The 57,671-nt window shown below is 60.3% G+C and carries 51 protein-coding genes (1 of these 51 cut by a window edge); 27 read left to right on the forward strand and 24 right to left on the reverse strand.

Annotated features, from left to right (window positions below; translation table 11 throughout):
• Positions 1 to 42 precede the first annotated feature (42 nt).
• Together NH234_RS26950 and NH234_RS26955 are read left to right on the forward strand one after the other, a co-directional pair.
• Positions 43 to 1,467 carry a peptidoglycan DD-metalloendopeptidase family protein gene (locus NH234_RS26950; RefSeq protein WP_085731728.1) on the forward strand — a complete coding sequence of 475 codons (1,425 nt, stop codon included), beginning with the start codon at positions 43 to 45 and terminating at the stop codon, positions 1,465 to 1,467.
• Between the two features lie 3 nt (positions 1,468 to 1,470).
• On the forward strand, positions 1,471 to 2,562 hold the full coding sequence (locus tag NH234_RS26955) for an anhydro-N-acetylmuramic acid kinase (protein ID WP_367254885.1): 1,092 nt from the start codon (positions 1,471 to 1,473) through the stop codon (positions 2,560 to 2,562).
• Between the two features lie 74 nt (positions 2,563 to 2,636).
• Here the strand turns inward: NH234_RS26955 and erpA are convergent, their stop codons facing one another.
• Entirely contained in the window at positions 2,637 to 2,987 is a 351-nt protein-coding gene (gene erpA, locus NH234_RS26960) for an iron-sulfur cluster insertion protein ErpA (RefSeq protein WP_003228776.1), read from the reverse strand.
• Between the two features lie 166 nt (positions 2,988 to 3,153).
• Complete coding sequence (gene argC, locus NH234_RS26965; protein ID WP_085731726.1) at positions 3,154 to 4,188, reverse strand: N-acetyl-gamma-glutamyl-phosphate reductase; 1,035 nt, start codon at positions 4,186 to 4,188, stop codon at positions 3,154 to 3,156.
• 135 nt (positions 4,189 to 4,323) lie between these two features.
• Here argC and hemJ point away from each other — a divergent pair, with 135 nt between their 5' ends.
• The 6 genes from hemJ (at position 4,324) to coq7 (ending at position 8,822) form a co-directional block, all read left to right on the forward strand.
• Positions 4,324 to 4,752 (forward strand): protoporphyrinogen oxidase HemJ, encoded by a 429-nt coding sequence (gene hemJ, locus NH234_RS26970; protein ID WP_085731725.1) that lies wholly within the window; start codon positions 4,324 to 4,326, stop codon positions 4,750 to 4,752.
• A gap of 33 nt (positions 4,753 to 4,785) precedes the next feature.
• Positions 4,786 to 5,754, forward strand: coding sequence for a nitronate monooxygenase family protein (locus tag NH234_RS26975; protein WP_085731724.1), 969 nt, complete (start codon positions 4,786 to 4,788; stop codon positions 5,752 to 5,754).
• A gap of 94 nt (positions 5,755 to 5,848) precedes the next feature.
• Complete coding sequence (locus tag NH234_RS26980; RefSeq protein WP_367254887.1) at positions 5,849 to 6,799, forward strand: DUF805 domain-containing protein; 951 nt, start codon at positions 5,849 to 5,851, stop codon at positions 6,797 to 6,799.
• A 61-nt stretch (positions 6,800 to 6,860) separates the two neighbouring features.
• The gene (locus tag NH234_RS26985; protein ID WP_367254888.1) at positions 6,861 to 7,649 is read left to right on the forward strand and encodes an SDR family NAD(P)-dependent oxidoreductase; all 789 of its coding nucleotides are present in this window, start codon (positions 6,861 to 6,863) and stop codon (positions 7,647 to 7,649) included.
• An 80-nt stretch (positions 7,650 to 7,729) separates the two neighbouring features.
• On the forward strand, positions 7,730 to 8,068 hold the full coding sequence (locus NH234_RS26990) for a histidine triad nucleotide-binding protein (RefSeq protein WP_003228789.1): 339 nt from the start codon (positions 7,730 to 7,732) through the stop codon (positions 8,066 to 8,068).
• 106 nt (positions 8,069 to 8,174) lie between these two features.
• Positions 8,175 to 8,822 carry a 2-polyprenyl-3-methyl-6-methoxy-1,4-benzoquinone monooxygenase gene (gene coq7 / locus NH234_RS26995; RefSeq protein WP_007956317.1) on the forward strand — a complete coding sequence of 216 codons (648 nt, stop codon included), beginning with the start codon at positions 8,175 to 8,177 and terminating at the stop codon, positions 8,820 to 8,822.
• Positions 8,823 to 8,882: 60 nt separating this feature from the next.
• On the opposite strand, the gene speD is transcribed toward coq7, so the two are convergent.
• On the reverse strand, positions 8,883 to 9,677 hold the full coding sequence (gene speD, locus NH234_RS27000) for an adenosylmethionine decarboxylase (protein WP_007956315.1): 795 nt from the start codon (positions 9,675 to 9,677) through the stop codon (positions 8,883 to 8,885).
• A gap of 237 nt (positions 9,678 to 9,914) precedes the next feature.
• A complete protein-coding gene (locus tag NH234_RS27005) occupies positions 9,915 to 10,337 on the reverse strand; it encodes an OsmC family protein (protein ID WP_007941657.1) in 423 nt (140 codons plus the stop codon).
• A 236-nt stretch (positions 10,338 to 10,573) separates the two neighbouring features.
• Between NH234_RS27005 and crp the strand changes: the two genes are divergently transcribed.
• Positions 10,574 to 11,218 carry a cAMP-activated global transcriptional regulator CRP gene (gene crp, locus NH234_RS27010; RefSeq protein ID WP_085709238.1) on the forward strand — a complete coding sequence of 215 codons (645 nt, stop codon included), beginning with the start codon at positions 10,574 to 10,576 and terminating at the stop codon, positions 11,216 to 11,218.
• A gap of 10 nt (positions 11,219 to 11,228) precedes the next feature.
• Here crp and NH234_RS27015 read toward each other — a convergent pair whose 3' ends face one another.
• The 4 genes from NH234_RS27015 to NH234_RS27030 form a co-directional block, all read right to left on the reverse strand.
• Complete coding sequence (locus tag NH234_RS27015; protein WP_085731721.1) at positions 11,229 to 11,927, reverse strand: lipoate--protein ligase family protein; 699 nt, start codon at positions 11,925 to 11,927, stop codon at positions 11,229 to 11,231.
• Positions 11,928 to 12,022: 95 nt separating this feature from the next.
• Positions 12,023 to 12,859 (reverse strand): indole-3-glycerol phosphate synthase TrpC, encoded by an 837-nt coding sequence (gene trpC / locus NH234_RS27020; RefSeq protein WP_085731720.1) that lies wholly within the window; start codon positions 12,857 to 12,859, stop codon positions 12,023 to 12,025.
• Positions 12,856 to 13,905, reverse strand: coding sequence for an anthranilate phosphoribosyltransferase (gene trpD, locus NH234_RS27025; protein ID WP_096817925.1), 1,050 nt, complete (start codon positions 13,903 to 13,905; stop codon positions 12,856 to 12,858). The genes trpC and trpD overlap by 4 nt, the downstream gene beginning before the upstream one ends.
• Before the next feature lie 9 nt (positions 13,906 to 13,914).
• Positions 13,915 to 14,508 (reverse strand): aminodeoxychorismate/anthranilate synthase component II, encoded by a 594-nt coding sequence (locus NH234_RS27030; protein ID WP_007956309.1) that lies wholly within the window; start codon positions 14,506 to 14,508, stop codon positions 13,915 to 13,917.
• A gap of 404 nt (positions 14,509 to 14,912) precedes the next feature.
• Here NH234_RS27030 and estP point away from each other — a divergent pair, with 404 nt between their 5' ends.
• Positions 14,913 to 16,823 (forward strand): esterase EstP, encoded by a 1,911-nt coding sequence (gene estP, locus NH234_RS27035; RefSeq protein ID WP_367254889.1) that lies wholly within the window; start codon positions 14,913 to 14,915, stop codon positions 16,821 to 16,823.
• A 69-nt stretch (positions 16,824 to 16,892) separates the two neighbouring features.
• On the opposite strand, the gene trpE is transcribed toward estP, so the two are convergent.
• From trpE to NH234_RS27085, 10 genes are all read right to left on the reverse strand, one after another.
• Positions 16,893 to 18,371, reverse strand: coding sequence for an anthranilate synthase component I (gene trpE, locus NH234_RS27040; protein ID WP_367254891.1), 1,479 nt, complete (start codon positions 18,369 to 18,371; stop codon positions 16,893 to 16,895).
• A 71-nt stretch (positions 18,372 to 18,442) separates the two neighbouring features.
• Positions 18,443 to 19,261 (reverse strand): phosphoglycolate phosphatase, encoded by an 819-nt coding sequence (locus NH234_RS27045; protein WP_085688443.1) that lies wholly within the window; start codon positions 19,259 to 19,261, stop codon positions 18,443 to 18,445.
• Positions 19,258 to 19,932, reverse strand: coding sequence for a ribulose-phosphate 3-epimerase (gene rpe / locus NH234_RS27050; RefSeq protein WP_003228808.1), 675 nt, complete (start codon positions 19,930 to 19,932; stop codon positions 19,258 to 19,260). The genes NH234_RS27045 and rpe overlap by 4 nt, the downstream gene beginning before the upstream one ends.
• Before the next feature lie 114 nt (positions 19,933 to 20,046).
• Positions 20,047 to 21,195 carry an iron-containing alcohol dehydrogenase gene (locus NH234_RS27055; protein ID WP_085731717.1) on the reverse strand — a complete coding sequence of 383 codons (1,149 nt, stop codon included), beginning with the start codon at positions 21,193 to 21,195 and terminating at the stop codon, positions 20,047 to 20,049.
• Between the two features lie 107 nt (positions 21,196 to 21,302).
• The gene (locus tag NH234_RS27060) at positions 21,303 to 22,127 is read right to left on the reverse strand and encodes an ABC transporter permease (protein ID WP_085709230.1); all 825 of its coding nucleotides are present in this window, start codon (positions 22,125 to 22,127) and stop codon (positions 21,303 to 21,305) included.
• 12 nt (positions 22,128 to 22,139) lie between these two features.
• Positions 22,140 to 23,387 carry an ABC transporter permease gene (locus NH234_RS27065; protein ID WP_085731716.1) on the reverse strand — a complete coding sequence of 416 codons (1,248 nt, stop codon included), beginning with the start codon at positions 23,385 to 23,387 and terminating at the stop codon, positions 22,140 to 22,142.
• Positions 23,388 to 23,453: 66 nt separating this feature from the next.
• Complete coding sequence (locus NH234_RS27070; RefSeq protein WP_085731715.1) at positions 23,454 to 24,497, reverse strand: ABC transporter substrate-binding protein; 1,044 nt, start codon at positions 24,495 to 24,497, stop codon at positions 23,454 to 23,456.
• 48 nt (positions 24,498 to 24,545) lie between these two features.
• The gene (locus NH234_RS27075) at positions 24,546 to 25,670 is read right to left on the reverse strand and encodes an ABC transporter ATP-binding protein (RefSeq protein ID WP_085667439.1); all 1,125 of its coding nucleotides are present in this window, start codon (positions 25,668 to 25,670) and stop codon (positions 24,546 to 24,548) included.
• A 218-nt stretch (positions 25,671 to 25,888) separates the two neighbouring features.
• On the reverse strand, positions 25,889 to 26,518 hold the full coding sequence (locus NH234_RS27080) for a response regulator transcription factor (protein WP_003228820.1): 630 nt from the start codon (positions 26,516 to 26,518) through the stop codon (positions 25,889 to 25,891).
• Positions 26,519 to 28,918: a transporter substrate-binding domain-containing protein gene (locus NH234_RS27085; protein WP_367254893.1), complete on the reverse strand. Its 2,400-nt coding sequence runs from the start codon at positions 28,916 to 28,918 to the stop codon at positions 26,519 to 26,521.
• Between the two features lie 73 nt (positions 28,919 to 28,991).
• Between NH234_RS27085 and NH234_RS27090 the strand changes: the two genes are divergently transcribed.
• Positions 28,992 to 29,981 carry an alpha/beta hydrolase family protein gene (locus tag NH234_RS27090; protein ID WP_085731713.1) on the forward strand — a complete coding sequence of 330 codons (990 nt, stop codon included), beginning with the start codon at positions 28,992 to 28,994 and terminating at the stop codon, positions 29,979 to 29,981.
• 48 nt (positions 29,982 to 30,029) lie between these two features.
• Here NH234_RS27090 and NH234_RS27095 read toward each other — a convergent pair whose 3' ends face one another.
• Genes NH234_RS27095 through NH234_RS27105 form a run of 3 tightly spaced genes read right to left on the reverse strand, consistent with a single transcriptional unit; the run spans position 30,030 to position 32,486 of the window.
• Positions 30,030 to 30,797 carry a TerB family tellurite resistance protein gene (locus NH234_RS27095; protein WP_085731712.1) on the reverse strand — a complete coding sequence of 256 codons (768 nt, stop codon included), beginning with the start codon at positions 30,795 to 30,797 and terminating at the stop codon, positions 30,030 to 30,032.
• Between the two features lies 1 nt (position 30,798).
• On the reverse strand, positions 30,799 to 31,470 hold the full coding sequence (gene murU, locus NH234_RS27100) for an N-acetylmuramate alpha-1-phosphate uridylyltransferase MurU (RefSeq protein ID WP_367254896.1): 672 nt from the start codon (positions 31,468 to 31,470) through the stop codon (positions 30,799 to 30,801).
• On the reverse strand, positions 31,467 to 32,486 hold the full coding sequence (locus tag NH234_RS27105) for an aminoglycoside phosphotransferase family protein (RefSeq protein ID WP_367254898.1): 1,020 nt from the start codon (positions 32,484 to 32,486) through the stop codon (positions 31,467 to 31,469). Before NH234_RS27105 ends, murU begins: the two co-directional genes overlap by 4 nt.
• Positions 32,487 to 32,616: 130 nt before the next feature.
• Between NH234_RS27105 and NH234_RS27110 the strand changes: the two genes are divergently transcribed.
• The 11 genes from NH234_RS27110 (at position 32,617) to NH234_RS27160 (ending at position 46,801) form a co-directional block, all read left to right on the forward strand.
• Entirely contained in the window at positions 32,617 to 35,418 is a 2,802-nt protein-coding gene (locus NH234_RS27110) for an LPS-assembly protein LptD (protein WP_367254900.1), read from the forward strand.
• On the forward strand, positions 35,399 to 36,715 hold the full coding sequence (gene surA, locus NH234_RS27115; protein ID WP_139831717.1) for a peptidylprolyl isomerase SurA: 1,317 nt from the start codon (positions 35,399 to 35,401) through the stop codon (positions 36,713 to 36,715). Before NH234_RS27110 ends, surA begins: the two co-directional genes overlap by 20 nt.
• A complete protein-coding gene (gene pdxA / locus NH234_RS27120; protein WP_085731708.1) occupies positions 36,712 to 37,701 on the forward strand; it encodes a 4-hydroxythreonine-4-phosphate dehydrogenase PdxA in 990 nt (329 codons plus the stop codon). Before surA ends, pdxA begins: the two co-directional genes overlap by 4 nt.
• Entirely contained in the window at positions 37,698 to 38,516 is an 819-nt protein-coding gene (gene rsmA, locus NH234_RS27125) for a 16S rRNA (adenine(1518)-N(6)/adenine(1519)-N(6))-dimethyltransferase RsmA (RefSeq protein ID WP_085731707.1), read from the forward strand. The genes pdxA and rsmA overlap by 4 nt, the downstream gene beginning before the upstream one ends.
• Before the next feature lie 112 nt (positions 38,517 to 38,628).
• Positions 38,629 to 39,009 carry a Co2+/Mg2+ efflux protein ApaG gene (gene apaG, locus NH234_RS27130; protein WP_085731706.1) on the forward strand — a complete coding sequence of 127 codons (381 nt, stop codon included), beginning with the start codon at positions 38,629 to 38,631 and terminating at the stop codon, positions 39,007 to 39,009.
• Positions 39,009 to 39,890, forward strand: coding sequence for a symmetrical bis(5'-nucleosyl)-tetraphosphatase (locus NH234_RS27135; RefSeq protein ID WP_367254903.1), 882 nt, complete (start codon positions 39,009 to 39,011; stop codon positions 39,888 to 39,890). Before apaG ends, NH234_RS27135 begins: the two co-directional genes overlap by 1 nt.
• A 33-nt stretch (positions 39,891 to 39,923) precedes the next feature.
• Positions 39,924 to 40,253: a thiosulfate sulfurtransferase GlpE gene (glpE, locus tag NH234_RS27140; RefSeq protein ID WP_007959911.1), complete on the forward strand. Its 330-nt coding sequence runs from the start codon at positions 39,924 to 39,926 to the stop codon at positions 40,251 to 40,253.
• A 297-nt stretch (positions 40,254 to 40,550) separates the two neighbouring features.
• Positions 40,551 to 42,473 carry a PrkA family serine protein kinase gene (locus NH234_RS27145; protein ID WP_064599839.1) on the forward strand — a complete coding sequence of 641 codons (1,923 nt, stop codon included), beginning with the start codon at positions 40,551 to 40,553 and terminating at the stop codon, positions 42,471 to 42,473.
• A 204-nt stretch (positions 42,474 to 42,677) separates the two neighbouring features.
• Positions 42,678 to 43,949, forward strand: a complete 1,272-nt coding sequence (locus tag NH234_RS27150) for a YeaH/YhbH family protein (protein WP_085709216.1) — start codon at positions 42,678 to 42,680, stop codon at positions 43,947 to 43,949.
• A complete protein-coding gene (locus tag NH234_RS27155) occupies positions 43,946 to 45,508 on the forward strand; it encodes a SpoVR family protein (protein ID WP_085731704.1) in 1,563 nt (520 codons plus the stop codon). Before NH234_RS27150 ends, NH234_RS27155 begins: the two co-directional genes overlap by 4 nt.
• A 63-nt stretch (positions 45,509 to 45,571) precedes the next feature.
• Positions 45,572 to 46,801 carry a multifunctional CCA addition/repair protein gene (locus NH234_RS27160; protein WP_367254907.1) on the forward strand — a complete coding sequence of 410 codons (1,230 nt, stop codon included), beginning with the start codon at positions 45,572 to 45,574 and terminating at the stop codon, positions 46,799 to 46,801.
• 41 nt (positions 46,802 to 46,842) lie between these two features.
• On the opposite strand, the gene folK is transcribed toward NH234_RS27160, so the two are convergent.
• Together folK and folB are read right to left on the reverse strand one after the other, a co-directional pair.
• The gene (gene folK / locus NH234_RS27165; RefSeq protein ID WP_085709213.1) at positions 46,843 to 47,364 is read right to left on the reverse strand and encodes a 2-amino-4-hydroxy-6-hydroxymethyldihydropteridine diphosphokinase; all 522 of its coding nucleotides are present in this window, start codon (positions 47,362 to 47,364) and stop codon (positions 46,843 to 46,845) included.
• Entirely contained in the window at positions 47,355 to 47,711 is a 357-nt protein-coding gene (gene folB / locus NH234_RS27170; RefSeq protein WP_085731702.1) for a dihydroneopterin aldolase, read from the reverse strand. The genes folK and folB overlap by 10 nt, the downstream gene beginning before the upstream one ends.
• A 74-nt stretch (positions 47,712 to 47,785) precedes the next feature.
• Between folB and plsY the strand changes: the two genes are divergently transcribed.
• On the forward strand, positions 47,786 to 48,355 hold the full coding sequence (plsY, locus tag NH234_RS27175; protein ID WP_085709211.1) for a glycerol-3-phosphate 1-O-acyltransferase PlsY: 570 nt from the start codon (positions 47,786 to 47,788) through the stop codon (positions 48,353 to 48,355).
• Between the two features lie 23 nt (positions 48,356 to 48,378).
• Here plsY and tsaD read toward each other — a convergent pair whose 3' ends face one another.
• Entirely contained in the window at positions 48,379 to 49,404 is a 1,026-nt protein-coding gene (gene tsaD / locus NH234_RS27180; RefSeq protein WP_085731701.1) for a tRNA (adenosine(37)-N6)-threonylcarbamoyltransferase complex transferase subunit TsaD, read from the reverse strand.
• Between the two features lie 199 nt (positions 49,405 to 49,603).
• Between tsaD and rpsU the strand changes: the two genes are divergently transcribed.
• The 4 genes from rpsU to NH234_RS27200 all read left to right on the forward strand — a co-directional run.
• Positions 49,604 to 49,819 carry a 30S ribosomal protein S21 gene (rpsU, locus tag NH234_RS27185; protein WP_002551877.1) on the forward strand — a complete coding sequence of 72 codons (216 nt, stop codon included), beginning with the start codon at positions 49,604 to 49,606 and terminating at the stop codon, positions 49,817 to 49,819.
• Between the two features lie 479 nt (positions 49,820 to 50,298).
• Positions 50,299 to 52,266 (forward strand): DNA primase, encoded by a 1,968-nt coding sequence (gene dnaG, locus NH234_RS27190; RefSeq protein WP_085731700.1) that lies wholly within the window; start codon positions 50,299 to 50,301, stop codon positions 52,264 to 52,266.
• 67 nt (positions 52,267 to 52,333) lie between these two features.
• Complete coding sequence (rpoD, locus tag NH234_RS27195; protein ID WP_085709208.1) at positions 52,334 to 54,181, forward strand: RNA polymerase sigma factor RpoD; 1,848 nt, start codon at positions 52,334 to 52,336, stop codon at positions 54,179 to 54,181.
• A 126-nt stretch (positions 54,182 to 54,307) separates the two neighbouring features.
• Positions 54,308 to 57,671 carry the 5' portion of a bifunctional diguanylate cyclase/phosphodiesterase gene (locus tag NH234_RS27200; RefSeq protein WP_367254910.1) on the forward strand. Its footprint extends 383 nt past the window's final position, so only the first 3,364 of its 3,747 coding nucleotides appear in the window; its start codon is at positions 54,308 to 54,310; its stop codon lies off the right edge, out of view.

The raw sequence follows: 57,671 nt of genomic DNA on the forward strand, positions 1-57,671 counted from the left end.
ATTCATCTTTTCCAATTCATCTTTTCAAAGTCAAAACTACTTATGACCACTGAACCGTCTAAAGCGCCACCGCTTTACCCGAAGACCCACCTGCTTGCCGCAAGTGGGATCGCCGCCCTTCTCAGCCTGGCGCTCCTGGTATTTCCCTCCAGTGATGTTGAAGCCAAAAAGACGACCCTGAGCCTCGAACTGGAAAGTCCTGCTGAACAACTGACACAAGACCAAGACGCTGCTGACGCGGTTCAAGCCACAAATGAGCCAGTAGCCTCGCCCTTCGCTCAGATCGAAAACAGCGCAGAAGACAAACCTGAAACCGCCGAGGCCGCGCCAGCGCCTGCACCGGTCGCGCCTGAAAAGAAGGCTCCAGGCCACAGGGAAGTGATCGTCTCCAAGGGTGACACCCTTTCGACATTGTTCGAGAAGGTAGGCCTCCCCGCCGCTGCCGTGCACGAAGTTCTGGCCAGCGACAAACAGGCCAAACAGTTCAGCCAGCTCAAACACGGCCAGAAACTCGAATTCGAACTCAATCCACAAGGTCAACTGACCAATCTTCACAGCAAGGTCAGCGACGTTGAAACCATTACCCTGACCAAGAACGACAAGGGCTATGTCTTCAACCGCGTTACCGCCAAGCCAACCGTTCGTACCGCCTATGTCCACGGCGTGATCAATAGTTCCCTGTCCCAGTCCGCCGCCCGCGCCGGCCTGTCCCACAGCCTGACCATGGATATGGCCAGCGTATTTGGCTACGACGTCGATTTCGCCCAGGATATCCGCCAGGGTGACGAGTTCGACGTGATCTACGAGCAGAAAGTGGTCAATGGCAAAGCCGTCGGCAATGGTCCGATCCTGTCCGCCCGCTTCACCAACCGCGGCAAGACCTACACGGCCGTGCGCTACACCAACAAGCAGGGTAACAGCAGCTACTACACTGCCGACGGCAACAGCATGCGCAAGGCGTTCATCCGCACGCCGGTGGACTTCGCCCGCATCAGTTCCAAGTTTTCCATGGGCCGTAAACACCCGATCCTCAATAAGATTCGCGCCCACAAAGGTGTCGACTACGCAGCTCCACGCGGTACGCCTATCAAGGCTGCCGGTGATGGCAAAGTACTGCTGGCCGGTCGCCGTGGTGGTTACGGCAACACCGTGATTATTCAGCACGGCAATACCTACCGCACGCTGTACGGCCATATGCAAGGCTTCGCCAAAGGCGTGAAAACCGGCGGTACCGTCAAGCAAGGCCAGGTGATCGGTTACATCGGCACCACCGGCCTGTCCACCGGACCGCACCTGCACTACGAGTTCCAGGTCAACGGCGTTCACGTCGATCCATTGGGCCAGAAACTGCCAATGGCCGATCCGATCGCCAAATCCGAGCGCGCACGCTTCCTGGCGCAGAGCCAGCCGTTGATGGCGCGCATGGACCAAGAGAAGGCCACCATGCTGGCTTCGAGCAAGCGTTAAGCCATGGCTCTTTATATCGGCGTGATGTCCGGAACCAGCCTCGATGGTCTGGACATCGCCCTGATCGAGCAGACCTCGGCGATCAACCTGATCGCCACGCACTACATTCCCATGCCTGATTCCCTGCGCGCCGAGCTACTTGGCTTGTGCGCCAGCGGCCCCGATGAGATCGCCCGCTCGGCCATTGCCCAGCAGAACTGGGTGAAGCTTGCAGCAACAGGTATTCACGCCCTGCTCGAACAGCAACAGCTCAAACCCGAAGCCATTCGCGCGATCGGCAGCCACGGCCAGACCATTCGCCATGAGCCGGCACGCGGGTTCACCGTACAGGTCGGCAACCCTGCGCTGCTGACCGAGCTGACCGGGATTACCGTTGTTAGCGATTTCCGCAGCCGCGATGTGGCTGCCGGCGGCCAAGGCGCCCCTCTGGTCCCGGCCTTCCATGAAGCTTTGTTCGAAGAGCGTACCGGCAACCGCGCGGTCCTGAATGTCGGCGGGTTCAGCAATCTCAGTCTGATCGAGCCGAACAAGCCTGTAGCCGGTTTCGACTGCGGCCCCGGGAATGTTCTGATGGACGCGTGGATTCATCGCCAGCGTGGCGAAAACTATGATCGCAACGGTCAATGGGCAGCCAGCGGTAAAGTTGAACCAACCCTACTCAAGGCATTGTTGAGCGATTCCTTCTTCTCGACCAAAGGTCCGAAGAGCACCGGCCGGGAAGTATTCAACCTGCCCTGGCTAGAACAGCATCTGTCACACCTGCCGGATTTCGCTCCCGAAAACGTACAGGCAACTCTGCTCGAACTGACAGCACTGACCATCGTCGAGTCGCTGCAAACCGCTCAATCGAATACTGAAGAACTCCTGGTCTGCGGCGGTGGCGCCCACAACGCGACCCTGATGAAACGCCTGGCCGACCTTCTGCCCAACACGAAAGTCGCCAACACCGCGACCCACGGTGTCGATCCAGACTGGGTCGAAGCCATGGCCTTTGCCTGGCTGGCCCATTGCTGCCTTGAAGGCATCACCGCCAATCGCCCCAGCGTCACCGGTGCAAAAGGCCTGCGCATACTTGGCGCCATCTACCCCAATTGAGATAAAACGCAGATAACAAAACGCCGCAGAACCGTGAGGTTCTGCGGCGTTTTGTTGTGTACGGTGAGGCGAGATCAGATCGAGAACGAAGAACCGCAACCACAAGTGGTGGTGGCATTCGGGTTCTTGATCACAAAACGCGAACCTTCCAGACCTTCCTGATAGTCCACCTCGGCACCCGCCAGGTACTGGAAGCTCATCGGATCAACCACCAGACTCACGCCTTCGCGCTCGACGATGGTGTCGTCCTCGGCCACATCTTCATCGAAGGTGAAGCCGTACTGAAACCCTGAACAACCGCCGCCCGTAACGAATACGCGCAGCTTCAAGCGATCATTCCCCTCTTCATCGACCAGGCTCTTCACCTTGTGCGCGGCACCCTGAGTGAATTGCAAAGCCGTGGGGGTGAAGGATTCGACGCTCATGCTGACTATCTCCCGGCGTTACGCCGCCATAATGCGTGATGACGCGCATTATCCGCTTGTCCTAGAAAATCGGTCAACTATTGTTACGGTATATCAATAAAGCCATCAGCGACCCAGAATGCAAAAAGGCCCGTCAGACGGGCCTTTTCATCAAGCAAGATCAGTCTTACGGCAGCATGCCCGCGTGGGACAGACCAAAACGCTCATCCAGACCGAACAGAATGTTCATGTTCTGCACCGCTTGACCCGACGCGCCCTTGACCAGATTGTCGATCACCGACAGCACCACCACCAGATCACCATCCTGTGGACGATGAACCGCGATACGGCAAACGTTCGCGCCGCGCACGCTGCGGGTTTCCGGATGGCTGCCGGCTGGCATCACGTCGACGAACGGTTCATTGGCATAACGCTTTTCGAACAGCGCCTGCAGATCCACCGAGCGATCCACCACGGTCGCATAGAGCGTGGAATGAATGCCACGAATCATCGGCGTCAGGTGTGGCACGAAGGTCAGACCGACATCCTTGCCTGCTGCACGACGCAGACCCTGACGAATTTCCGGCAGATGACGGTGACCTTTCACCGCATAAGCCTTCATGCTTTCCGACGTCTCGGAGTACAGCGAGCCTACGGCAGCACCACGACCGGCACCGCTGACGCCCGACTTGCAGTCGGCGATCAACAGCGAAGTATCGGCCAGACCTGCCTCAAGCAATGGCAGGAAACCCAGCTGCGTTGCAGTCGGATAGCAACCCGGCACCGCGATCAGGCGTGCTTTCTTGATTTGCTCACGGTTGACTTCCGGCAAGCCGTAAACCGCTTCGTCCAACAGCTCCGGCGCACCGTGCGGCTGGCCGTACCATTTGGCCCATTCTTCGGCGTCCTGCAGACGGAAATCCGCCGACAGGTCGATTACCTTGGTACCCGCTGCCAGTAATTCACCGGCCAGTGCGTGGGCAACGCCGTGCGGAGTGGCGAAGAACACCACGTCGCAAGCGCCCAGGGTCTTGATGTCCGGCACGCTGAACGCCAGACCGTCATAGTGACCGCGCAGGTTCGGGTACATATCAGCCACGGCCAGACCAGCCTCGGATCGGGAAGTGATCACCACCACTTCTGCCTGCGGATGCTGTGCCAACAGACGCAGCAGTTCGACACCGGTGTAACCCGTGCCGCCGACGATACCGACCTTGACCATAAACCTGCCCTCAACGAACCCACTGGAAAGCCGTCGATAATAGGGGCCGCGCGCCCCTGCGACAACCGTCAAGGTGACGTGCGGACGCTCAAGCCTCTACTATCCGGCCTACCGTGAATTGGGGAATAACCAAAAATGCTCTATCTATGGATCAAAGCGCTGCATATCGTCAGCATCGTGTGCTGGTTTGCCGGCCTCTTCTACCTGCCACGACTGTTCGTTTATCACGCGCAAAGTGAAGACACGATCAGCAAGGAACGCTTCAGCACCATGGAGCGCAAGCTGTATCGCGGCATCATGGGCCCGGCGATGATTGCCGCGCTGATCTTCGGCGGCTGGCTGATCTACCTGAACCCGAGCATCTTCAGCAGCGGCGGCTGGATCCACGCCAAGCTGACCCTGGTCGTGTTGTTGATCGGCTATCACCACATGTGCGGCGCGCAGGTAAAACGTTTTGCCCGTGGCGAGAACACCCGCAGCCATGTCTTTTATCGCTGGTTCAATGAAGTGCCGGTTCTGATATTGCTGGCTATCGTAATTCTGGTCGTGGTCAAGCCGTTCTAACTTCAACTGGTTCAACTTTCCGGGGTGCTTCCGATGTCGCTGCCCGCTCTGCTCGAACAACGTCTGCGCTTGCCTGTCGTAGCCGCGCCGATGTTCCTGATTTCCAATCCAGAACTGGTGCTCGCGTGCTGTCGCAATGGCGTGGTGGGTAGCTTTCCGGCACTCAACCAACGCGAGAGCAGCGGGTTCAAGGCCTGGCTGGAACAGATCGAAGCGGGATTGGTGACATTGGATAACCCGGCGCCGTATGCCGTGAACCTGATTGTTCACAAGAGCAATCCACGTCTGGAGGCGGATTTGAACATCTGCGTCGAGCACAAGGTGCCTATCATCATCACCAGTCTTGGCGCAGTGAAGGAATTGGTGGACGCGGTGCACAGCTACGGCGGCCTGGTTTTCCACGACGTGACGACTCGCCGCCATGCGGAAAAAGCCGCCGAAGCCGGCGTCGACGGATTGATCGCCGTTGCTGCCGGTGCCGGCGGACATGCCGGCACCTGGAGCCCGTTCTCGCTGATTGCCGAGATTCGTCAGTTCTTCGACAAGACGCTGCTGCTTGCAGGATGTTTGAACCATGGCCATGAGATTCTCGCCGCACAGCTGCTTGGCGCGGATTTGGCCTACTTCGGAACACGATTCATCGGTACGACCGAAAGTCATGCGACCGACGCCTACAAGGAGATGCTCCTGACAGCCAAGGCCGCGGACATCATTCATACTCCTGCCGTGTCTGGAGTACCGGCCAGTTTCATGCGTCAAAGCCTGGAAGCTGCCGGCTTCGACATGGCTTCGCTACAAGGCAAGGGTGAAGTCAACTTCGGCGACAAACTCAAGCCGATCAATGATGAAGCCAAAGCCTGGAAAACCGTGTGGTCGGCAGGCCAGGGTGTCGGGGAAATCGAGGACCTGCCGAGCGTGGATCAACTGGTGGCGCGCCTCGATGCCGAGTATCGCCAGGCCCTGGAGCACGCAGCTCAACTTCCGAAACGCTGGCCACGCTGAGAAAATTCCGGCCAGTCGTTGCGTGACTGGCCTTACACTGAGCGACTGCAACACGTTTCAATTCAATTTCTTTCGCGACAAGGATGCCTCGGTCATGAGCGAACCGCGTTACAAGATCGTTTTCGACGGAGCCCTTCAGCCTGGCGTCGATATCACCACGGCCAAACTCAATCTGGCCGACCTGTTCAAGAGTGACGTGGCCGGCATCGAGCGCCTGTTCAATGGACGCGCCGTTGCCCTCAAGCGCGACCTCTCACACAGCGACGCCCAGACCTATCTGCAAGCGCTAAGCAAGACAGGGATCGACGCCCGGATCGAGCCGGAAACAGCCATTGAACTGAATCTGTCCGATGTTCAGGAACAGTCCGCCGCCGTGGCAGAGCCTGATTCTCCTTATGCACCGCCTCGGGCCAGTGTCGGTGAGCAATTGCCGGAGTTCTCCACCCTGAAGCCACTGAGTGTCGAAGGCCGGATCGGACGCCTGCGTTACCTGGCATGGTCGATGGTACTGAGTCTGGTGACCCTGCCAATCATCGGTGTGTTTGCACTGATCGGTCTGGGCCTGGTGAGCGCCGACTCGACCTCCGGCCTGATCATCGGCGGTATCTTCGCCTTCTTCCTGTTCCTGGCCTTCGCGATCGTCGGCATCCTGTTCAGCGTGCAGCGTCTGCACGATATCGGCTGGTCAGGCTGGCTCTGGCTGCTGACACTGGTACCGTTCGTGGGCAGCTTCTTCCCCCTGGTGATCATGGTCATGCCGGGCAATACCGGCGCCAATCGCTATGGCCCGCCACCGCCACCGAACAGCACCGCCGTCAAAGTGCTGTGCTCCCTGTGGATTGTCATTATTGGATTGTTCTTCGTCGGTGGAATGCTGGGCGGGATCTCTGCGATCCAGCAGGAGTACGAAACCAGCCTCGAAAGCAGCTATGAGAGTGGTTCGGTGACCGCCGATGAAGTCGATGTCGAGGTCGAGCCCGAGCCGAATTCGGTGGACGATGCAGCCGAAGCCGCGCCGGCCCCTGTAGACTCTGCGAAAGAATGAACAGCGCTCCCCGCCGTGACACCTGCGTCCACGGCGCGGAGCTGTTGCGATGGAGAATTGCATGACCCGTTACGCTCTGATCACTGGCGCTTCCAGCGGCATCGGCCTGGCCATGGCCGAAGCCCTGGCCCGCCGTGGCCGCAGCCTGATTCTGGTGGCCCGACAGCGTGATCAGCTGGAAAGCATTGCGATTGAACTGACCCAGCGTTTTGGTGTGGAGGTGCTGTTCCGGGCCTGCGACCTGGGCGAGCCGTTGCGCCTGTCCGGTTTTTTGCTGGAGCTTGAAGAAGGCGACCGGCAGATTGATCTGCTGGTGAACTGTGCTGGCATCGGCACCTGCGGTCCGTTCCTGGCCCAAGACTGGATGACCGAGCAGGACCTTATCGAGGTGAACATCCTCGCCCTCACCCGCCTGTGCCACGCGATCGGCAACAGCATGGCCCTGCAGGGTGGCGGGCAGATTCTCAACGTAGCGTCGGTGGCGGCGTTCAATCCCGGCCCGTGGATGAGCACTTACTACGCCAGCAAGGCCTACGTCCTGCACTTCTCCGAAGCACTGCGGGTGGAACTGAAAAAATGCGCAGTGAAAGTCTCGGTGCTCTGCCCAGGCCCGACGCGCACGGCGTTCTTTCGCACAGCGCAACTGAACAACGACAAACTCAACGCCAGCAAACTGCTGATGAGCCCCGAAGAGGTCGCGCTTTATACCGTGCGCGCCCTGGAGAAAAACCGCGCGATCATCATTCCCGGGCGCCGGAACCGCTGGTTAGCCTTTCTGCCACGGCTGGGTTCGCGCTGGCTCAACCGCACCATCGTCGGCATGGTCAACAAAGCCTACTGCCCGCGCTGAAGGGCCGGCAGGCAAATGGCTGGGCGCGGTGATCCCTCGTGGGTACACTCAGCCCAGCTCACACAACGGAGAAAACAGCTGTGGATACTCTGTTCACCAAGATCATCAACCGGGAAATCCCGGCGAAGATCATCTACGAGGACGACCAGGTTCTGGCGTTCCACGACATCGCCCCACAGGCACCAGTGCATTTTCTGGTGATCCCGAAGAAACCGGTGCGCACCCTCAACGACCTGACCGAAGACGACAAAGCACTGGCCGGGCATATCCTGTTCACCGCTCAGCGTCTGGCGCTGGAGCTGGGTTGCGAAGAAGGCTTCCGGGTGGTGATGAACTGCAATGAAAAGGGTGGGCAGACGGTCTACCACATTCATATGCACGTACTCGGTCAGCGTCAGATGAACTGGCCGCCGGGCTGATCGAACTCGAAATCTGTGGGAGCGCCCTGCTCCCACATGACCCAGCGCAAACCTTCCCCGGCCGATTCGGTTAAACTGGCCGCCGAGATTCTTCCCGGAGGTCAGCATGACTACCCAACGTCACTATTCGCCAATTGACCGTCTTCTGCTGCAAGCCGATGCCGCGATGCGAACCCTGCTGCCCTTCAGCGGCCAACCGTACCGCCCGTCGCCAGCCATCGTGCAGCCCGACGTGCAGATGAGCGACGAAGACACCCGCCACGTCGCCGGCCTGATGCGCATCAACCATACCGGCGAAGTCTGTGCCCAGGCGCTATATCAAGGCCAGGCACTGACCGCCAAGCTGCCGCAGGTACGCGAAGCCATGGAGCATGCGGCCGAAGAAGAGATCGATCATCTGGTCTGGTGCGAACAGCGCATTCATCAGTTGGGCAGCCACACCAGCGTGCTCAATCCGCTGTTCTATGGCATGTCGTTCGGGATCGGCGCAGTTGCCGGACTGATCAGCGACAAGGTCAGCCTCGGCTTTGTCGCGGCGACCGAGCATCAAGTCTGCAAACACTTGAACGAGCATCTGGAACAACTGCCGGCCGAGGATGAAAAATCCCGGGCGATTCTGGAACAGATGCGTATCGATGAAGAACATCACGCAGAAAGTGCGCTGGAGGCTGGCGGTTTCCGCTTCCCGGCACCGGTGAAATTCGGCATGAGCCTGTTGGCAAAAGTAATGACCAAAAGCACCTACCGGATCTGAAAAACGCCCATAAAAAAGGCGACTGCCGCAAAGCAGTCGCCTTTTTTGTGCCTGGATTTCTTAGCTCGGCATATTGCGTGCGTAGAAGATTTCCAGCATTTCGTGTTTCACACGCTCGGTCACCTGAGCACGTTGCTCGGACGACAGATTGCTGGTGGCATCGCCGAACAGGTAGTTATCCAGTTCGAAGTTCTTCAGCAGCATTTTGGTGTGGAACAGGTTTTCCTGATACACGTTCACGTCGGTCATCTGGTACGCGTCGCGAGTATCTTCGGAAAGGTAGTTCTGGATTGAATTGATCTCGTGGTCGATGAAGTGCTTGTTGCCTTCAACGTCACGGGTGAAGCCGCGCACACGGTAATCCACGGTCACGATGTCCGAATCGAACTGGTGAATAAGGAAGTTGAGCGCTTTGAGCGGTGAAATGACACCACAGGTCGACACATCGATGTCCACACGGAACGTCGCAATACCGGCGTCCGGATGGATTTCCGGGTAGGTATGCACCGTGATATGACTCTTGTCGAGGTGGGCCAGGATGATTTCCGGCAGCGGACCCGGGGACTCTTCGATCTGGCTTTCGGTCGGGGTGACCGGTTCTTCCGAGATCAGAATCGTGACGCTGGCACCCTGAGGCTCATAGTTCTGACTGGCAATGTTCAGAATGTTGGCACCAATGATTTCGACAACTTCCGTGAGGATCTGCGTCAGGCGTTCCGCGTTGTACTCTTGATTGATGTACTCGACGTAAGCCTGCTGGTCTTGCGGGGTTTCCGCGTAGCAGATGTCATAGATGTTGAAGCTCAAGGTCTTTGTCAGGTTATTGAACCCGTGGAGCTTGAGTTTGCTTTTCACCGTTAAAAACTCTCTATGTATGCGGCCCGGCCGCGTGATCAAGCATGCCCGTCAAGTGCGAACAACGCACCTGCGTAGGACGGTTAACACCTCTTCGCGATGGCGATTTTGGTTATCTGTTCAGGCGGATGACCCGTCGGTTGACCGGTCACTGCCCTGAAAAAAGTGGCGCATTATGCAGACGTCAGCGGGGGATCGCCAGAGTCTGCACTGCTTTTATGATAGTTGAATGTCGGCTTAGCCGAGTTCGATGATTTCGTAGTCGTGGGTGATCGCTACGCCGGCCGCGCCGAGCATGATCGAGGCCGAGCAATACTTCTCCGCCGACAGCTCGATGGCGCGTTTGACCTGGGCCTCTTTCAGGCCACGGCCCTTGACCACGAAGTGCATGTGAATCTTGGTGAACACCTTCGGATCTTCGGTCGCGCGTTCGGCTTCCAGGAAAGCCTCGCAGCTTTCAACGGCCTGACGGGACTTCTTCAGGATGCTGACCACGTCGAAGTTGCTGCAACCGCCAACGCCCAGCAGGAGCATTTCCATCGGGCGAACACCCAGATTGCGACCACCGGCGTCCGGCGGACCGTCCATGACCACGACATGACCGCTGCCGGATTCGCCGAGGAACATGGCTTCGCCAGCCCATTGGATGCGTGCCTTCATCGCCAAGACTCCACTGTAGAAAAAAGGGTCGCCAGCTTAGCACAGGGGCCCGGTTTGACTGCGAGCGGTGATCCTAGGACCGATGCCTTTACCGCGTAGGTAATTTCTCGAATTTTCGACGAAGTGTCTGGTAAGCTGGCGCCAATTCACTGGCGCCCAGCCAGTTTTGGTAGCAACCGCCTCAGTGCCTCATATAAAAACCAAATATAACCGTGCAGTCTTTTCGGGATACAACCATGGTTGGTATTACCCCCACACCTAAAATCAAGAACCTCGACAAGCTGCTGATGCATTGCCAGCGCCGGCGCCATGCGGCCAAGAGCAACATCATCTGCGCCGGGGATCGCTCGGACACGCTGTACTTCATTATCCGCGGCTCGGTCACGATCCTGATCGAGGACGACGACGGCCGCGAGATGATCATCGCGTACCTGAATGCCGGGGATTTCTTCGGCGAGCTGGGCCTGTTCGAACAGGCCGGCCAGGAACAGGAGCGCAGTGCCTGGGTGCGGGCCAAGGTCGAGTGCGAAGTCGCGGAAATCAGCTACGCCAAATTCCGTGAGTTGTCGCAGCAGGATCCAGACATTCTTTACGTGCTCAGCGGACAAATCGCACAACGCCTGCGCAACACCACGCGCAAGGTCGGCGATCTGGCGTTCTTCGACGTCACTGGCCGTGTTGCTCGCTGCCTGCTGGAGCTGTGCAAGCAACCCGACGCGATGACCCACCCGGACGGCATGCAGATCAAGGTCACCCGCCAGGAAATCGGGCGGATTGTCGGTTGTTCGCGGGAGATGGTCGGTCGCGTGCTCAAGGATCTTGAAGAACGCAACCTGGTGGATGTGAAAGGCAAGACCATGGTGGTCTTCGGCACTCGCTGAGTTAGAAAACTCAGCCGGCGTAGATCTGCGCCAGCATCAAACGAAAGAGCTCATCGAGACGCGCCAAGGCATGGGGCGCCGGGAATTTCTCATGCAGCGCGATGTGGCTGGCGGCACGTACCCGTTGCTCCAGGCCACACGCCTCGTTGAAGCGATTGACCGCCGCGACCATCGATTCGCGTTCGTCCTCCAGCAGCATCGCACCATGCACCAAACCCACCGGGCGCTGACCGCCCTGACTCTGGCGCCAGCGTTGAGCGGTGCCCACCATCTTGCGTCCGTCTAGGTTGACGTTGAAACGACCGTCGCAGAATGCGCCGTCGATTTCACCCAGCGACGAGGTGCCGCCCAACTCATCCAGCAACTGACAGATCGGATCACACAGACGCCGGTAACCGGTTTCGATGCGGTTCAGATCACCTTCGCTGCGAGGCGGCGCGTAGACCAGTGCAATGTTGATGGTCGATGCCGATTGCGGAACTGGTTCACCACCGGTTTCACGCAGCAACACCGGCCAGCCGGCAGCAGCGGAGACTTCGCAGGCGTGATCGAATCCGGGCAAGCGGTTCAAACGGCGAGGCATGACCAAAGCGCGGTCGCTGGGCTGCCAGAACAGCAAGCCAAATTCAGCATCACCGGCGCAGACCGAGGCCAGCAGATCCTGTTCGGCTTGCAGGCCGACTTCGATGGTCAGGGAAGTGGGGATCATAAGGTTTCCATAGGACGTTAAGCCTGAGGTGAATCTTATGCTGCCTTCGCGGGCAAGCCCGCTCCCACAGGGGGCGGGTGCCTGCGAAGACTCGATCAGTCGAGGGTCGAACCGCTCACCGGAACGCCGCGCTCAGGGAAGAACAGGCGTTGCAGCTCAATGCCCGGGCTTTCGGCACGCATGAACGCTTCACCGACCAGGAACGAGTAAACATCGCTGATTTCCATCAGTTCGACATCGGCACGGTTGAGGATTCCGCTTTCGGTGATCACCAGACGATCACGCGGAATGCGCGGCAGCAGGTCGAGGGTGGCTTCCAGGCTCACGTCGAAGGTGTGCAGGTTACGGTTGTTGACCCCGACCAGCGGCGTGTCAAGAGTCTTCAATGCGCGCTCCAGCTCATCGCCGTCGTGCACTTCCACCAGCACATCGAGACCGACGCCTTTGGCCACCGAAGCCAGTTCGGCCATTTTCACGTCATCCAGCGCGGAGACGATCAACAACACGCAATCGGCGCCCAAGGCACGGGCTTCGACGATCTGGTACGGATCGATCATGAAGTCCTTGCGGATCACCGGCAGCGAGCAGGCCGCGCGGGCCTGTTGCAGGTAGGCATCGGCGCCCTGGAAGTAGTCGATATCGGTCAATACCGACAGGCAGGTCGCCCCGCCCTTCTCGTAGCTTTTGGCGATGTCGGCGGGAACGAAGTTCTCGCGGATCACGCCCTTGCTCGGCGACGCCTTCTTGATTTCGGCGATCACTGCCGGTTGTTTCTTCTTGGCCTGCGCCAGCAAGGCACGGGCAAAACCTCGGGGTGCATCGGCCGCCTTGGCCAGACTTTCCAGCTCGCTCAGGCTCACACGGGCGCTACGCTCGGCGACTTCCTGAACCTTGCGGGCCAGAATGTTTTCCAGAACCGTCGGTACACTCATCCCTCATTCTCCACTTTGAATACCGCGGTAAAGGCACCCAACTCCTCGAGCTTTTCCCGAGCGAGGCCGGTGTGCAGAGCGTCGTGGGCAAGCGCCACGCCTTCTTTCAGACTTGTTGCCAGATCGGCCGCGTACAGCGCCGCACCGGCATTGAGCACGATCATTTCCGCAGCCTTCTGGCCGTTCTCGGTCTTGCGCTTGCCCAGCGCGTCGCGGATCAGTGCCAGCGAGGCTTCCGGGCCTTCGACCGACAGACCGTGCAGGCTCTGGCTCTTCATGCCCAGATCCTCCGGCTCGACCCAATATTCGGTGATCTCGTTGTTCTTCAGCTCGGCCACAAAGGTCGGTGCAGCAAGGCTGAACTCGTCCAGACCGTCCTTCGAGTGCACCACCAGCACATGTTTGCTGCCCAGACGCTGCAAGACTTCGGCCAACGGCCGGCACAACGCCTGTGTGAATACACCGACTACCTGATGTTTGACGCCGGCCGGATTCGTAAGCGGGCCGAGCATGTTGAACAGGGTACGCAGGCCAAGGTCACGGCGCGGGCCGGCAGCGTACTTCATGGCTTTGTGATGAGTCTGGGCAAACATGAAACCGATGCCGACGTTGTCGATACAACGCGCCACCTGAACCGGGGTCAGGTTGAGGTAGATCCCGGCGGCTTCAAGCAGGTCGGCGCTGCCGCTCTTGCCCGACACCGCGCGGTTGCCATGCTTGGCCACGGTGCAACCGGCAGCAGCTACGACAAAGGATGAAGCGGTGGAAACGTTGAAAATGTTTGCACCGTCACCGCCGGTACCGACCACATCGACCACGCCGTCGAGAGTCTTGAGTTCGACCTGATCGGCCAACTCGCGCATCACCGACACCGCGCCGACGATTTCGTCGATGCTTTCGCTCTTCATGCGCATGGCCATCATGAACGCGCCGATCTGCGCGTCCGTGCATTGACCGGTCATGATTTCGCGCATCACGTCGCGCATTTCATCGGTGCTGAGGTCGAGGTGATCGACGATACGGCTCAGGGCTGTCTTGATATTCATGGAGAGTCCTTAGCGCGTGCCGCCGGTTTGTTTGAGGAAGTTGGCGAACAGTTCATGGCCCTGTTCGGTGAGGATCGATTCCGGGTGGAACTGTACGCCCTCGATGTTCAGGGTCTTGTGACGCAGGCCCATGATTTCGTCGACCGAGCCGTCATCGTGCTGAGTCCACGCGGTCAGCTCCAGGCAATCGGGCAGGGTCTCGTGCTTGACGATCAGGGAATGATAGCGGGTGACCGTCAGCGGGCGATTCAGACCGGCAAATACGCCCTTGTCCTCGTGGAATACCGGGCTAGTCTTACCGTGCATCACTTGCCGGGCACGTACCACATCACCGCCAAAGGCCTGGCCGATGGACTGGTGGCCGAGGCAGACACCGAGGATCGGCAGTTTGCCGGCGAAGTGCTTGATGGCTTCGATGGAGATACCGGCTTCGGTCGGCGTGCACGGACCGGGGGACACCACGATTCGTTCCGGGTTGAGCGCCTCGATTTCGGCAATGGTCAGCTCGTCGTTGCGCACGACCTTGACCTCGGCACCCAGCTCGCCGAGGTATTGCACAACGTTGTAAGTAAAGGAGTCGTAGTTGTCGATCATCAGCAACATGGCGTTTCGAACCTCTTGAATTCTGACTTGGAAACAGCCTTCGGATGACTTGCCAGGACGCTGCACAATGTCGGACGCACAGGTGGCGACGGCAAAGCGGCATTTCAAACGGGCAAGGAAGGCAAAGCGATACAGATCCGGCGGGGCCGGCAGAAAAGATTCAGGCGCGCCAACGCCAGCGGGCGTGTGCCTTGATGACTTGATCCAGGAGTTTGCTGGTGATCAACACGGGGAAGGTCTCGTTCATACGTTCCCGCACAGTAACTTAGCTGGGCAGAGCGTGCAATATGGCCGGGCCTGACGGGGGGGAAAACTATGGGAGGGTTGACGACCGATGGCAAAACGCCGGAGGTTTTTGGTACTGTCGTTTCGTTCCATACAACAATAAATAAACGGACTTGCTCATGATCAAACAGACATTGTTTGTACCGCTCGCCGGATGCCTGCTCGCAATCGCCTGCGCCCAGGCGAGTGCCGCGCCCAATCCTTATTCGAACTTCGTTGTCTTCGGGGACAGCCTCAGCGACGCAGGGACGTTCTCCGACCCTGACGGTCCGACGGGCTCGGTCAAGCGATTCACCAACCGTACAGGCCCGAACTACCAGGACGGCAGCGGTGAGTTCTACTCCCTGAACGCCACCCAATTGATCGGCGGTCGACTGGGCTTCACGCCGAATCAGACGGCGTCCGCTGATTCGGCGGTACGCGCCGGCCAGGGTTTGCCGGACGGCAATAACTGGGCAGTGGGCGGCTACCGAACTGACCAGATTCTCGACTCGATCACCACTACATCCGCCAGCGGTGAACGCACCCGCGCCGGCTACCTGCCGTCGAACGGTTTGCGCGCCGACCCGAATGCGCTGTATTACCTGACCGGGGGTGGCAACGACTTCCTGCAGGGGCGCGTCACAAGTCTGCCTCAGGCCAACGCCGCCGCCGATCGACTTGTCGACAGCGTACGCACCCTGCAAGGCGCGGGCGCTCGCTACATCATGGTCTGGCTGCTGCCCGACATCGGCCTGACCCCAGCCATCAACGGCTCGCCGCTGCAAAGCTTCACCTCGCAACTCAGTGCCCAGTTCAACACCGAACTGGTGAGCCAACTGCAGACGGTCAATGCCAACGTCATTCCGCTGAACATTCCGGTCCTGCTGAAGGAGGCGTTTGCCAATCCCGCGCAGTTTGGCCTGGCCACTGATCAGAACCTGGTCGCCACCTGCTTCAGCGGCGACGGCTGCACCGAGAACGCCCGGTACGGGATCAACAGCGCCACGCCGGACCCGACCAAGCTGATCTACAACGACTCGGTACACCCGACCGAAGCCGGGCAACGCTTGATTGCCGACTACGCCTACTCGTTGCTGGCCGCCCCGTGGGAACTGACCCTGCTGCCGGAAATGGCCCAGGGCACGTTGCGCGCACATCAGGATGAACTGCGCAATCAATGGCTGGCCGACTGGGAAAACTGGCAAGGCGTCGGGCAATGGCGAGCGATTGTCTCCGCTGGCGGCCAGCATCAGGACTTCGACGACCAGCATGCAGGGGCAAGCGCCGACGGCAACGGTTACAACCTGAACATCGGTGGCAGCTACCGCCTCGACGACGCCTGGCGTGTCGGTGTGGCGGCGGGTTTCTATCACCAGAAAATCGAAGCCGGCGACAACGACTCCGAGTACAAACTCAACTCCTACATGGGCACCGCATTCGCCCAGTACCAGCAAAACCGCTGGTGGGGTGACCTGGCCGTTACCGCCGGACATCTGGACTACGACAGCCTGAAGCGCAAGTTCCAGCTCGGAGTCAACGAACGTGGCGAGAAAGGCGATACCGACGGCTACGTACTGGCCATCGGCGGCCGCGTCGGCTACGACATCGCGCCAGAGGCGAGCAGCCCATGGCACCTGTCGCCCTTCGTCAGCGCAGACTTTGGCAAGGTGGAAGTGGATGGTTACTCGGAGAAAGGCGCAGACGCCACTGCGCTGACCTTCGATGATCAGTCGCGCAACTCCCGCCGTCTCGGCCTCGGCATCCAGGGCAAATACCAGATCACCGCACAGACCCAGGTCTTCGGCGAATTCGCCCACGAGCGCGAATACAACGACGACGCCCAGGATCTGACGATGAACCTCAACAGCCTGCCGAACAATCGCTACACCCTGGAAGGCTACACACCGCAGACCAACCTGAACCGCCTGAACCTGGGCGTCAGCCACAACCTCACCAAGGAAGTCGCCCTTCGCGCCAGCTACAACCTTCGCAAGGATGACGACTTTACCCAGCAAGGGGTCAATATCGGCGTCAGTCTCGACTTCTGATCAGTCGGCAATAAAAAACGCGGCGCCCTCACAGGCGCCGCGTTTTTTTGTGGCTGAATCCCCCGTCGCTCAGTCCGGGGTTTGCTCCGCCAGCGCAACAGCCCGGAACATCGCCCGACGCTTGTTGATGGTTTCTTCCCACTCCAGCGCCGGCACCGAGTCGGCAACGATGCCGCCACCGGCCTGCACGTGCAGCTCGCCGTTCTTGATCACTGCGGTGCGGATCGCAATGGCGGTATCCATGTTGCCGTTCCAGGCGAAGTACCCAACCGCGCCGCCATACACCCCACGCTTGACCGGCTCCAGTTCGTCGATGATTTCCATCGCGCGGATCTTCGGCGCCCCGGACAAGGTGCCCGCCGGCAGAATCGCCCGCAGCGCGTCCATGGCGGTCAGGCCGGATTTCAGCTGGCCGGTGACGTTGGACACGATGTGCATCACGTTGGAATAACGCTCGATGACCATTTTCTCGGTGAGTTTCACCGAACCGATTTCCGAAACGCGACCGGTATCGTTGCGACCGAGGTCGATCAGCATCAGGTGCTCGGCGATCTCCTTGTCGTCCGACAGCAGGTCTTCTTCCAGCGCCACGTCCGCCTCTTCGGTGGCCCCGCGAGGGCGGGTGCCGGCAATCGGGCGTACGGTGATCAGATTGTCTTCGACCCGCACCAGCACTTCCGGCGAACTGCCGACGACGTGGAAATCGCCGAAGTTGAAGAAGTACATGTACGGCGTCGGGTTGAAGCAACGCAGCGCGCGGTACAGATCGATCGGTGCAGCCTTGAAGTCGATCGACATACGCTGGGACGGCACCACCTGCATGCAGTCACCGGCGAGGATGTATTCCTTGATGGTGTCGACGGCTTTTTCGTAGTCGTCCTGGGTGAAACTGGAGCGGAACACCGGCTCGGCGGCCTGCTGCTTGCTGAAGTCCAGGCCACGGCGCGGGGTGATCGGCTGACGCAGTTTTTCCAGCAGTTCCTGCAACTGCGCGTGGCCCTGCTCGTAGGCATCGGCCTGCGCCGGATCGGCCAGCACGATCGCGTGCATCTTGCCGGCGAGGTTGTCGAACACCACCACCGCATCGGAGACCATCAACAGAATGTCCGGCACGCCCAGCGGATCCGGGTTTGGGCATTTGCCGAGGCGCTTCTCTACATAACGCACGCAGTCATAACCGAAGTAACCCACCAGGCCTCCGTTGAAGCGCGGCAGACCGGCAATGGTCGGCACGTTGTAGCGGGCCTTGAAGGTTTCGACGAAGGCCAGCGGGTCTTCGACGTCGTGGCTTTCGGTCTCGACGCCATCGACGGTGATGCTGACGCGATGGTCGTGAACCCGCAGTACAGTGCGGCATGGCAGGCCGATGATCGAGTAACGGCCCCATTTCTCGCCGCCCTGCACCGATTCGAGCAGATAGGAGTTGGGCTGGTCGGCCAGTTTCAGGTAGATCGACAGCGGTGTGTCGAAGTCGGCCAGGGTTTCGCAGGCCAGCGGGATGCGGTTGTAGCCGTCAGCGGCCAGACGCAGGAATTCTTCGCGGATCATAGGTTGCCTCGTGGTGTGAGGTGCAAATCAGTCAGGTGTGCAAACGCGCCGGCAGGCCGGCCAGGAACAAGTCAGGCGCGCCAACGCCAGCGGGCCAGGGCCTTGATGACTTTCATCCAGAGTTTGCGGGTGACCACCACGATGGCGTTTCCAGAAGGGGATTGAGAAGCGTCGGGCAACGTTATCTCAGCGGCCGTATCCAGGCAACCGGGAATTAGCTTGCGCAGATCGTCGATCACCAGCGCCGGGGATTCCTCGGCAATCGGCCGGCCATGGTTGTAGCCATAGCTGAGCGCGACACATTTGACCCCCGCCGCTTTCGCCGCCAGCACGTCGCTGCGCGAATCACCGACGAACAGCGATTGCGAGGCCGGGATGCCGGACATCTTCATGACAAAGAACAGCGCTGCCGGATCAGGCTTTTTCTGCGGCAACGTATCGCCGCCGATGATCCACTTGAAGTAGCGGCCGATCTTCATCTGATCCAGCAGCGGAGCGACGAAGCGCTCCGGCTTGTTGGTGATCAGCGCCATGGCCACGCCCTGCTTGTGCAGCCATTTCAGGGTGTCGCGCACGCCGGGATAGACCACGGTCAGCTCATGGCTGGCGCCGTAGGCTTCCATGAACACCTCCAGCGCATGCTCGGCTTCGACGTCATCCACGGCGGAATGGTCGATGCCGCCGGCCAAGGCGCGGCGTACCAGCACCGGCGCGCCGTTGCCGACCCACTCGCGCACCGACTCGATACCGGCAGGCTTGCGCCCGAGGGAGAGCAGCATGTTATCCACAGCTGCCGCCAGGTCGGGTACCGAGTCGATCAGCGTGCCATCCAGATCGAACATCACCAACCGCGGCAGTTGCCCCGGGAACAGCTGCTCAAATCCGCTCATGGGCGAGCCAGCGCCAGTTCGGAACGCATCTTGTCGATGACTTCCTGATAGTTCGGCGCATTGAAGATCGCCGAGCCGGCCACGAAGGTGTCGGCGCCGGCAGCGGCGATTTCACGGATGTTGTTGACGTTGACGCCGCCGTCGATTTCCAGGCGGATGTCACGGCCCGAGGCATCGATGATCGCGCGCGCTTCGCGCAACTTGTCGAGGGTGCCGGGGATGAACTTTTGCCCGCCGAAGCCCGGGTTGACGCTCATCAGCAAGACCATGTCGACCTTGTCGATCACGTACTTGAGCACGTCCAGCGGGGTCGCCGGATTGAACACCAGGCCGGATTTGCAGCCGCCCTCACGGATCAGTTGCAGCGAACGATCGACGTGCAGCGTGGCTTCCGGGTGGAAGGTGATGTAGGTGGCGCCGGCCTCGATGAAGTCGCCGACGATGCGATCCACCGGGCTGACCATCAGATGCGCGTCGATCGGCGCGGTGATGCCGTACTTGCGCAGCGCGGCGCAGACCATCGGGCCGATGGTCAGGTTCGGCACATAATGGTTGTCCATGACATCGAAGTGAACGAAGTCGGCACCGGCGGCCAGAACGTTGTCCACTTCCTCGCCCAGGCGGGCGAAGTCGGCGGAGAGAATCGACGGAGCAATAACGAAGGGCTGCATGACGCACCTTTTCTGAGCTAAATCACGATGGCGCGCATTGTATACCTCAAGTTTCCGCGCGCGCACCGTGACCGCGATGATTGGGTTGTGCCATGACCGGCGGCCGGCCGGTTCTCAGTACGCTGCCCGGTAGATCTTCTCGATGTCGGCGGCGCTGAGCTTGCGCGGGTTGTTGCGCATCAGGCGCTCGATCCCCGCGGCCTCTACGGCCATGGCCGGGATCGCCTCTTCGGGCACGCCGAAACTGTGCAAACCCTGCGGAATTTCCACCGCCGAACACAGTTCGGTCATCGCTGCGACGGCGCTGTCGGCCGCTTCATTGAGACTCAGATGAGCGGTCTTCACCCCCATGGCTTCGGCAATATCCTGCATCCGTTCGACGCAGGCCATCTTGTTCCAGGTCATCACATACGGCAGCAACAACGCGTTGCTCACGCCGTGGGCAATATTGAAGCGCCCACCCAGCGGATACGCCAGCGCGTGCACCGCACCGACCCCGGCATTGCCGAACGCCATGCCGGCCATCAGGCTGGCGGTGGCCATGTCCTCCCGAGCTTGCAGGTTGGAGGGGTTGGCGTAGGCCTTGGGCAATGACCGGGCGATCAACTTGATTGCGCCGATGGCCAGCGAATCGGTGATCGGTGAGGCATTCAGTGACAGATAAGACTCGATGGCATGCACCAGCGCATCGACGCCACTGGCGGCGGTGACACTGCGCGGGCAGGTCAGGGTCATCTGCGGACTGACCAGCGCCACGTCCGGCAACAGATAATCGCTGACGATCCCCTTCTTCAACTGGGCGACCTTGTCCGAAAGAATCGCCACGTTGGTCACCTCGGAACCGGTGCCGGCCGTGGTCGGGATGGCGATCAGCGGCGGACCCTTGCGCGGCACCTGATCAACGCCGAACAGATCTTCCAGCGCACCGTGGTAACCGGCGTACGCGGCAACACTCTTGGCGATGTCGATTGCACTGCCGCCGCCCAGACCGATCAGCCCGTCATGCCCGCCCTCGCGATAGACGCGCATGCAGTCCTCGACGATGGCGATTTCCGGATCCGGCAGCACCCGGTCGAAAATTTCGTACTCGCGCTCGCCGATCTGCGCCAGCGCCAGCTCCACCGTGCCGGACTTGACCAGTGCGGCATCAGTGACGATCAGCGGGTTATCGATATCCAGCCGCGTGAGCTCGACCGCCAGCTGCTCGATGGCCCCGGCGCCGGTGATCAGTTTGTGAGCGATCTTGAACGAGGAAAGACTCATCGTGCGCAGCCTCTTATAGATGTGGGAGCTGAGCACAAGCGTAGCTGGGGAATTGGGGTTGTCTGTCATTCAGCGCATGAATGGCAGACAACCCGCATTTGTCGACGTCAGACCTGAGCAGTACGCAGCTTCTCACTCCGCCCACGCAACCACTCCAGCGTCAGCAGCAGAATCACCGAGAAGGCAATCAGCAGAGTTGCAGCCGCCGCAATCGTCGGGCTCAGGTTCTCGCGAATCCCGCTGAACATCTGCCGTGGCAACGTCGCTTGCTCGGGACCTGCGAGGAACAACGTCACCACCACTTCATCGAACGATGTCGCAAAGGCAAACAACGCCCCGGAAATCACCCCCGGCGCAATCAGCGGCAAGGTCACCCGACGGAATGTCACCAACGGCGAAGCGCCAAGACTGGCCGCCGCCCGCACCAGGTTATGGTTGAACCCCTGCAACGTCGCTGACACGGTGATGATCACGAACGGCACACCCAGCACCGCGTGCACCACGATCAGCGAGAAGAAACTGTTGCCCAGGCCCAGCGGCGCGAAGAACAGGTAGCTGGCCACGCCGATGATCACCACCGGCACCACCATCGGTGAAATCACCAGCGCCATCACCAGCGCCTTGCCGGGAAAGTCGCCACGGGTCAGGCCGATGGCCGCCAGCGTGCCGAACACCATCGCCAGTACGGTGGCGGCCGGGGCGACGATGATGCTGTTCTTCAGCGAGCGCATCCATTCCGCCGAGGCGAAGAAGTCCTGATACCAGTGCAGCGAGAAACCTTGCAGCGGGTACACCAGGAAGCTGCCCGAGTTGAACGACAGCGGCACGATCACCAGCACCGGCAGGATCAGGAACAACAGGATCAAGCCGCAGAGAATCCGCAAGCTGTAGAACCACACCCGCTCGACGGGCGACATATAAGGACTCAGCATTTCAAATTCCCCTTAACTCAGGCGCAGGCGACTGGCGCCTACCAGCCAGCTGTAGATCAGATAAAGCACCACGGTCGCCAGCAGCAACAGCCCGCCCAGCGCAGTGGCCATGCCCCAGTTGATGCTGGTGTTGGTGTAGAACGCGACGAAGTAGCTGACCATCTGATCGTTCGGGCTGCCCAGCAGCGCCGGGGTGATGTAGTAGCCGATAGCGAGGATGAACACCAGCAGGCAACCGGCGCCGACACCGGCGTAGGTCTGCGGGAAGTAGACCCGCCAGAAGCTGGCGAACGGATGACAGCCGAGGGAAATCGCGGCGCGCATGTAGGTCGGCGAGATGCCTTTCATCACGCTGTAGATCGGCAGGATCATGAACGGCAACAGGATGTGCACCATCGAGATGTAGACCCCCGTGCGGTTGAACACCAGCTCCAGCGGCTTATCGATCACGCCCATCGCCATCAGCGCGCTGTTGATCAATCCGCCGGATTGCAGCAACACGATCCACGCCGCGACTCGTACCAGGATTGAGGTCCAGAACGGCAACAGCACCAGAATCATCAGCAGGTTGCTTTGACGCGACGGCAGGTTGGCCAGCAGGTACGCCAGCGGATAGGCCAGCACCAGGCAGATCACGGTGATGATCAGGCCCATCCAGAAGGTCCGGGCGAAGATGTCGAGGTAGATCGCCTGATCCGGGGTGGCCGGGGCCAGTTCGCCGAGGTCGTCGATGCGATGGTCCACCGCCGCCAGCAGATAGAACGGGGTGATGCTGCTGGTGTTGCGCTTCACAGCCTGCCAATAGGCCGGATCGCCCCAGCGTTCGTCGAGGCCTTCCAGCGCTTCTTTATAAGAGGCCGGTTCGCTGGCGAATGGCAGCGAGCGGGCGGTTTTGGTCAGCAGGCTGCGATAGCCGGCCAACTCCATGTTCAGGCGCTTGGACAGATCGCCCAGGGTCTGGTTTTTGCGGGCCTCGGCGAGGTCTTCGCCGGCGGCCTTGTAGACCGGTTCAGCGGGCAGTCCGCGACCGTCCCAACTGGCGATGGCAGCCACGGTGCGTGGCATGCCGCCCACCACTTCCGGGTTGCCGACGCTTTTGTAGAGCAGCGCCACGATCGGCACCAGGAACACCAGCAACAGAAACAGCACCAGTGGCGCGATCAGCGCCTGGGCCTTCCAGCGGTTGACCCGCTCGGCGTGCTTGAGCCGCTGCTTCAAGGTGGGGCTGCTGCCCTCGTTCAGGGGAACGGCGATGGCCATGACGTACTCCGCAAATCTTTTGAATGACGGCGTCACCCTGAGGGTGACGCCGCGTATGCATCAGCCTTACTTCGCAGCCCAGGAATTGAAGCGCTGCTCCAGTTGCTCACCGTTGTCAGCCCAGAAGCTGACGTCGATCTGCACCTGGTTGGCGATGTTTTCCGGGGTGGTCGGCATGTCTTTCAGGACATCCTTGGCCAGCAGCGGCACAGCCTGGGTGTTGGCCGGGCCGTAGGCGATGTTTTCCGAATAGGTCTTCTGCTGTTGCGGCTGCACCGAATAGGCGATGAATTTCTTCGCCGCTTCCGCACGTTTGGCGTCCAGGCCTTTCGGGATGGCCCATGCGTCGAAGTCGTAGATGCCGCCGTTCCACACCACTTTCAGGTTGGACTCTTTCTGCACGGCAGCGATACGACCGTTGTAGGCGGAGCTCATGACCACGTCACCGGAGGCGAGATACTGCGGTGGCTGTGCGCCGGCTTCCCACCACTGGATGCTTGGCTTGAGTTCGTCCAGCTTCTTGAATGCGCGATCCTGACCATCTTTGCTGGCCAACACTTTGTAGACGTCTTTCGGCGCAACGCCGTCGGCCATCAGTGCGAATTCGAGGGTGTACTTGGCGCCTTTGCGCAGGCCGCGCTTGCCCGGGAATTTCTTGGTGTCCCAGAAATCCGCCCAACTGGTCGGTGCGGTTTTCAGTTTGTCGGCGTTGTAGGCCAGTACGGTGGACCATACGAAGAAGCCCACGCCGCACGGCTGGATCGCGCCTTTGACGTAGTCTTCGGTCTTGCCGAACAGCGCAGGATCGAGCTGCTCGAACATGTCTTCGTCGCAGCCACGGGACAGTTCCGGCGATTCAACCTCCACCAGATCCCAGGACACGCTCTTGGTATCGACCATGGCTTTGACTTTGGCCATCTCACCGTTGTACTCGCCGGCGACGATCTTGCCGTTGCCCGCCGCTTCCCACGGTGCGTAGAAGGCTTTGACTTGCGCCGCCTTGTTCGCCCCGCCAAACGACACCACGGTCAGATCCGGGCCGGCGGCCATTGCGCTTGCCGCACCCATCAGGCCCAGGGTCAGGGCTGTGAACTTCAGGGATCTCAACATTTATTGTTCTCTCCACGTGCAGGGTTGGTGTTGGTAATGCCGGGGCGCTTAATGCGCCTCTAGAAGAGGATCAAGCGCGCGAACGTGCTCGACCTGCCAGCCAAGCGGAACCACGTCGCCGACCGCGAGCGCAGGATCGAGCTCGGCAATCGGTTGTTTCACGAAGAAGTCGGTCTTGCCGCAGACTTCCAGGCGCACCCGGACGTGGTCGCCCAGATAGATGAATTCGGCCACCCGCCCGGAGAAGCGGTTGACGCATTGATCGCTCGAACCGTTGAGGCTGACGCGCTCCGGCCGGATCGACAGGGTGACGGGTTCGCCGGTCTGGCCGATGTTGACCGCCAGCGCCTCGACCTTTTCCCCACGACCCAGCTCGACCACACAGCGCTCGCCGCTCTGGCTGAGCAGACGACCGTTGAGGCGGTTGTTCTCGCCGATGAAGTTGGCGACGAAGGTGTTTTTCGGCTCTTCGTAGAGGGTGCGCGGCGGGGCGATCTGCTGGATCTCACCCTGATGAAACACGGCGACGCGGTCGGACATGGTCAGGGCTTCGCCCTGGTCGTGGGTCACGTAGACCACGGTCACGCCGAGGCGCTGGTGCAGGTGTTTGATTTCCATCTGCATGTGTTCGCGCAGCTGCTTGTCGAGAGCGCCGAGCGGTTCGTCCATCAGCACCAGTTGCGGCTCGAAGACCAGCGCACGGGCCAGCGCCACACGTTGTTGCTGGCCGCCGGACAACTGCGCCGGATAGCGCGAAGCGAAGGCATCGAGCTGGACCATGCTCAGGACTTTCTTGACCTTGTCGCTGACGTCGCTCTTGTTCAGGCCGCGCACGGTCAGCGGGAACGCCAGGTTCTCGGCGACGGTCATGTGCGGGAACAGCGCGTAGTTCTGGAACACCATGCCGATGTCGCGCTTGTGCGGCGGCACGTTGTTGATCGCGCGTCCGGCCAGGAGGATTTCCCCGGCGGTTGGTGTTTCGAAACCGGCGAGCATCATCAGGCTGGTGGTCTTGCCGGAGCCGGACGGCCCGAGCAGGGTCAGGAATTCGCCCTTGCGGATGTCCAGGTTGAGGTCTTTGACGATCAGGTTCTCGCCGTCGTAGCTCTTCTGCACTCCACGAAAGCTGACCAGCACATCGCTGGCCCCTGCGTTTGATTCGACCTGGCTCATACCCACACCTTTGTTATTGATGACTGCTGTGGGATTAAGCCTAGTGGCTGCCTGCAGTCACGCAAATCGGGGCGCAGGAGAGAATCGCCTCAGCCGGATGGAAGGCCGGGGGTAGGGATTGCCCTACAAGGATGGCGCGTTTGGACACGTCAGGTGCGAGCCCTGAAGTTCCAGCCGCAGGAACCGGCAAAAGCGCCTGTCGTTATTGGATATGGGAGTTAGAGGAGTTTGTGTTCCATCGCATACTTCACCAGCTCGGCAAGTGAGGTGATGTTGAGTTTCTGCATCAGCCGCGCCTTGTGGGTGCTGATGGTCTTGCTGCTCAGGGCCAATTGCTGGGCGATGTCGTTGACGTTGGCGCCCTGAGCCAGGCGTTCGAACACCGAGAACTCGCGTTCGGACAACAACGAATGCAGCGGCCGCGTATCGGTCAGGCCGACTTCGAAGACCATGCGGTCGGCCAGTTCCGGATCGATGTAGCGCCCGCCTGCCGCGACCTTGCGGATCGCTGTAAGCAGCAATGCCGGATCGCTGTCCTTGGTCGCATACCCGGCAGCGCCAACCTTCAGCGCCCGAGCGGCCATCTGCGCCTCGTCGTGCATCGACAGCACCAGAATCGCCGGCGGATTGTTCAGTGCGCGAATACGCGGAATCGCCTCCAGCCCGTTGACCCCGGGCATGGAAATATCCAGCAGCACCACCTCGCAGGGCACGCTGCGCAGGGTTTCGAGCAACTGCTCGCCATTGCTCGCCTCCCCCACGACTTGCAGATCCTTGGCCAGGCCGATCAATTGCTTGATGCCTTCGCGAACGATGGTGTGGTCTTCAGCTACCAGTACACGGATCACTTACTTCTCCTCATCAAGTGGCACCCGCACGCTCAGTGTGGTGCCCTCGCCCGGTTCGCTGTCGAGTGACAACTGACCGCCCATGATCAACACCCGCTCACGCATGCCCACCAATCCAAAGGACGTCGGCCTGCCCGCAGCGGCGACAAATCCTACGCCATCATCGCTGACCGTCAGACACAATTCGTCGCCTTCCTGCGTCAGCGTCAGCTCCACAGTATGCGCCTGGGCATGGCGCATGACATTGGTCAGCGCCTCTTGAAGAATACGGAACAGGCCGATGGCCTTGGCGTCGCTGAGCGGCGGCAGATTGTCCGGCACCTGCACCAGACACGGAATCTGCGTGCGCGCCTCGAATCGCCGAGCCTGCCATTCGATCGCCGAAGCGATCCCCGCATCGAGAATCGGCGGGCGCAATGCCGTCGCCACATCGCGCACCAACTGGAACAGCTGGGCGATCAGGCGTTTCATGCTGTTCAGGCGCTCGTTCAGACCAGGATCGAGTTGCGCGTAGGCCAGTTCGCACATCGACGTCTCCAGTTTCAGCACCGTCAACATTTGCCCCAGTTCATCGTGAACTTCGCGGGCAATGCGCGCCTTCTCCTCTTCCCGCACGCTTTCGAGGTGCGCCGACAGTTCGCGCAGTTGTTCGCGCGATGCCGCCAGTTCCAGTTCGATGCGTTTGCTTTCGGTGATGTCCCAGACGATGCCGTCCCAGACGTAGGCGCCGTCCTCCAGTTGCCGGGTGATGGCCTTGATCTCGGCCCAGCGCTGCTCGCCCTGGCGCGTAAGGATCCGCCCCTGCCACGACCAGTCGCTGTCGGTGTCCAGTGCCCGGTCCTGAGTCTGGTGATAACCGGCCTTGTCGTCCGGATGCACCAGGCTGCGCAGACCCATGTCGCGATGGGCGATGGCGGCCGGTGCGTAGCCCACCAGATTTTCGCTGCCCTCACTGATGTAGGCAAAGTCGATCTGCCCGGTCACCGGCGCCCGTTCCAGACGGAACACCAGCCCCGGCACGTTGGCGGCGATGCCCTGCAAGCGCGCCTCGCTTTCCTGCAACGCGGCCAGGGCCCGCCGACGCTCGGTCACGTCAGTGAGATAAACCACCAGATATTCGCTGTCGCGAAACCGCAGAAAACTCAACGACACATCCGCCGGCAGGATGCTGCCATCCGCCCGCACACAACTCGTTTCAAAGCTGAGCGGCCCTTCCTCACTGGCCCGGGCGCGCTTCCACAGATTGAGCCAGCGATCCATGTGCAGGCCGGGTTCGAAGTCGATCAGCGGTCGCTCGATCAGCGCGCCCTGTGGATAACCCAGCATGTGCTCCGCCGCGCGGTTGGCGTAGCGCACGTGACTGTCCCAGTTGACCCAGAGAATGCCGACGGTGCTCTGGTCGATGGAAAACTGAGTCAGGCGCAGAGCTTCTTCGCTGGCCGCGCGCAGGGCAATGTCTTCCCGGGCAGCGAGCAGGCGTTGTTCAAGGCTGTGTTGCTGGCGCCGTTGCCACAAGACGATTGCCGCACAACTGAGCAACAACACGGCGAACAGCAGACTCAGGTTCTGCCAGAACCCCGGCGATTCCGAGAGCCGCGGGTATTTGGGTTGCAGCCATTGCGTGTGCAGACGCTCCAGATCTTTCGCCGGGATTGCCCGCAAGGCACTTTCGACGATCCCGGCCAGCTCCGGCCAGTCGCGACGGGTGGCAACTCGCAACAGTTGCGGCAGACCGATGTCGCCGACCACCACCAGCCCGGCAAACTCCGGCTCTGTCGACAGACGCCCCAGTTGCGCTTCATCCACCACCGCGTAAGACGCCTGCTGACTCAACAGCAACTGCAAGGCCTGACGCTCCAGCGGCACGCCTTGCAGATTCAGATGGGGATAGTTGCCGCGCAGATAATCAGCGGTGACGCTGGGCATGCGCACGGCCACCCGGGCCTGGCTGTCGAGCTTTTCCAGCTCGACCGAACTGCTGACTTTCTGATCGCTGACCACCAGTTGCGGCACGCGCATGTAAGGATCGGAAAACTGCCAGAGACGCAGCGAGCCAGGCGTCTGGGTCAGGCCCGGGGCGATATCGATCTCGCCGTCCCGCGCGGCGGCTTCAAGTTGTTCGATATCGGGGAAGTTGCGCCATCTGAGTTCGATGTCGAGGGCCTTGGCCAGCCACTTCATCAACTCGACATTGGCCCCGGACAGCCGCTGCAGACGCCGGTCGTATTGCGCGTACGGCGCCTGCAGAATCAGGCCGACGCGTAATTCATTGTGCTGGGCGAGCCACTGCTGCTGGCTCATCGACAACTGCGCAACATGGCTCGACGGCGCAGGCGCGGCCCACCCCATCAAGGGAAACGCCAGACAGCCGATAACCCACAGGCAGCAAAAACGCATCATTGAAATCTCATGACCTGACAAATTCTGACCAACCCTTTAGGCTGCCGGGATAATTTCTGGCCTGGAATAACCGATGCCCCCTGTCTCTCGCCTGGCAATGCCAGCATTGTGCCTGTCGCTGATCCTGCCTTGTGCGTTTTCCGTCGAAGCCGCCGATCCGGCTCCCGCCGCTACCGCGGAAAAGCCCGCCGAAGAAAAACCAGTCGAACGCCAGCCATTGCTTGAGCGTAGTCAGGAAGAAGCCTCGGCACTCGAACGCAAAATCCCGGCCCAGGAACAACAACAGTTGCAGGCCGGCAGCGACACGTTCCTCGCGCTGTGGAAACCGGCCAACACGGCCGACCCCAAAGGCGTGGTGATCCTGATCCCCGGTACCGGCGAAACCGCTGACTGGCCCCAGGCAATCGGCCCGCTGCGGCGTAAATTGCCGGACGTCGAGTGGAACAGCCTGAGTATCACCCTACCCGACCTGCAAAGCGATGCCATCGCACCGCGTGTGATCGAAGCGCCCGCAGCGCCGAAAACCACCGATGCAGGCAGCAAGGATTCGACCACCGCCCAACCGATCGAGCAAGCCGCTGGTGGTGAAGCGGACGTGGCTGACAAGGTCGTTGCCGAAACCACCGAAGAACAGGCCAAGGCTGACGCCGAACGAATCTTTGCCCGCATCGACGCGGCGATCGCCTACGCCGAACAGCAAGGCGCACACAGCATCGTGGTCCTCGGTCACGGTACAGGCGCCTATTGGGCCGCGCGGTTCCTGAATGAAAAGCAGACCGCGCAAGTGGAAAAGCTGGTGATGGTCGCCGCGCAAGTACCGCCCAAAGCCAAGCCTGAACTGGCAGAACTGACGCCACTGCTGAAGCTGCCGACGGCCGATATCTTCTACATGGACAAGCCGCTGGATCGCAACGCCGCACTGGAGCGTTTACAGGCCAGCAAACGCTTGAAGACGTCGTCGTTCAGCCAGGTAGCGCTCAAGGCGTTGCCCGACAACAAGGCCGAGCAGGAGCAATTGTTCCGCCGGGTGCGCGGCTGGTTGAATCCGCAAAACCCGGACTGAGCGACCACACAAAAAAAGATCGCAGCCTGGGCTGCGATCTTTTTTTGTCTAGCGGAAATCCCGCCGCTCGCGAATCAATGTGTAGGCATTGTGCAATTCGCGGGTCTTTTCAGTCGCTTCGAGCACCTGGGCCGCCGTCGCTCCACTACCGGCCACCTTGTCCGGATGATGGCGACTGAGCAGGCGACGATAAGCGCGTTTGATCTGGGCCGGTTCGCTGGTTGCCGACACCCCGAGCAGGCGCATCGCATCCTGATAACTCACCGCGGCGCTGACGATCGGGCGCTTGTTCGGCTCGTAATCCGCCGCCAGCGCCTGAAGCTGGTGCGTCGTCCAGCCCAGCCACTTGCCCCATTGCGCCAACAATTCACGTTCGCTGCTGCCAGCCCGACCATCCGCCCAGACCATCCGCCAGCAGGCACGCAACACGCCCTCGGCCGCATGGGGCTGAGCACTGAGACGCCGCAGATAACCGCGCAGGCGATCCCCGCCGGACTTGCCGCGATTGAACGCGGCAATGGCCCGGCGCTGCGCCGACTCACTCATGTCCAGCGCGCGCATCTCCTGACGCGCCTGCTGGATATGGCCGTCGGTAACCCGTCCGTCACTCTTGGCCAGACGCCCGAGCAAGACGAACAACAACTCGTCGTTGCGCAGCATCGGCTGGCCGCCGAGTTTTTCCCGCAAATGCCCCCAGCTCTGCAAATGCAGACGCCGATCCAGCGCCTGCCCCAACAAAGCCCCAAGCATGGCCCCCGGAATGCTGGCGATAGCAAAACCCGCTCCGGCTCCAATCAGAGTCCCTGGCCACAACATATCAGCGACTCGCTTCTATCAAGGTTTCGGCTTCAGCCAGACGCTCGTGCGTACCGACATCGACCCAGTGGCCTTTCAGTCGCTCACCGCTCACCTGCCCGTTCGCCATGGCTTTGCGCAGCAACGGTGCCAGTTTGAAGGCGCCGTCCGTGCAGCCGTCGAACAGTTGCGGATGCAGCACGGCGATGCCGCTGTAGGTCAGGGTCGGCGAGTCCGGTTGGCCGTCCTGTACCTGATCACCGATCAGGCTGAAGTCGCCGGTCGGGTGATGGGCCGGGTTATCAGCCAGCACCAGATGCGCCAGCCCGCTGATCGGCTGGTGCAGCACGCTGAAGTCGTAATCGGTCCAGATGTCACCGTTGACCACCAGAAACGCTTCGTCGCCGAGCAAAGGCAAGGCGCGGAAGATACCGCCACCGGTTTCAAGCGGCTCGCCTTCGGGCGAGTAACGGATGCTCAGGCCGAATTGCGAACCGTCGCCCAGGTAATCTTCGATCTGCTGACCGAGCCAGGCATGGTTGATCACGATTTCGCTGAAACCCGCCGCAGCCAGGGCACGCAGGTGATACTCGATCAACGGTACGCCGCCAGCGCGCACTAAAGGTTTCGGGGTGGTCAGGGTCAGCGGACGCATGCGCTCGCCTTTGCCGGCCGCCAGAATCATTGCCTTCATGCAGTCGCTCCACCACGCAGGCTGGCCAGCAGCGCTTGCAGCTGTGACAACTCGGGACGGCGCGCGATCACCGCTTCTATATAAGAGAAGAAGCGCGGCACATCGGCGAGGTAGCGAGGTTTGCCATCGCGGTGGCAGATGCGGGCGAAGATACCGATAACTTTCAGGTGACGCTGCACGCCCATCAGGTCGCTGGCGCGCAGAAAGTCTTCGAAGTCCGGCTGCACGGGGATATTTAACGCTGTCGCCTGCTGCCAGTAGCTTTCCAGCCAGCCGCGCACACGCTCTTCAGGCCAACTGAGGAAGGCGTCCTTGAACAGGCATGTCACGTCGTAAGTCACCGGCCCGTACACCGCGTCCTGGAAATCCAGCACGCCGGGGTTCGGTTCGCTGAGCATCAGGTTGCGCGGCATGTAGTCGCGGTGCACCAGCACTTTTGGCTGGGCCAGCGCGCTGTCGATCAGCAACTCGCTGACCTGCTGCCATTGCTGCTGTTGCGTGGCGTCGAACTCCACGCCCAGTTCGCGCTTCACGTACCACTCTGGGAACAGTTCCAGTTCGCGACGCAACAGCGCGACGTCATAGCTCGGCAGCGGTGCCACCATCGGCAACTGCTGAAAAGCCAACAGCGCCTGCAAGGCATCGCTGAACAATGCGTCGGCATTTTTGCCATTGATCACGTCGAGATAGGTCTTGTTGCCCAGGTCATTGAGCAAAAGAAATCCGCGTTCGAGGTCTTCTGCATAAATTTTCGGCACGTTGATACCGGATTTCGCCAGCAAAAAGGCGATATCCACGAACGGTTTGCAGTTTTCCTGGGGGGGCGGCGCGTCCATCACGACGAAACTGCGACCGGCACCTTCCCAACGGAAATAACGGCGGAAACTCGCGTCGCTGCTGGCCGCAGTCAACGTGGCCGGGGGTACGGCACCCCAGCCCTGCTCGGCAAAAAGGGTCGCCAACTGTTCATCGAGCCAAACTTTCAGGTGTTGCAAGCGTACATCTTGGTCAGGCATTGCAAGGGTCTCCGACGGCGCTAGCCGTCAAGCGGGTCATGCTTTATTATCCAGCATCTTTTTCAGACCATCGAGAGGCGTGCGGCCCACACCGCGGGCAGATGGCACGCAGGAAGCCCGGACTAATAAGATGGCATTGAAATCCCCCGCGTTTCGTAAAAAATTTCCGTTGTTGGTAACCGGCAGTCTGCTGGCTATGCAACCTCTGGCCAGTTCATTCGTTGTCGCCGCCGAGCAGTATGACTGCGCGGTCTCGGCTACGGGCGGCTGGGCCTGTTCGCCGAAGACGCCGGCGGCGGCATTGCCTCCGCGTCCGGTGCATGACGGCAGCGCTGTCAGCGCCACCGGCGAAGCCCCGGCCGAGAACGGCAGCGTTTCGGACTCCGGTCCCAAACCCGTGCTGGTCACCGAGTCCAAGGGCCGCGGCCTGAAATCCCGTAGCGAAGACTACAGTCACCTCGACTGGGTTCCGCGCGAGAAGCTCACCGCCGCCCAACTGGCCGAGACAGGTCCTTACTGTTCTGGTTCCTATATCGAACCAATTCGTCCTGGCATGAATGACAAGACGAATAAAAGTGACGCCCCGACCTTCATCGGCGCGAAAGCCTCGCGCTATAACACCGAAGATCAGGTCGGCACGCTGGCCGGTGACGTGGTTCTGCGTCAGGGCAGCATGCAGGTCGAGTCCCAGGAAGCGAGCCTCTATCAGGCCGAGAGCCGTGCCGAACTCAAGGGTGACGTGCGCATCCGCGACAATGGCGCGCTGATCGTCGGCGACCACGCTGATGTGCAGCTCGACACCGGTGAAGCGAAAGTCGACAACGCCGAATACGTGATGCACAAGTCGCGCATCCGCGGTAATGCTCTGTACGCCAAGCGCGCCGAAAACGCGATCATCCGCTTGAAGGACGGCACGTACACCACGTGCGAACCGAACAGCAACGCCTGGCAGCTCAAGGGCAACAACATTACCCTGAACCCTGCCACCGGCTTCGGTACCGCGACCAACGTGACACTGCGGGTCAAGGACATTCCGATCCTGTACACCCCGTACATCTATTTCCCGATCGACGATCGTCGTCAGTCGGGTTTCCTGCCGCCGACCATCGGTACCGGCAGCGACACCGGCTTCATGCTGGTCACCCCGTACTACTTCAACCTGGCACCGAACTACGATGCCACGTTGTATCCGCGCTACATGAGCAAGCGCGGCCTGTTGATGGAAGGCGAATTCCGCTACCTGACCAAGTCCAGCGAAGGTCAGTTCGGCGCCGCGTACCTCAACGACGAAGACACCGATCGCAGCAAGCAGAGCGATTACGAAAAAAATCGCTACATGTACAACTGGCAGCACAAGGGTGGTCTCGACTCCCGCGTGTTCACCCAGGTTGACTACACCAAGATCAGCGATCCGTACTACTTCCAGGATCTGACTACCGATCAGATCGGCGTGAAGAGCGCCGACTATGTCAACCAGCAGGGTTCGGTGACCTACCGTGGCGACAGCTACACGGCACGCTTGAACGCCCAGGCTTATCAACTGGCGACCGTTTCGAACATCACGCCGTACGACCGTCTGCCGCAGATCACCTTCAATGGTCAGCTGCCGTATCACCCGGAAGGTCTGAACTTCGATTACGAAACCGAGATCGTGCGGTTTGATCGTGATCTGAAAAGCGGCACATTTGTTCAGGAAGACGGGATCACTACCGAACCTCGCCTGGACAACAACATTCAGGGCCTGGCCCGTGCCAACGGCGACCGTCTAAACCTGAAGCCTGGCGTCAGCCTGCCAATGAACTGGACTTATGGCTTCCTCAAGCCATCGCTCAAGTACCAGTACACCCAGTACCAGCTGGACTTGGACGGCACCGGCAAATCGCAGATCGCCGCGCAGACTGCCGAGCAGAACAAGCTCAACGGCACCTTCGACAGCAATCAGAGTCGCGGCGTACCGATCGCCAGCGTCGACAGCGGCCTGTACTTCGACCGCAACACTTCCTACTTTGGCAAGAACTACCGCCAGACCCTGGAACCACGCCTGTTCTACCTCTATGTGCCGAAGGTGGACCAGGAGGACATTCCGGTATTCGATACCAGTGAATACACTTTCAACTACGCCTCGCTGTTCCGCGACAACCGCTTCTCCGGCTCCGACCGCGTCGGCGACGAGAACAAGCTGTCGCTGGGCGTGACCAGCCGCTGGATCGAAGACGACGGTTTAGAGCGTCAACGCATCAGCATCGGTCAGGCTTACTACTTCAAGGATCGTGAAGTACAACTGCCGGGCATCGCGTTCAAGGATCGCAAAGACGCCCAGTCCGACGTATCGCCCTATGCGCTGGAATACGAATACCGCTGGAACCGCGACTGGCGTACCACTGCCGATTACAACTGGGACCCGGACAGCCACAGCCCACGCTCCGGCAGCGCGATGTTCCACTACCAGCCTGAAGACAACCCGAACAAGGTGGTCAACGTCGGTTATCGCTATCGCAACGACCAGGTTCGCTACGACCAGAACACCGGCAAATGGTCGGTGGGCGGTGGTGACTACGGCACCCCAGGCCAGCCTGGCTACGTGAAGGACTACTACAAGATCCAGCAGCACGACTTTTCGGTCATCTGGCCGATCGTTCCGCAGTGGAGCGCCATCAGCCGCTGGCAGTATGACTACAACCGCAACCGTACTCTGGAAGCCTTCGGTGGTTTCGAATACGACAACTGCTGCTGGAAACTTCGCCTGATCAACCGTTACTGGGTTTCTTATGACGAGTTCAGTCAGGAAGCTCCGCAAAACGAAAAAGGCGACCACGGCGTCTTCCTCCAAATTGTTCTGAAGGGACTCGGCGGCCTCACCGGCGCCAAGACTGAGAGCTTCCTCGACAAAGGCATCCAAGGTTATCGTCAACGTGAAGACCAAGCTTTCTGATTGTCTGCGCCCGCTGATGCTGGGCGCGCTGTTCCTGGGTACTGCGGCCAACGCCGCAGTACAGTCCATCGACAAAGTAGTGGCCATCGTCGACAACGACGTGGTCATGCAGAGCCAGCTGGATCAGCGCGTCCACGAAGTTCAGCAAACCATCGCCAAACGTGGTGGTGGCTTGCCGCCTCCGGGCGTGCTGGATCAACAGGTGCTTGAGCGCCTGATCGTCGAAAACCTGCAACTGCAGATCGGCGAACGCTCCGGCATCCGCATCACCGATGAAGAACTGAACCAGGCTGTCGGCACCATTGCCCAGCGCAACAACATGACTGTCGACCAGTTCCGCGCGGCCCTGGCCCGCGACGGCCTGAGCTACGAAGGCGCCCGTGAGCAGATCCGCAAGGAAATGATCATCAGCCGTGTACGTCAGCGCCGTGTTGCAGAACGCATTCAGGTATCGGAGCAGGAAGTGAAGAACTTCCTCGCCTCCGACCTGGGCAAGATGCAATTGTCGGAAGAACTGCACCTGGCCAACATCCTGATTCCGACCCCGGAAAGCGCCAACTCTGAAGCGATTCAGAGCGCCGCGCGCCAGGCGATGGAGGTTTACCAACAACTCAAGCAAGGCGCTGACTTCGGTCAACTGGCCGTTGCCAAATCCGGCAGCGACAACGCTCTGGAAGGCGGCGACATGGGTTGGCGTAAAGCTGCTCAACTGCCACCGCCGTTCGATCGTGAACTGAGCGCCATGTCGCCAGGCGACATCACTCAACCGGCACGCACTCCAGGTGGTTTCATCATCCTGAAGCTGCTGGAAAAACGCGGCGGCGAAAGCCAGATGCGTGACGAAGTGCATGTGCGCCACATCCTGGTCAAGCCAAGTCCGGTCCGCGACGAAGCCAAGACCAAAGAGCTGGCCCAGTCGCTGTATAACCGCATCGAAGCTGGCGAAGATTTCGCCGAACTGGCGAAGAAATATTCGGAAGACCCGGGTTCCGCCCTCAACGGCGGCGACCTGAACTGGATCGATCCGAACGCACTGGTACCGGAATTCCGCGCCGTGATGGCCAAGTCCCCACAGGGTCAGCTGTCCAAGCCGTTCCAGACCCAGTACGGCTGGCACGTTCTGGAAGTTCTTGGCCGTCGCGCCACCGACAGCACCGAACAGGCCCGCGAGCAGCAAGCCATGACCGTACTGCGTAACCGCAAATACGACGAAGAGCTGCAAACCTGGCTGCGTCAGATCCGTGACGAAGCGTACGTTGAGATCAAACTCCCTGGTGCAGACCAGGCAGCGCAGTGAAACCCAAGCGTTTCGCGCTGACTCCCGGCGAACCAGCCGGCATCGGTCCCGACCTGTGCCTGCTGCTCGCCTCGCAAGCCCAGCCACACCCCCTGATTGCCATCACCAGCCGCGACCTGCTCCAAGAGCGGGCCGCGCAGCTGGGGCTGGCCGTCAGTCTGCTGCCCGTTTCACCCGGTCACTGGCCGGACGCTCCAGCGCCGGCCAACAGCCTTTATGTCTGGGACACCCCGCTCAGCGCCCCCGTGGTCGCCGGGCAGCTGGACAAGGCCAACGCTGCCTTCGTCCTTGAAACCCTGACCCGCGCCGGCAATGGCTGCCTGAACGACGACTTCGCCGGGATGATCACCGCCCCGGTGCACAAGGGCGTGATCAACGAATCCGGCATCGCCTTTTCCGGCCACACCGAATTCCTCGCCGACCTGACCCACACCGCCCAAGTGGTGATGATGCTCGCTACCCGCGGTTTGCGCGTGGCGCTGGTCACTACTCACCTGCCCCTGCGCGACATCGCCGATGCGATCACGCCGGATCGGCTGGAACGGGTCACGCGGATTCTGCACACCGACCTGCAAGACAAATTCGGCATCGCCCAACCACGCATCCTGGTTTGCGGGCTCAACCCGCACGCCGGCGAAGGCGGACACTTGGGCCATGAAGAAATCGACATTATCGAACCTACCCTGGAGCGCCTGCGCGGCGAGGGCATGGACCTTCGTGGCCCGCTGCCTGCCGACACTCTGTTTACCCCAAAATATCTGGAGCACTGCGACGCGGTGCTGGCGATGTACCACGACCAGGGCCTGCCCGTGCTCAAGTACAAAGGCTTCGGCGCAGCGGTCAACGTGACCCTGGGCCTGCCGATCATCCGCACCTCCGTCGACCATGGCACCGCCCTGGATCTGGCCGGCAGCGGCAAGATCGACACCGGCAGCCTGCAGGTCGCCCTGGAAACAGCCTACCAGATGGCCGAGACCCGTTTATGACCGAGCAATACCAACACAAGGCGCGCAAACGCTTTGGCCAGAACTTCCTGCACGATGCCGGCGTCATCGACCGCATCCTGCGCTCCATCAGCGCCAAACCTGACGACCGGATGCTGGAAATCGGCCCGGGCCAGGGCGCACTGACCGCCGGCATCCTCAATTCCGGCGCACAGCTGGACGTGGTGGAACTGGACAAGGACCTGATCCCGATCCTCAACCAGCAGTTCGCGGGCAAGAGCAACTTCAACCTGCATCAGGGCGATGCGCTGAAGTTCGACTTCAACACACTGAATGCTGCGCCGAACAGCCTGCGGGTGGTCGGCAACCTGCCGTACAACATCTCCACGCCGCTGATTTTCCACCTGCTGAACAACGCCGGCATCATTCGCGACATGCACTTCATGCTGCAGAAGGAAGTCGTGGAGCGTCTGGCCGCCGGCCCGGGCGGCGGTGACTGGGGCCGTCTGTCGATCATGGTTCAGTACCATTGCCGGGTCGAACATCTGTTCAACGTCGGCCCGGGTGCCTTCAATCCACCGCCGAAAGTCGACTCGGCCATCGTGCGTCTTGTGCCGCACGCGGTACTGCCGCACCCGGCCAAGGATCATCGCCTGCTGGAGCGCGTGGTACGCGAAGCGTTCAACCAACGCCGCAAGACCCTGCGCAACACCCTAAAGCAATTGCTGAGCAACGCTGAAATCGAAGCCGCCGGCGTCGATGGCAGTCTGCGTCCCGAGCAACTCGATCTGGCGGCATTCGTGCGTCTGGCCGACAAGCTCGCCGAACAGCCCGCGAAAACACCTGCGGCCGACTGACAGGCAATCATCGCGTTCGGGCAGGACGCCCCTCTGGTCTCCTGCCCGATACTTGCCTAGACTCAACTCATCGGCTCCCCCCGCGTTCCGCTTAGTTCTTAAGGCCTTTTGCATGTCCGATCCTCGTTATCAGGTCGATGTCAGTGTCGTTACTCACTATCTGGCAGACCAATCGCAACCCGAGCACGACCGCTTCGCCTTCGCCTACACCATCACTGTGCAGAACAATGGCGAGCAACCGGCCCGACTGATGTCCCGGCATTGGGTGATCACTGATGGCGACGGACATGTCGAAGAAGTGCGCGGCGCCGGCGTGGTCGGCCAGCAGCCCTTGATCGACGCGGGGCGAAGCCACACCTACAGCAGCGGCACGGTCATGACCACCAAGGTCGGCACCATGCAGGGCAGCTATGAAATGGTCGCCAGTGACGGCAAGCATTTCGATGCGATCATCAAACCCTTCCGCCTCGCCGTTCCCGGAGCCCTGCACTGATGGCGACGTATGCCGTCGGCGACCTTCAGGGCTGCCTCGAACCGCTCAAGTGCCTGCTCAGGCAAGTGGCGTTCGATCCGGCCGTGGATCGGTTGTGGCTGGTGGGCGATCTGGTCAACCGTGGTCCGCAATCGCTGGAAACCCTGCGCTTTCTGTACGGCATGCGTGATTCGCTGGTGTGTGTATTGGGCAATCACGATCTGCATTTGCTGGCAGCGGCAAACAACATCGAACGCTTGAAAAAGTCTGACACCCTGCGCGAGATCCTTGAGGCCCCGGATGCCGCCGACCTGCTTGAATGGCTGCGCCAGCAGAAGCTGATGCACTACGACGAGCACCGCGACGTGGCCATGGTCCACGCTGGTATTCCGCCGCAATGGTCACTGCGCAAGGCATTGAAATATGCAGCGGAAGTCGAGGCAGCGCTGCGCGACGACAACCTGTTGCGGCCTTATCTTGACGGCATGTATGGCAATGAGCCGACAAAATGGGATAGCGATTTGACGGGCGTGACTCGTCTTCGGGTCATCACCAACTACTTCACGCGCATGCGCTTCTGCACCGCCGAAGGCAAGCTCGACCTCAAGAGCAAGGAAGGTCTGAACACGGCACTACCGGGCTACAAGCCGTGGTTCCAGCACAAGGAACGCAAGACCCGCGGCCTACGGATCATTTTCGGCCACTGGGCGGCACTTGAAGGCGATGTCCACGAGCCCGGCATTTCGGCCCTCGACACCGGATGCGTGTGGGGTGGCAGCCTGACCCTGATGAACGTCGACAGCTTTGAACGACTGTCGTGCAAATGCGACGAACACGGCGGCGTCCTGCCTCCCGTCGCACCACCGATCACCGAATCCTCGCCAGTCAGCGCCCCGCGTTAGACTGCGTTTTCAGCCGAGCCACAGGAACCCGCCATGAGCGAATTCAAACGAATCCCCCCGGAACAGGCCCAGGCCCTGCGCGAGCAAGGTGCCGTGGTCGTCGACGTCCGTGACCCAGCCACATTCGCGGCGCTGCACATCAGCGGCTCGAAGCATCTGGACAATCATTCCCTGCACGCCTTCATCCAGGGCGCCGACCTCGACGCTCCGACCGTTGTGGTCTGCTACCACGGCAATTCGAGCCAGGGTGCCGCGGCGTATCTCGTCAGCCAGGGCTTTTCCGACGTCTACAGCATGGACGGGGGCTTCGAGCTGTGGCGTACGACTTTTCCTTCGGAAACCGCGCAAGGCACCTCCGAATAATTTTTTTGTAACGTGCAAGCCCCGGCTCCCGTGGGCTCGCGCGGTGGCAGACGAACGGTCTGCCACAACTAATTACGTATCTCGCCTTTACCTCCCGAATTCCCAACTATCCTTAAGCCCAGGCCATCCAAAACAGGGGAGAGCCGGTACACCGGCGCACGGGTCATCGGGAGTGACTTTCGCGGTTGTCGATCGCGGAAGGGTTCTGGGGGGTAAACAACAGCTGCCACCGCGGCTGCTTGCCAGCATCGACTGAGTGATCCGGCGTCGGCTCCACGTATCGAGCGAGGTGACGTCATGAGTATCTTTAGCCACTTCCAACAACGCTTCGAGTCCACACGCCAGGAAGAATTCTCGCTGCAGGAATACCTGGAACTGTGCAAAAAGGATCGCAGCGCCTACGTTTCCGCCGCCGAGCGTCTGTTGATGGCTATCGGCGAACCGGAGCTGCTCGACACTTCGACCAATTCGAGGCTGTCGCGAATTTTTTCCAACAAGGTGATCCGCCGCTATCCGGCCTTTGAAGACTTCCACGGGATGGAAGAATGCATCGACCAGATCGTGTCGTATTTCCGCCATGCCGCTCAGGGCCTCGAGGAGAAGAAACAGATCCTCTACCTGCTCGGTCCCGTCGGTGGCGGTAAATCGTCCCTGGCCGAGAAGCTGAAACAGCTCATGGAAAAAGTGCCCTTCTATGCCATCAAGGGCTCACCGGTATTCGAATCCCCTCTGGGTCTGTTCAACGCCACCGAAGATGGCGCGATCCTCGAAGAGGACTTCGGAATTCCCCGCCGCTACCTGAACACCATCATGTCGCCATGGGCCACCAAGCGTCTGGCCGAATTCGGCGGCGACATCAGCCAGTTCCGCGTGGTCAAGCTGTACCCGTCGATCCTCAATCAGATCGCCGTGGCCAAGACCGAACCGGGGGACGAGAACAACCAGGACATCTCCGCGCTGGTGGGCAAGGTCGATATCCGCAAGCTGGAGGAATTCCCACAGAACGACGCCGATGCCTACAGCTATTCCGGTGCGCTGTGCCGGGCCAACCAGGGCCTGATGGAGTTCGTCGAGATGTTCAAGGCACCGATCAAGGTGCTGCACCCTTTGCTGACCGCCACTCAGGAAGGCAACTACAACAGTACCGAAGGCCTCGGCGCGATTCCGTTCACCGGGATCCTGCTGGCCCACTCCAACGAATCGGAGTGGCACACCTTCCGCAACAACAAGAACAACGAAGCCTTCATCGACCGGATCTACATCGTCAAGGTGCCCTACTGCCTGCGGGTCAGTGACGAGGTGAAGATCTACGACAAGCTGCTGTTCAACAGCTCCCTGTCCAAGGCGCATTGCGCGCCGGATACCCTGAAGATGCTGGCGCAGTTCACCGTACTGTCGCGCCTGAAAGAGCCGGAAAACTCCAATATCTACTCCAAGATGCGCGTGTATGACGGCGAAAACCTCAAGGACACCGATCCGAAGGCCAAGTCGATCCAGGAATACCGCGATGCAGCGGGCGTCGATGAGGGCATGAACGGTCTGTCGACCCGGTTTGCGTTCAAGATCCTGTCGAAGGTCTTCAACTTCGATCCGCATGAAATCGCTGCCAACCCGGTGCACCTGCTCTATGTGCTGGAACAGCAGATCGAACAGGAACAGTTCCAGGCCGAAACCCGCGAGCGCTATCTACGCTACCTGAAGGAATACTTGGCGCCGCGTTATATCGAATTCATCGGCAAGGAGATCCAGACCGCCTACCTCGAGTCTTACAGCGAGTACGGCCAGAACATCTTCGACCGCTATGTGCTGTATGCAGACTTCTGGATTCAGGATCAGGAATACCGCGATCCGGAAACCGGCGAAATCCTCAACCGCGTCGCCCTCAACGAGGAACTGGAAAAAATCGAGAAACCGGCCGGCATCAGCAATCCGAAGGATTTCCGCAACGAAATCGTCAACTTCGTACTGCGCGCCCGGGCCAACAACAACGGCAAGAACCCGACCTGGCTCAGCTACGAAAAACTGCGGGTGGTCATCGAGAAGAAAATGTTCTCGAACACCGAGGATCTGCTGCCAGTCATCAGCTTCAATGCCAAGGCCAGCAAAGAGGATCAGCAGAAACACAACGACTTCGTTACACGAATGGTCGAACGCGGCTACACCGACAAACAGGTACGACTGCTCTCCGAGTGGTATCTGCGGGTCAGAAAATCACAGTAAACCGCGGCCGGTCAGACCGGTTGTCGTCAGCCCGAGGCTTGTGTGCACATTTTCTGCTACACAGGCCTCTGGAAGGTGTTCGAAAGGCGGTAGCGAGGTTCAGGCAGCACCCAAAGCGCTTGGGGGAGCGTGTGCGTCCCTTGGCATTCGGTTCACGCTGCATGACCGCTCGCCCCTTTGCAGGACAGCTTCTAAGGAGCAGTCATGAGCTATGTGATCGACCGACGTCTCAATGGCAAGAACAAGAGCACGGTGAACCGTCAGCGCTTCCTGCGGCGTTACCGTGACCACATCAAGAAGGCTGTCGAAGAGGCGGTCAGCCGGCGCTCCATCACCGACATGGAGCACGGCGAGCAAATCAGTATCCCCGGTCGCGACATCGACGAACCGGTGCTTCACCACGGCCGCGGCGGCAAGCAGACCGTGGTGCACCCCGGCAACAAGGAATTCACCGCAGGCGAACACATCGCCCGTCCACCGGGAGGCGGTGGAGGCCGTGGTCCGGGCAAGGCCGGTAATTCCGGCGAAGGCATGGACGAATTCGTCTTCCAGATCACCCAGGAAGAATTCCTCGAATTCATGTTCGAGGACCTCGAACTGCCCAATCTGGTCAAACGCAACCTGACCGGTACCGATACCTTCAAGACTGTTCGCGCCGGGATCAGCAACGAGGGCAACCCGTCCCGGATCAATATCATCCGCACCCTGCGCTCGGCCCATGCCCGGCGGATCGCGCTGTCCGGCAGCAGCCGCGCCAAGCTGCGCGAGGCCAAGGAAGAGCTGGCACGCCTGAAACGCGAAGAACCGGATAATTTCGGCGATATTCAGAACCTGGAAGCGGAAATCGAGAAGCTCAGCGCGCGCATTCATCGCGTGCCCTTCCTCGACACCTTCGACCTCAAGTACAACCTGCTGATCAAGCAACCCAACCCCAGCTCCAAAGCCGTGATGTTCTGCCTGATGGACGTTTCCGGCTCCATGACCCAGGCGACCAAGGACATCGCCAAGCGCTTTTTCATCCTGTTGTACCTGTTCCTGAAGCGGAACTACGACAAGATCGACGTCGTGTTCATCCGTCACCACACCAGCGCCCGGGAAGTGGACGAGGAAGAGTTTTTCTATTCCCGCGAGACCGGCGGCACCATTGTCTCCAGCGCCCTGAAACTGATGCAGGAGATCATGGCCGAGCGCTACCCGAGCAACGAATGGAACATCTACGCCGCCCAGGCCTCCGACGGGGACAACTGGAACGATGACTCGCCGATCTGCCGCGACATCCTGATCAACCAGATCATGCCGTTCGTGCAGTACTACACTTACGTTGAGATCACCCCGCGCGAACATCAGGCCCTGTGGTACGAGTACGAACGCATCGCCGAAGCCTTTTCCGACACTTTTGCCCAGCAGCAGCTGGTCTCGGCCGGAGATATCTATCCGGTCTTCCGTGAACTCTTCCAGCGCAGGTTAGTGACATGACCGCCAAAGAGCAGAAGCGCCAACCCATTTCCACCGGCTCCGAATGGACATTCGAGCTGATCCAGACCTACGACCGCGAAATTGCCCGTATTGCGGCCCGGTACGCCCTGGACACTTATCCCAACCAGATTGAAGTGATCACCGCCGAACAGATGATGGACGCCTACGCCTCGGTCGGCATGCCGCTGGGCTATCACCACTGGTCCTACGGCAAACACTTCCTCAGCACCGAGAAATCCTACAGTCGCGGGCAGATGGGGCTGGCCTACGAGATCGTGATCAACTCCGACCCGTGCATCGCGTATCTGATGGAAGAGAACACCATCTGCATGCAGGCACTGGTGGTGGCCCATGCCTGCTATGGCCACAACAGCTTCTTCAAGGGCAACTACCTGTTCCGCACCTGGACCGATGCCAGCTCGATCATCGACTACCTGGTGTTCGCCAAGCAGTACATCATGCAATGCGAGGAGCGCCATGGTATCGACGCGGTCGAGGACCTGCTCGACTCCTGCCATGCCTTGATGAACTACGGCGTCGACCGCTACAAACGTCCGTACCCGATTTCCGCCGAGGAAGAACGGCGCCGGCAGAAGGATCGCGAAGAGCATCTGCAGAAGCAGATCAACGACCTGTGGCGAACCATCCCCAAAGGCGCGGACAAATACAGCGACAAGGACAACGCGCGCTTCCCGGCTGAGCCACAGGAAAACATCCTGTACTTCATCGAGAAACACGCGCCATTGCTGGAGCCCTGGCAGCGGGAAATCGTGCGGATCGTGCGCAAGATCGCCCAGTATTTCTATCCACAACGCCAGACCCAGGTGATGAACGAGGGCTGGGCAACCTTCTGGCACTACACGTTGATGAACGACCTGTACGACGAGGGTCTGGTCACCGACGGTTTCATGATGGAGTTCCTGACGTCTCATACCAGCGTGGTGTTCCAGCCAGGTTTCGACAGCCCCTACTACAACGGCATCAACCCTTACGCACTGGGTTTTGCCATGTACCGCGACATCCGGCGCATGTGCGAAGAACCAACGGAAGAAGACCGTCGCTGGTTCCCGGAAATTGCCGGCACCGACTGGCTGTCGACCATCAAGTTCGCCATGAGCAGCTTCAAGGATGAGAGTTTCATCCTGCAGTACCTGTCACCCAAGGTGATCCGCGACCTGAAACTGTTCAGCATCCTCGATGACGACCAGAAGGACGATCTGTTGGTGCCTGCCATTCATGACGAGGGCGGCTATCGGATCATCCGCGAGACCCTGGCTGCGCAGTACAACCTCGGCAACCGTGAACCGAACGTGCAGATCTACAGCATCGACCGGCGTGGCGACCGCTCACTGACCCTGCGTCACCAGCAGCACGACCGCAAACCGTTGGGCGACTCCACCGAAGAGGTACTCAAGCACCTGCACCGGCTATGGGGTTTCGACATTCATCTGGAAACCCTGCAGGGCGACCAGATCATGAAAACCCACCATGTGCCGCCCCGCAGCGAACACGGCGAGGGAGATTACGGTCGGCTCGATCTGGCCGTCATTCATCTTTGATCCCGTTCTGACCTCCGAAAGTCCGGCGCAACGGTTATCCTGTCGGGCCAACGGAGGTTTTTTATGCAGATTTACAAGGTTGGCGGCGCGGTACGTGATCGCCTGCTGGGCAAACCGGTCACCGATATCGATTGGGTCGTGGTCGGCGCCACCGCAGAAGAAATGCTCGCCACGGGGTTTCGCCCGGTAGGCGCGGATTTCCCTGTGTTTCTTCACCCGAAAAGCGGCGAGGAGTACGCCCTCGCCCGCACCGAGCGCAAGAGCGGTCGGGGTTACGGCGGGTTCACCTTTCACGCCAGCCCCGAGGTCACGCTTGAAGAAGACCTGATCCGTCGCGACCTCACGATCAACGCCATGGCCGAGGACGATCAGCAAAACCTGACCGACCCCTATCATGGCCAGCGTGATCTCGAAGACCGGATCCTGCGTCACGTTTCCCCCGCGTTCGCCGAAGATCCCCTGCGAGTCTTGCGTGTTGCCCGCTTCGCGGCTCGTTACGCAGAACTCGGTTTCAAGGTTGCCCCCGAGACCCTTGAGTTGATGCGCCAGCTCAGCGAATCCGGGGAACTGGAGGCCCTGACCGCTGAACGCAGCTGGAAAGAGATTTCCCGCGCACTGATGGAAAATCAGCCGCAGGTGTTCATTCAGGTACTGCGTGACTGTGGCGCACTGAAAGTGCTGATGCCGGAGGTCGACGCCCTCTTCGGCGTACCGCAACCGGAAGTCCATCATCCGGAAATCGACAGCGGCATTCACACACTGAGCGTGCTTGAGCAAGCCGCCCTGCACCAGCAACCATTGACGGTGCGCTGGGCCTGCCTGCTGCATGATCTCGGCAAGGGCCTGACCCCGGAAGAGGAATGGCCGCGGCATATCGCCCACGAGCACAAGGGCCTGAAGCTGATCAAAGCGGTCAACGAACGCTTCAAGGCACCGAAGGACTGTCAGGAGCTGGCCCTGCTGGTCGGCCAGTATCACACCCACGGCCATCGCGCCCTGGAGCTGAAGGCTTCGACCTTGCTGGAATTGCTGCAGAGCTTTGATGTTTATCGCCGACCGCAGCGCTTCGAAGAATTTATCGTCGCATGCGAGATGGATGCCCGAGGCCGCAAAGGACTTGAGCAGCGCAGTTATCCACAGGCCGATTACCTGCGCGGTGCAGCCAGCGCTGCTCGGGGCGTTGCGGTACAGCCGCTGCTGGAGAAAGGTTTCAAGGGCCCGGAACTGGGCGAAGCGCTCAAGCGTGAACGGCTCAAGGCGTTGAAGGCTTACAAGGAATCAGCGTCGTCCTGAGAACACCTGACGCCATCGCGAACCGGTCGCGATGGCGTCAGTCAGTTCAACAGATCTGGAGGCGTGAGCTGAATACCGCGCCATTCAAATCCGACTGGTGCCAACACCTGATCGATCTGCGCCTCGGACCACAGCGTGGCAAAGCTTTTTCCCACACCCGGGTGCACCCGATCCGGCGCAATCAGCGAAAGTGGCCACAGCACAAAGGCATTTTTCAGAATCTCGGCCCGGGGCAGGATCAGCCCGTCGAAATTGCCTGCCAGCTCGCCGTACAGCAAGACGTCGATATCCAGCGGCAGCCCCTTGCGATCCGGGGCATAACGACCGTTATCCGCCTCGATGAATTTCAGCCGTCGATCCAGCTCCATCAGCGGCAGATCGGTGTAGGCCGACACCACGAAATTGAAGAACGGGCCACTCTTGATCCCTACCGGCTGGCTTTCGAACACCGCCGAGCAGCGGATATCCACCAAGAAACCGGCCAGGGCATCCAGACCGGCTCGCAAATGAGTTTCGCGCTCGATATTGCTACCGAGCCCGAGGTAGACCTGAGTCAGCGACATCCGCGCTCGATCTCCACACCGACACCACCCTTGGCGGCCGGGACTGCGCCAGGCTTGGTCAGCTTCAGACGCACCCAGGTGATCTTGAATTCGGCCATCAGCACTTCGACCAGACGCTCGGCAAAGGTCTCGACCAACTGGAACTGTGCCTGCTCGGCAAAGGCCTGGATCCGCGTGGAAACACTGGCGTAATCGAGTGCCAGGGTCAGGTCGTCACCGGTAGCAGCCGGGCGATTGTCCCAGGCGAAGCTCAGATCAAGACGCAGGCACTGTCGGATGCCGCGCTCCCAGTCGTAGGCACCGATCACGGTGTCGACTTCCAGGCCCTCGATAAACACTCTGTCCAAGCACTTTTCTCCGCTGCACGACAAGGGCGCAATGCGCCGTTAGAATCAGGGCGTCCTCGCCCGGAATAGTTAGCATGTTTTGGTTACTGGCGATCCTCGCCTACCTGCTCGGCTCGCTGTCCTTCGCCATTTTGCTCAGCCGCCTGACCGGAAATCCGGATCCGCGAATGAGTGGCTCGGGTAATGCCGGTGCCACCAACATGCTGCGCCTGGCCGGTCGCAAACTCGCGATCCTGACCCTGCTGGGTGATCTGTGCAAAGGCCTGCTGCCGGTGCTGATCGCTTCGGCAGCGGGCCTCTCGCTACAGGATCAGGCCTGGATCGGCGTCTGCGCCGTGATCGGTCACCTGTTCCCGCTGTACTTCCGTTTTCGCGGCGGCAAGGGCGTTGCCACGGCGGCCGGCATGTTGCTGGGCCTGTATCCGCCTGCCGCGCTACTGGCCGTGTGCGCCTGGCTGTTAACGTTCTACCTGACCCGCACCAGCTCGCTGGCAGCGCTGATCGCCACCCCCCTGACCCTGCCATTACTGGCCTGGCAGGAACCGGAGGCGTTGCTGCCGATGAGCACGCTGACGCTGCTGATCGTCTGGCGCCACCGGGGCAATCTACGCGACCTGTTTGCCGGGCGCGAACGGCATTTTTAAATACCGCACGTGAGCGCCGCTCATCACAGCGCCGACAGCTGCTCCATCGGCCAGCGCGCCTGCACACTGATGGCCAGGCTTTCCTGCTGGCCGGCCTGCAGACGCTGGCAACCGGCAAACGCAATCATTGCGCCGTTGTCGGTGCAGAACTCGGGACGGGCATAGAACACCTCGCCCTTCATGTCGCCGAGCATTTTCTCCAGCGATACACGCAAAGCCTTGTTGGCGCTGACGCCACCGGCGATCACCAGACGCTTCATGCCGGCCTGCTTCAACGCACGCTTGCACTTGATGGTCAAAGTCTCCACCACGGCCTGTTGGAACGCCAGCGCGATGTCGCAACGGGCTTGCTCGCTGTCGTCCCCGGCGCTGACGCACTGCTGCCAGGTATTGAGGGCGAAGGTCTTCAAGCCGCTGAAGCTGAAATCCAGGCCCGGGCGATCGCACATCGGACGCGGAAAGGTGAAACGTCCTGCGACACCCTTCTCCGCCAATTTGGCGATTTCCGGCCCACCCGGATAATTGAGGCCCATCATCTTCGCGGTCTTGTCGAACGCTTCGCCTGCGGCGTCATCGAGGGTTTCGCCCAGCAGGCTGTATTGGCCGATGCCATCGACCTGAACCAGCTGCGTATGACCACCGGAGACCAACAAAGCGACGAACGGAAATTCCGGCGGCTTTGGCTCCAGCATCGGCGCCAGCAAGTGGCCTTCCATGTGGTGCACACCGAGGGCCGGAATGCCCCAGGCAAACGCCAGCGCCTGAGCGCACGAAGCCCCCACCAGCAACGCACCGACCAGGCCAGGACCCGCGGTGTAGGCGATGGCGTCGATCTCGGTCGGCACGCAGTCGGCCTCGGCCAACACCTGACGGATCAAGGGCAGCATGCGTTTGACGTGATCGCGCGAGGCCAGCTCCGGCACCACACCGCCGTAGACGCGATGCAGGTCGATCTGACTGAACAATGCGTCGGCCAGCAGACCGCGTTCACTGTCGTATAAAGCGACGCCGGTTTCGTCGCAGGAAGTTTCTAATCCCAGTACTAGCATGGGTTTGCGCCTTGTTTAGGCTGAATTCGAAGGCGCGCATAATAGTCGCCGCGTGATGCCCCGACCAGCGGTTTTCGATCAGAGGCTTTGCATTCCGAGCGATGAGGGGTTAACATCCGCAACCCTTAAAAACCGACGTCTTCAAGTGCTCTTTTGCCGCGAGGATGTTGACCCCGGTAATGAATGAAGGTAGCTCTGGATGCCAGCCGTCAAAGTTAAAGAGAACGAACCCTTCGACGTAGCTCTGCGTCGTTTCAAGCGCTCCTGCGAAAAAGCCGGTGTACTGGCTGAAGTTCGTAGCCGCGAATTTTACGAGAAGCCAACTTCTGAGCGTAAGCGCAAGGCAGCTGCTGCTGTTAAGCGTCACGCCAAGAAAGTTCAGCGCGAACAGCGCCGCGCCGTTCGTCTGTACTAATACACAGACGATCGTAGCAAGCTTCTGCCAAGCCCGGCCCTCAGCCGGGCTAATGGCATTTGCGTAAAACGCTTGATGCTTCACCGTCGAAGCCGCAGATGCGACCGAGACAAACCCGCTTCACCGCGTCAGGCCTGGCTCTTTTGCCAGCGGTGCACGTCTTTTCTGACGAGCCTTTCAAGGCTACTGACGAGCACACCCACTGATTCCTCTTACGACGATCAGCCCAAGGCACCTGCTGCGTGCCCGCTTCATGAGCTATCCGAGGCCGATTACAGGCCGTCAGCGGATTCAGCGCAACATTTTCGAATAGTCGAAGACTGATGAGTACTAACGTCAGTGGATTTTCGGCAGATACACTTCCCGACAGCGATTACGCAGACGACACCGGTCGAGCCGCCCCACGTGCGCGCATCACTCAATGACCCGCGTCCGGCAGCCTTTCGCATCGGATCCATTACAGCGCAGACGAGAACGCCATGGCCGGGCTGATTCCCCAGAGCTTCATTGACGACCTGCTGAACCGCACCGACATCGTCGACGTGGTCAGCTCGCGCGTGCAACTGAAGAAGGCCGGCAAGAACTACACCGCCTGCTGCCCGTTCCATAAAGAGAAAACCCCGTCGTTCAGCGTGAGCCCCGACAAGCAGTTCTATTACTGCTTCGGTTGCGGCGCCGGCGGTAACGCGCTCGGTTTTCTCATGGACCACGACAACCTGGACTTCCCCCAGGCCGTCGAGGACCTGGCCAAAGCCGCCGGCATGGAAGTACCCCGCGAAGAAGGCGGCCGCTCGCACAAACCGCGACAGCCGACCGATTCGCCGCTTTATCCACTGCTGACTGCCGCTGCCGACTTTTACCGCCAGGCGCTCAAGAGCCACCCGGCACGCAAGGCTGCCGTGGATTACCTCAAGGGCCGCGGACTGACAGGTGAAATTGCCCGGGACTTCGGCCTCGGCTTCGCCCCGCCAGGCTGGGACAATCTGTTCAAGCACCTGAGCAGCGACACCCTGCAACAGAAAGCCATGATCGACGCCGGCCTGCTGATCGAGAACGCCGAAACCGGCAAGCGCTATGACCGCTTCCGCGATCGCGTGATGTTTCCGATCCGCGATACTCGCGGGCGCATTATTGCCTTCGGCGGTCGGGTCCTCGGCGACGACAAGCCGAAATATCTGAACTCACCGGAAACCCCGGTATTCCATAAAGGTCAGGAACTCTACGGCCTTTATGAAGCACGCAAGAACAACCGCAACCTCGACGAAATCATCGTCGTCGAGGGCTACATGGACGTCATCGCCCTGGCCCAGCAAGGCCTGCGTAATGCCGTCGCGACCCTGGGCACAGCCACCAGCGAGGAGCATCTGAAGCGCCTTTTTCGCGTCGTACCGAACGTGCTGTTCTGCTTCGACGGCGACCAAGCCGGCCGCAACGCCGCGTGGCGTGCACTGGAAGCGACACTGAGCAGCCTGCAGGACGGTCGCCGCGCACGCTTCCTGTTCCTGCCCGAAGGCGAAGATCCGGACACCTTGATCCGCGCCGAAGGCACCGACGCCTTCCGTGCACGAATCAATCAGCACGCACAGCCATTGGCAGACTATTTCTTCCAGCAACTGACCGAAGAGGCAGACCCTCGCTCACTCGAAGGCAAGGCGCACATGGCGACGCTTGCCGCACCGCTGATCGATAAAGTGCCAGGGGCCAACCTGCGAATCCTGATGCGTCAACGCCTGACCGAAATCACCGGCCTGAGCAGCGAGACCGTCAGCCAACTGGCCCAGAGCGCACCGCAGGAAGCGCCGCCCGCCTACGACCCCGGCATCGATTACGACGCGATGCCGGACTTCAGCGACTACCATCAGCCACAGGCACAGGACATATATGTGCCGCAGCAGGAGTGGACGCCGAAGAAGCCCGGTGCCGGCGGCAAGAAATGGGACAAAAAGCCCTGGGACAAGAACGGCAAGCGTGGCGGCGATCGCGATCAACCGCGCGCCCCTAGAGTGCCGGCCCCCGTCGAGCCACCGATCATGGCCGCCCTGCGAACAGTGATCCATCACCCGCAACTGGCGCTGAAGGTCGAGACGGCCAGCCATTTTGCGGACGAAGACAATACCAACACTCAGCTGCTGGTGGCTTCACTGGAAGCCGTGCAAAAGAATCCTCAGCTAAACTCTTTTCAGTTGATCTCGCGATGGCATGGCACCGAACAAGGTCGATTGCTGACCCGCCTGGCAGAAAAGGAGTGGTTGATCAACGGAGAAAACCTTGAACAACAGTTTTTCGACACCATAACTAGCTTGTCAGCCCGCCAGCGCGAGCGAAAGCTGGAACAACTTCTCAGGAAATCACGTCAAAGCGATCTGAGCGCCGAAGAAAAATCTTTGCTGCTCGAATTGCTCAAACGGGATGTTCCTGCATCAAACCCGACCTCAACTGGCGCGTGAGGTCATAGCTCAGGTATAATCCTCGGCTTGTTTTTTGCCCGCCAAGACCTTCAGTGGATAGGGTGTTATGTCCGGAAAAGCGCAACAGCAGTCTCGTATTATTGAGTTGATCAAACTGGGTCGTGAGCAGAAGTATCTGACTTACGCCGAGGTCAACGACCACCTGCCCGAGGATATTTCAGATCCGGAGCAGGTGGAAGACATCATCCGCATGATTAACGACATGGGGATCCCCGTACACGAGAGTGCTCCGGATGCGGACGCCCTTATGTTGGCCGACGCCGATACCGACGAGGCCGCTGCGGAAGAAGCAGCCGCCGCGTTGGCAGCGGTCGAGACCGATATCGGTCGCACCACTGACCCAGTGCGCATGTACATGCGTGAAATGGGTACGGTCGAGCTTCTGACTCGTGAAGGCGAAATCGAAATCGCCAAGCGTATCGAAGAGGGCATCCGTGAGGTGATGAGCGCAATCGCGCACTTCCCCGGCACGGTTGACCATATTCTCTCCGAGTACACTCGGGTCACCACCGAAGGCGGTCGCCTGTCCGACGTTCTGAGCGGTTACATCGACCCGGACGACGGCATTACGCCGCCGGCTGCCGAAGTGCCACCGCCAATCGACGCGAAAGCCGCGAAAGCGGACGACGATTCCGAGGACGATGACGCCGAAGCTTCCGATGACGAAGAAGAAGCCGAAAGCGGTCCGGATCCGGTCATTGCTGCCCAGCGTTTCGGCGCCGTGGCCGACCAGATGGAAATCACCCGCAAGGCACTGAAAAAGCACGGTCGTCACAACAAGGCAGCGGTTGCCGAGTTGCTGGCCCTGGCTGATCTGTTCATGCCGATCAAACTGGTGCCGAAGCAATTCGAAGCCCTGGTCGAGCGTGTTCGCAGTGCCCTGGATCGTCTGCGTCAGCAAGAGCGCGCGATCATGCAGCTGTGCGTACGTGATGCACGTATGCCGCGTGCCGACTTCCTGCGCCAGTTCCCGGGCAACGAAGTCGACGAAAGCTGGTCCGACGCCCTGGCCAAAGGCAAGAGCAAGTACGCCGAAGCCATCGGCCGTGTGCAACCGGACATCATCCGTTGCCAGCAGAAGCTGACCGCGCTGGAAACCGAGACCGGTCTGACCATCGCCGAGATCAAGGACATCAACCGTCGCATGTCGATCGGTGAGGCGAAAGCCCGCCGCGCGAAGAAAGAGATGGTTGAAGCGAACCTGCGTCTGGTGATCTCCATCGCCAAGAAGTACACCAACCGTGGCCTGCAATTCCTCGATCTGATCCAGGAAGGCAACATCGGCCTGATGAAAGCGGTGGACAAGTTCGAATACCGTCGTGGTTACAAGTTCTCGACATATGCCACCTGGTGGATCCGTCAGGCGATCACTCGCTCGATCGCCGACCAGGCCCGCACCATCCGTATTCCGGTGCACATGATCGAGACGATCAACAAGCTCAACCGTATTTCCCGGCAGATGCTGCAGGAAATGGGTCGTGAACCGACCCCGGAAGAGCTGGGTGAGCGCATGGAGATGCCTGAGGACAAGATCCGCAAGGTATTGAAGATCGCCAAAGAGCCAATCTCCATGGAGACCCCGATCGGTGATGACGAAGACTCTCATCTGGGTGACTTCATCGAAGACTCGACCATGCAGTCGCCAATCGATGTCGCCACTGTCGAGAGCCTGAAAGAAGCGACTCGCGAAGTACTGTCCGGCCTAACTGCCCGTGAAGCCAAGGTACTGCGCATGCGTTTCGGTATCGACATGAACACCGACCACACGCTCGAAGAAGTCGGCAAACAGTTTGACGTGACCCGCGAGCGGATCCGTCAGATCGAAGCCAAGGCGCTGCGCAAGCTGCGCCACCCGACGCGAAGCGAGCATCTGCGCTCCTTCCTCGACGAGTGACACCAGAACCCCCGGCCCAGGCCGGGGGTTTTGTTTATATGGCAGATTAAATACCTCGCTCCGCCCTTCCCTCGCGCACAGCCCGTCTACACTCGAAGCATTCCCCCGAGCCATAACGAGACCGTTATGCCCAGACTGGCGTCCGTGCTTTTTTTGCTGTCACTGATGATCTGGACCGCAACGGCTGACGCGCTGACTCTGACCGACGAAGAACGTAGCTGGCTGGCGGCTCACCCGGACTTGCGCCTGGGTGTCGATGCGTCGTGGCCGCCATTCGAGTTTCGCGATGAGCAGAACCGCTATCAGGGCCTGGCGGCGGACTATATCGACGTGATCCGCCAGCGTCTGGCCATCAAACTTACCCCCATAGAACCCTCGAGCTGGACAGCCGTGCTCGAACAGGCCAAAAACGGCACGATCGACCTGCTGCCGGGCATCATGTCCACCCCTGAGCGCCAGAATTATCTGGCCTTCACCCGCCCTTACCTGGACTTTCCGATCGTCATCCTCGCCCACGTCGGCGGCCCGCAACCGCGCAAGATCGAGGATCTGTATGGGCTGAAGATCGCCGTCGTCGAAAACTACGCCCCCCATGAGCTCCTGCGTACCCATCATCCCGATCTGAATCTCGTCGCCATGCCCAATGTCAGCTCGGCGCTGCAGGCCTTGGCCACCGACGAAGTGGACGCGGTGGTCGGCGATCTCGCCTCCAGTGTCTGGAGCCTGCGCCAGCTCAAGCTCGACGGGTTGTATGTCAGTGGCGAAACCCCTTATCGCTATCAACTGGCTATGGGGGTGCCCCGAGAAAGCAAAATGCTGGTGGGTATTCTGGACAAAGTCCTGGCCGACATGTCCCCGGAGCAGATCAACAGTATCCAGGAACACTGGGTGGGCAACGTCCTCGATCATCGGACATTCTGGTCGGATCTACTGGTCTATGGCCTGCCAGGCCTGCTGTTGCTGGTGATCATCCTGGCAGTCGTGATCCGCATCAACCGTCGCTTGAGTTCGGAAATCGCCCGGCGCATCGACCTCGAACAGGAACTGCGTAGCAGCGAATACCACTATCGCGGGCTGGTGGAGAGCCTGTCGGCCATTGCGTGGGAAGCGCGGATCAGCGATTTCACCTACAGCTACGTGTCACCCCACGCCGAAGACCTGCTGGGTTATCCCCTGTCGCATTGGCTGATTCCGGGCTTCTGGCGCAACATCATCCATCCCGCCGACCTGACCCGCGCGCAGAGCTTCTGCGATCACGAAGTCCTCGCCGGGCGGGATCACAGCCTCGACTATCGAGTGATCACCGCTGACGGCCGTTGCTTGTGGGTGCGTGACATCGTCAGCCTGATCGAACACGGCCACGAGCCAGTGATGCGCGGTCTGATGATCGACATCAGCGAAACCAAGCGTACCGAAGAGGCCCTGCGCCTGTCGGAGCAGAAATTCGCCTCGGTGTTCCAGCAATGCCCGGACATTCTGGTGATTGCACGGCTGTCCGACGGCTGTCTGCTGGAGGTCAACGAGGCCTTTGAAGAGCAGATCGGGCTGAGGGCCGAAGAAGTCATCGGCCAGACCGCCACCGAACTCAATATCTGGGGTATTCCCGGCGTTGGCCCCGGCCTGCTGCAACGCTTGCAGGCCGGCAGCATTCGCAACTTGGAGATGCCCTTTCGTCGCAGCAACGGGCAGGTGTTCACCGGGCTGATTTCCGCCGAGCCGTTCGAACTCGACACCACACCGGCACTGGTCGTGGTGGTGCGCGACATTACCCAGCTCAAGGAAACCCAACAGCAACTGCAAACCTCCGAAGAGAAGTTCGCCAAGGCCTTCCACGCCTCGCCGGACGGATTGCTGCTGTCACGCCAGAGCGATGGCCTGCTGCTGGAGGTCAACGAAGGCTTCAGCCGCATCACCGGTTTCAACAGCGCCATGTCGGTGGACCGGTCGGCACTGGATCTGGGGATCTGGGTCAATCTCAACGAACGCAAACAGATGCTCGATCTGCTGCACCGTGACGGTTTCGTTCGCGATTTCACCTGCCACATCCGCCGCAGCGACGGGCAGATCCGCCTCTGCGAGGTATCCAGCCGTCCGCTACCGATCGGCGACGAAGACTGCATGCTGACCATCGCCCGGGATATCACCGAGCGCCACCTGATGCAGGAAAAACTGCAACAGGCCGCAACGGTGTTCGAGAGCACCGCTGAAGGTGTATTGATCACCGACACTCAGCAGCACATCAGTGCGGTGAACCGTGCGTTTACCGAAATCACCGGTTACAGCGAAAGCGAGGCGCTCGGCCATACTCCGCGCCTGCTGGCATCCGGGCTGCACGACAGCGCGTTCTATGCAGCAATGTGGCATCAGCTGACGGACGAAGGCCACTGGCAAGGCGAGATTTCCAACCGACGCAAGAATGGCGAGTTGTACCCGAGCTGGCTGACCATCAGCGCCGTGCGCAACCGGGACAAGTTCATCACCCACTTCGTCGCCGTGTTTGCCGATATTTCGAGCCTCAAGCACGCCCAGGCCAAGCTCGACTACCAGGCCCACCATGACCCGCTGACCGGCCTGCCGAATCGCACGCTGTTTGAAAGCCGCCTGCTGACGGCATTGAACGGCCAGCAGGAAAACGGTGGTCTGGGTGCGGTGTTGTTCCTCGATCTCGACCGTTTCAAGCACATCAACGACAGCCTCGGTCACCCGGTGGGCGACCTGCTGCTCAAGGGCATTGCCGTACGCCTCAAAGAGCAACTGCGCGACATCGACACAGTTGCACGACTGGGGGGTGACGAATTCATCATCCTGCTGCCCGGCCTGCAACAGGCCGGTGATGCCGACAACATTGCCACCAAATTGCTGAATTGCTTCGGCGCCCCCTTCCAGGCGGGTGAGCACGAGTTTTTCATCAGTGCCAGCATCGGCACCAGTCTTTATCCCCGTGACGGCTGCGACGTTGCCACCCTGATCAAGAACGCCGACGCGGCGATGTACCGCTCCAAGGCCAAGGGCCGCAACCGTGTCGAAAGCTACACCCGCGACCTCACCGCCCAGGCCAGCGAGCGGGTGGCGTTGGAACATGAACTGCGCCGGGCCATCGAGCGCGAAGAGTTGTACCTCTACTACCAGCCGAAAATCAGCCTCGACGATCACTCTCTGGTCGGCGCCGAAGCCCTTATCCGCTGGCGTCACCCGACCTTCGGCGAGGTGCCTCCGGAGCATTTCATTCCGCTGGCGGAAGAGAACGGCATGATCCTGCAAATCGGCGACTGGGTGCTGGAAACCGCCTGCCGGCAGATGTTCGAGTGGAGCCAGATCTACGAATCCCTGGGTCCACTTTCGGTCAATCTCGCTGGCGCACAACTGCGCCAGCCAAACCTGCTGGGCCGCATTGAACAACTGCTCAAGGACAACCGCCTCCGGCCGGATTTACTGCAACTGGAGATTACCGAAAACTTCATCATGAGCCAGGCCGAAGAAGCACTGGCGG

Origin of the sequence: Pseudomonas sp. stari2, from assembly GCF_040760005.1 — a bacterium.
Classification (GTDB): domain Bacteria; phylum Pseudomonadota; class Gammaproteobacteria; order Pseudomonadales; family Pseudomonadaceae; genus Aquipseudomonas.

Bases quoted from the DNA above. Each gene is read 5' to 3' on its own strand.
- NH234_RS26950 (WP_085731728.1), top strand. From the start codon at position 43: ATGACCACTGAACCGTCTAAAGCGCCACCGCTTTACCCGAAGACCCAC.
- NH234_RS26955 (WP_367254885.1), top strand. From the start codon at position 1,471: ATGGCTCTTTATATCGGCGTGATGTCCGGAACCAGCCTCGATGGTCTG.
- erpA (WP_003228776.1), bottom strand. From the start codon at position 2,987: ATGAGCGTCGAATCCTTCACCCCCACGGCTTTGCAATTCACTCAGGGT.
- argC (WP_085731726.1), bottom strand. From the start codon at position 4,188: ATGGTCAAGGTCGGTATCGTCGGCGGCACGGGTTACACCGGTGTCGAA.
- hemJ (WP_085731725.1), top strand. From the start codon at position 4,324: ATGCTCTATCTATGGATCAAAGCGCTGCATATCGTCAGCATCGTGTGC.
- NH234_RS26975 (WP_085731724.1), top strand. From the start codon at position 4,786: ATGTCGCTGCCCGCTCTGCTCGAACAACGTCTGCGCTTGCCTGTCGTA.
- NH234_RS26980 (WP_367254887.1), top strand. From the start codon at position 5,849: ATGAGCGAACCGCGTTACAAGATCGTTTTCGACGGAGCCCTTCAGCCT.
- NH234_RS26985 (WP_367254888.1), top strand. From the start codon at position 6,861: ATGACCCGTTACGCTCTGATCACTGGCGCTTCCAGCGGCATCGGCCTG.
- coq7 (WP_007956317.1), top strand. From the start codon at position 8,175: ATGACTACCCAACGTCACTATTCGCCAATTGACCGTCTTCTGCTGCAA.
- NH234_RS27005 (WP_007941657.1), bottom strand. From the start codon at position 10,337: ATGAAGGCACGCATCCAATGGGCTGGCGAAGCCATGTTCCTCGGCGAA.
- crp (WP_085709238.1), top strand. From the start codon at position 10,574: ATGGTTGGTATTACCCCCACACCTAAAATCAAGAACCTCGACAAGCTG.
- NH234_RS27015 (WP_085731721.1), bottom strand. From the start codon at position 11,927: ATGATCCCCACTTCCCTGACCATCGAAGTCGGCCTGCAAGCCGAACAG.
- trpC (WP_085731720.1), bottom strand. From the start codon at position 12,859: ATGAGTGTACCGACGGTTCTGGAAAACATTCTGGCCCGCAAGGTTCAG.
- trpD (WP_096817925.1), bottom strand. From the start codon at position 13,905: ATGAATATCAAGACAGCCCTGAGCCGTATCGTCGATCACCTCGACCTC.
- NH234_RS27030 (WP_007956309.1), bottom strand. From the start codon at position 14,508: ATGTTGCTGATGATCGACAACTACGACTCCTTTACTTACAACGTTGTG.
- estP (WP_367254889.1), top strand. From the start codon at position 14,913: ATGATCAAACAGACATTGTTTGTACCGCTCGCCGGATGCCTGCTCGCA.
- trpE (WP_367254891.1), bottom strand. From the start codon at position 18,371: ATGATCCGCGAAGAATTCCTGCGTCTGGCCGCTGACGGCTACAACCGC.
- NH234_RS27045 (WP_085688443.1), bottom strand. From the start codon at position 19,261: ATGAGCGGATTTGAGCAGCTGTTCCCGGGGCAACTGCCGCGGTTGGTG.
- rpe (WP_003228808.1), bottom strand. From the start codon at position 19,932: ATGCAGCCCTTCGTTATTGCTCCGTCGATTCTCTCCGCCGACTTCGCC.
- NH234_RS27055 (WP_085731717.1), bottom strand. From the start codon at position 21,195: ATGAGTCTTTCCTCGTTCAAGATCGCTCACAAACTGATCACCGGCGCC.
- NH234_RS27060 (WP_085709230.1), bottom strand. From the start codon at position 22,127: ATGCTGAGTCCTTATATGTCGCCCGTCGAGCGGGTGTGGTTCTACAGC.
- NH234_RS27065 (WP_085731716.1), bottom strand. From the start codon at position 23,387: ATGGCCATCGCCGTTCCCCTGAACGAGGGCAGCAGCCCCACCTTGAAG.
- NH234_RS27070 (WP_085731715.1), bottom strand. From the start codon at position 24,497: ATGTTGAGATCCCTGAAGTTCACAGCCCTGACCCTGGGCCTGATGGGT.
- NH234_RS27075 (WP_085667439.1), bottom strand. From the start codon at position 25,670: ATGAGCCAGGTCGAATCAAACGCAGGGGCCAGCGATGTGCTGGTCAGC.
- NH234_RS27085 (WP_367254893.1), bottom strand. From the start codon at position 28,918: ATGATGCGTTTTTGCTGCCTGTGGGTTATCGGCTGTCTGGCGTTTCCC.
- NH234_RS27090 (WP_085731713.1), top strand. From the start codon at position 28,992: ATGCCCCCTGTCTCTCGCCTGGCAATGCCAGCATTGTGCCTGTCGCTG.
- NH234_RS27095 (WP_085731712.1), bottom strand. From the start codon at position 30,797: ATGTTGTGGCCAGGGACTCTGATTGGAGCCGGAGCGGGTTTTGCTATC.
- murU (WP_367254896.1), bottom strand. From the start codon at position 31,470: ATGAAGGCAATGATTCTGGCGGCCGGCAAAGGCGAGCGCATGCGTCCG.
- NH234_RS27105 (WP_367254898.1), bottom strand. From the start codon at position 32,486: ATGCCTGACCAAGATGTACGCTTGCAACACCTGAAAGTTTGGCTCGAT.
- NH234_RS27110 (WP_367254900.1), top strand. From the start codon at position 32,617: ATGGCATTGAAATCCCCCGCGTTTCGTAAAAAATTTCCGTTGTTGGTA.
- rsmA (WP_085731707.1), top strand. From the start codon at position 37,698: ATGACCGAGCAATACCAACACAAGGCGCGCAAACGCTTTGGCCAGAAC.
- apaG (WP_085731706.1), top strand. From the start codon at position 38,629: ATGTCCGATCCTCGTTATCAGGTCGATGTCAGTGTCGTTACTCACTAT.
- NH234_RS27135 (WP_367254903.1), top strand. From the start codon at position 39,009: ATGGCGACGTATGCCGTCGGCGACCTTCAGGGCTGCCTCGAACCGCTC.
- glpE (WP_007959911.1), top strand. From the start codon at position 39,924: ATGAGCGAATTCAAACGAATCCCCCCGGAACAGGCCCAGGCCCTGCGC.
- NH234_RS27145 (WP_064599839.1), top strand. From the start codon at position 40,551: ATGAGTATCTTTAGCCACTTCCAACAACGCTTCGAGTCCACACGCCAG.
- NH234_RS27150 (WP_085709216.1), top strand. From the start codon at position 42,678: ATGAGCTATGTGATCGACCGACGTCTCAATGGCAAGAACAAGAGCACG.
- NH234_RS27155 (WP_085731704.1), top strand. From the start codon at position 43,946: ATGACCGCCAAAGAGCAGAAGCGCCAACCCATTTCCACCGGCTCCGAA.
- NH234_RS27160 (WP_367254907.1), top strand. From the start codon at position 45,572: ATGCAGATTTACAAGGTTGGCGGCGCGGTACGTGATCGCCTGCTGGGC.
- folK (WP_085709213.1), bottom strand. From the start codon at position 47,364: ATGTCGCTGACTCAGGTCTACCTCGGGCTCGGTAGCAATATCGAGCGC.
- plsY (WP_085709211.1), top strand. From the start codon at position 47,786: ATGTTTTGGTTACTGGCGATCCTCGCCTACCTGCTCGGCTCGCTGTCC.
- tsaD (WP_085731701.1), bottom strand. From the start codon at position 49,404: ATGCTAGTACTGGGATTAGAAACTTCCTGCGACGAAACCGGCGTCGCT.
- rpsU (WP_002551877.1), top strand. From the start codon at position 49,604: ATGCCAGCCGTCAAAGTTAAAGAGAACGAACCCTTCGACGTAGCTCTG.
- dnaG (WP_085731700.1), top strand. From the start codon at position 50,299: ATGGCCGGGCTGATTCCCCAGAGCTTCATTGACGACCTGCTGAACCGC.
- rpoD (WP_085709208.1), top strand. From the start codon at position 52,334: ATGTCCGGAAAAGCGCAACAGCAGTCTCGTATTATTGAGTTGATCAAA.